This is a genomic window from Haliea sp. E1-2-M8, from assembly GCF_030649675.1.
In the GTDB taxonomy this organism is placed as follows: Bacteria; Pseudomonadota; Gammaproteobacteria; order Pseudomonadales; family Halieaceae; genus Haliea.
In genome coordinates, this window is sequence record NZ_JAUTDR010000001.1 from 1 (window position 1) to 57,671 (window position 57,671).

Genomic DNA, 57,671 nt, shown 5'->3' on the forward strand with positions numbered 1-57,671 from the left:
AACTCCTCGTCATGGGGTGGATATGAAGCAGTATAAACTATGTTTCGATATTTATGTGTTTAAATACTAGTCTCCGGACTCCTCAAAATTGCAAAGACAGGCAGCACAATAACGTGACGACTTGCCCCTTCAGCAGCAGCTTGCTGCATCTCGACAACTTCACCCACGGCACCCCGCGTGAGGCCATCGCCCAGTTGCGTGCTGAGCAGCGTATTGCCTGGCAGGAAGACGAATTCGCAGCCGGCGGCCACTGGCTGGTGTTGCACAAGCCGGATATCGACGCGGTCCTGCGCGACCCCGCCACGTTCTCCAGCAGCTATGGTCCGCTGCTGGAGGATTTCCCCGAGGAGCTGCTGGCACTGCAGCGCCAGGCCATGACCTTCCTCGACCCGCCGGAGCACCGCTCCAGGCGTGCCCTGGTGGATTACGCCTTCCGCCCGGGTGTGCTGGAAGCGCGCCGCGCAATGATGCAGGCCAAAGTCAGCGCCATCATTGACGCGATTATCGACCGCGGTGAGTGCGAATTTGTCAGCGACGTCGCCATGCACCTGCCGATCCATGTGATGTTTACCCTGCTCGGCGTGCCCGAGGAGGACTACGCCTACCTGGTGCCAACGATCAACACGGTAACCCTGGCCAACGACCCCGACTATGCCGGCAGCCGCGAGGAGGGCTGGACGGCCTCGGCGCAGATGGTGGGCTGGGCCGCGTCATTCGCCAGCAAACGGCGCCAGCAGCCCGCCGCCAACGACATGACCAACGAACTGCTCAGCGCCGAGATTGACGGGCGTCGGCTCAGCGACGAGGAATACGGGGTTATCTTCCAGGGCCTGATGATCGGCGGCACGGAAACCACGCGCAACACCCTGTCCTGGCTGGTCTACGAACTGATTCACCACCCCCGGCAACTGGCGCTGCTGCAGGCCAACCCGGACCTCGTGCCCGCCGCCGTGGAAGAAATCCTGCGCTACCGCAATACCGTGGTCTACACCCGCCGCACGGCGATGCGCGATGTAGAGCTCGCCGGGGAGCAGATCAAGCAGGGGAGCAAGGTGGTCTGCCTGCTGGCCTCTGTCAACCGGGACCCCGCCTGCTTCGACAACCCCGACAGCTTTGACATCACCCGCGATCCGGCGCAGACCCGGCGCCAGATGCGCACCTTTGGCTTTGGTGTGCATGTCTGCCCTGGCCAGCACCAGGCGCGGATGAACCTGGACATGATGACGCGTGAAATCCTCGCGCGCATGGATGACCTGCGCCTGCTGGAGGAACCGACCCACTTCCGTTCCAACTTCATGGACGGCTTCAAGCGCATGCCGCTGGCGTTCACCCGCGGCGGGGAATGAGCCTCAGTCCTTCGGTTTCGGCGGCGGCGGCGGCTCCAGGATACGCACCACGTCGGCCGCTGTTTCCACCCGGCGGGCAGCGGGTCGGCTGACCCGGGTGGCGGGCTCTGCCGTTGCGGAGAGCTTGTCCTTCGGGCGCGGATCACTGAAGCCGCAGACCACGCACTCGCGCAAATCCGTCTCGCGATCCACCACGATGGTGTCCATGGCGCTGCAGCGGGGACACACCGCACCGGCAATGAAGCGCCTGCTCGGCGGTGATTTTGGCGTATTGTCTTCCGGTGCCATCGGCTATTGGCCAGTTGGGGTGAAGGCCGTTATTGTAGCAGGATCAGACAGGGAGCCCCGTATGCAGCATTACACCGCAACCAGCGTTCGCAGCTTTGATGGCATTCGGCCAGTAATGGGGCAGCGGGTGCTGGTAGACCCCAGCGCCGTGGTGCTGGGAGACGTCGAACTGGGAGACGATGCCTCGGTCTGGCCCCAGGCCGTGATCCGCGGTGATATGCACCGCATCCGTATCGGTGCCCGCACCAGCGTGCAGGACGGCAGCGTGCTGCATATTACCCACGCCGGCCCCTTTAACCCGGAGGGCTGGCCGCTACTGATCGGGGCGGAGGTCACCATCGGGCACAACGCCACCCTGCACGGCTGCAGCGTTGGCCACCGGGTGCTGGTGGGCATGGGTGCCACCATCATGGACGGTGCAGTGGTAGAGGACGAAGTCGTGATCGGGGCCTGCGCCCTGGTGACGCCCGGGAAAATACTGCGCAGCGGCCATCTCTACGCGGGCAGCCCGGCCCGGGAAGTGCGCCCGCTGACCCCGGCGGAGCGCGACTATTTCAGTTACAGCGCGACCAATTATGTCCGCCTCAAAGACCGCCATCTGGCGGAGCTGGAGCCGGGGTAGTGTCTTGTCACCGAAGGTGACATGACATTAGGCGGCCGCCAGCAAATGCCGCATCTGGTTGATCACCGGCTGGGTAGCGGGGCGGACCTGGCGCCAGCGGTAGAACGACTCCGCCGCCTGCTCCACCAGCATGCCGAGGCCATCCGCCACCGCCCAGGCTGCATTCTGGGCAGCCCAGCGCATGAACAGGGTGGGCTCCGTCCCGTACAGCATGTCATAGCAGCAACTGCGAACTGTCAGCAACGAATCGGGTAGCGGCGGCATTTCGCCCTGCAGGCCGGCGCTGGAAGCGTTGATCAGCACGTCGACCTCAAGCTCTTGCAACAGCTCATAGCCACCGCCCTGGACCGTGCCGAGATCGGAGAACAATGCCGCCAGCTCTGCGGCCTTCGCGCCCGTGCGATTGGCAATCACTATAGACTTGGGACGCTCCCTGAGCAGCGGTTCAAGTACTCCCCGCACGGCGCCACCCGCCCCCAGCAGCGCTATCCGGCGACCCTGCAACTGCCAGCCCAGATTGGCAACCATGTCCCGTACCAGGCCGATACCGTCGGTGGTGTCGCCCGCTATGCTGCCGTCGTCACAGGCGGTCAGCGTATTCACCGCGCCGGCGCGCCGTGCCCGGTCGGTCAAGGTATCGGCAAAGGCACAGGCATCCTGTTTGAAAGGGAGTGTGACGTTGAGACCCTTGCCTCCGCCGGCGAAGAAACTGGCCGCGGCACGCTGAAAGTCGCCCGGTTCCACCCGCACCGCACGGTACTGGAGGCGCTGATCACACTGTTCGGCAAAGGCGGCGTGAATCGCCGGCGACTTGCTGTGCTTGATCGGGTTGCCGAACACAGCGTACTTGTCCTGCCCGGTCATGGCTCCACCTGCAGCCAGTCACGGTGCTGGAGATAATAGCTGGTCAGCTCTTCCTCCGCTGAGCCCGGCTCCGGCTGATAGTTGTACTCCCAGCGCACCAGCGGCGGCAGCGACATCAGGATAGCCTCGGTACGGCCACCGGACTGCAGGCCGAACAGGGTGCCGCGGTCGAATACCAGGTTGAATTCCACATAGCGGCCGCGCCGATAGAGCTGGAACTGGCGCTCACGTTCGCCCCAGGCCTGGTTCTTCCGGCGCTGGACAATGGGCACGTAGGCCGGCAGGAAGGAATCGCCGATCGCCTGCATGAAGGCGAAGCAGCGGTCGAAGCCGCCCTCGTTGAGATCATCGTAAAACAAGCCGCCGACTCCCCGGGGCTCGCCGCGGTGCTTGAGATGAAAGTATTCGTCACACCACTGCTTGTAGCGGGGGTAAACCTCATCACCAAAGGGTGCGCAGGCGTCCGCCGCAACCTGGTGCCAGTGGCGGCAGTCCTCGCGATTGCCGTAGTAGGGGGTGAGGTCGTAGCCGCCGCCAAACCACCAGACCGGCTCCGACCCTTCCCGTTCCGCCACAAACATGCGCACGTTGGCATGGGAAGTGGGGACGAAGGGATTTTCCGGATGGATGACCAGGGACACACCCATGGCCTGGTAACTGCGCCCGGCCAGCTCGGGCCGGGCCGCGGTTGCGGAGGGCGGCAAACTGTCGCCCACGACATGGGAAAAATTGACTCCCGCCTTCTCGAACACGGCGCCGCCAGCCAGCACCCGGCTGCGGCCACCGCCACCTTCCGGCCGCTGCCAGTCGTCAACAATGAAGTCGCCGCTGCCGTCTTCGGCGGCGAGGGTATCGCAAATGGTCTGCTGGAGCTGGAGCAGGTAGGTTTTTACGGCTTCTGGTTGCATGGGCGTTCCGCTGGCGGCTGCTGTTCGCGCGCCATTATACGCATGCTCCCGGGCCGGAACACCAACGCGGCTGAGGACTCAGGATCGCAGCACCTGATCAGTGAGCAGGTCGCGAATAATGGTGGGCCTGCTGGCGCCCCCGAGCGCACCGGGCAACACTGCATCGAGCTGGCCGTGGAAGTAGCGCTGCACCTGGAACTGCGCGGTGGCGGGTTGGCTGCCGGCCGGGTTGGCGGAGGTCGAGACCAGCGCACCACCCCAGGCTCGGCACAGGGCAGCGACCAATTTGTGAGCACTTACTCTCACCGCGACCTTTGTATTTCCGCCATGAATCCAGGGAGGCACGCGGTCATGGTGGGGCACAAGCCAGGTCGAGGGCCCGGGCCAGGACAATGCGAGCTTGCTGCGCTGGACTTCGGTGAGCCCCTCCAGCAGGGGGGCAAGCTGATCGATGTCCGCCGCTACCAGAATCAATCCCTTTTCTACCGGGCGCTGCTTGAGGTACAGCAGGCGCGTTACGGCATCGGGATTGTCGGGGTCGCAACTCAGGCCCCAGACAGCCTCGGTCGGGCAGGCGATAACGCCGCCTTCGGCCAGGGCGTGTACCGCGGCACGCAGTTGCAGGGTGGAAGCCAAACTCAGCTCCGCAGGGATTCCTGCAGGGCCTCGTCCTTGACCCGGATCGCCTCGGCATTGGCCGCGCGCTCTTCCCGCAGCCGGCGCTCGAGGTCCGGGTCTGCAACCGCAAGTATCTGCGCCGCCAGGTAGGCGGCATTCTTTGCCCCCGCCTTGCCGATGGCGACCGAGGCCACCGGAATCCCCGCGGGCATCTGCACCGTGGACAGCAGGGCGTCGAGACCGTCCAGGGAGGAATTCATCGGCACACCGATAACCGGCTTGACCGTAGTGGCGGACACCGCGCCCGCCAGATGAGCGGCCATACCTGCCGCGGCGATAAACACCGCGCAGCCTCGCGCCTCGGCATCCTTGATGAACGCCTTGGTTACTTCAGGGGTACGGTGAGCGGAGGTGATACGCGCCTCGAAGGGAATGCCAAAAGACCGGAGTACGGCAAAGCTGGCTTCCATGACGGGCAGGTCCGAATCCGATCCCATGACGATGGCGACAAAGGGTTTGCTCATGGCTGGCTCCTGTTGCGCGACGCGCAGTGGCTGAAAGAGCGCGAAATTTACCGGCTTGGCCCGCCCATGGCAAGCTCGGGGCGCGCAGCTCGGGGCGCGCAGCCCGGTTCAGCGGCGGATGTAGCCGCCGCCGTGGCGGACGATACTCCGCTCGAGCTCAAGCGAGGACAGCGCCGCCAGGACTTCGGCCACGGTCCGGCCCGAAGCTGCCACCAGAGCTTCCACCGTCACCACCTCAAAGCCCACCAGGGGCAGGAGCCAGGACCGGGAGGTACCGGCCGCGGTGGTCTCCCGGGGGGCAGGTGCGAGTTCCAGCTGGCATTGAAACAGCGCGCCCAGCTCCGCCAGGATGTCGTCAATGCTCTCGACCATGGCGGCGCCGTCACGCAGCAGGCGCAGGCAGCCGCGGCCTCCGGCGTGGCCGGGAAACCAGGGCACGGCAAAGACTTCCCGGCCCTGTTCCAGGGCCGTACCCGCAGTGATCAGCGAGCCGCTGGGCACGGCCGCCTCCACCACCAGCACACCGAGCGCGAGCCCGCTGATGATCCGGTTGCGGGCGGGAAAGTGCTCGGGCAGCGCCGGGGTCAGGGGCGCGAATTCGCTGACCAGGCAACCCTTTTCCAGCAGCTGCCGGGCCAGGCCGTCGTGGCGTCGCGGGTAGATGGTGTCGACCCCGGTGGCCATCACCGCAACGCTGGTGCCCCCCGCTTCGAGCGCGCCGCGATGGGCAGCGCCGTCGATGCCCAGCGCCAGACCGCTGGTGACAGCCAGACCAACCCGGACCGCAGCAGCGGCCAGTTCCTGCGCAAAGCGGATGCCGGGGGGACTGGCCTTGCGACTGCCCACCATGGCGAGCTGGGGCGCCTGCAACAGACCGGCATTGCCGCGCAGATACAGCAGGGGCGGAGGATCGTGGATAGCCGCCAGCAGCAGCGGGTAATCCGGGGCACCGAGGGCGATTACGCGGCCATCAACGGCGAGCAAGGCATCGACCTGGCGGTCGATGTCCCGTGGCGCGTCGGGGTGTCGGCCGCGACGGCGGGCAGTGGCCAGATCCGCCCGCGCACCTGCGCCGGCACCGGCCTCGCCCAGGGCCCGGGGCTCTGCCTGCCACAGCGCTTCGGGGGAGCCAAAGTGCTGCAGCAGGCGCCGCAGTTGGGACTTCTCGAGACGGGGAAGGCTGTGCAACAACAGGCACAGCCGGGCGTGGGCGGCATCCATACATCATCCTTGACGTCATGTCTGTTCCGTTTACGTTGTGCAGGCAACGGCCGTTCCGTGGCCGCCGCGGTCCTGTCAGGGGTTCTTTACCTTGTCCAGCACCTTGAGTGGACGGCTGGCTCTCAACACCAGCCCGTAGCTGGCTTTCTCGAATACCTCGAATATCATCATCAGGCCGGCGCGGGTATCTGGCAGCGTCACGTTCTGACGTGCAACCTGGTCGAAGACGACCTCACCGGCCTGGTAGATGGCCAGCACATGGCCAACTTCGAAGCCCTCGCGCTCACCGCGGTTCAGCACCACGATATTGCCCGGGCCAATCTGGTTGACACCGCCGTCCACCGCAATCATCAAGCCGCCGCTGACCTCCACCGCCGGTGCCCGGGGCTGGAACGTCGCATCCAGGACCCGCTCCCTCTCGGGCAGCAGACGATCCGCAATCCGCACCTCCTCGGTCACCCGGGTGACGTTGAGCTCGGTGACTTCATCGCGATTGCTGCTGACGAGTCGTGCATTGCCGATGTCCATGGCCTGGTAGCCGAGCAGCTCACTGGTTACCGGATCGCGGTAGGTGTCCCCGGCCCGGAAAATACCATAGCTGCGCTCTCCATCGGGGAACGGCCCGCGGCCAAAAACGCGGTCACCGGGAGCGGCGATCAGGCGACCCTGGTCGCCTGCCACTACATAGGCTGAATTGTTCAACTCCTCGGCCGCGAGGATCCGGTGACGCTTGAGGAAGGAGCCGATCTGGTCCAGCGGAATCACGGGAATGGCCAGGTCCAGGGAGCTGACCCGCATGCCGGGCTCGAGCTTGACGTCCCGCCCGCGGCGCACCCCCAGGCGCGGCTGACCGTCGACCCAGGTAAGGTACAGTTCATCGCCGGGATAGATCAGGTGGGGATTGTCTATCTGCGGGTTGACGTCCCAGAGTTCTGGCCAGCGCCAGGGCTCGCGCAGATACATGCCGGAAATGCCCCAGAGCGTGTCGCCCTGCTTGACGACATAGGTATCCGGGACATCCTCATTGAGCTCTACGGCAGCCTGCAGCCAGGAACTGAGCAGCAAGCTCACAACTAATACCAGGTAAACCGAAAAAGACTTCGCTCTCATGATTCCGTCCAGCCTGCCCCTAAAATCGCCCGCCGGCCAAACCCGCTCCAGCGGCCTCCCCGTGCAGACAAGTGCGCAGCCAATGGACCAGCGCTGGGCACTACCTTGCCAGCAGTTATATAATAGCCACAGTTTGCGGTGGGCATTGGCCCGTGGCAAGCCCCAATGTGACTAATTCACCATCGGCCGGCAGAGCCCTGAAGGCAGCTAACATCATGGCAGTACTCGACATTCTCGAATTTCCCGACCCCCGACTGCGCACCCGGGCAGCGCCGGTGGAAACGGTCACGGACGCCACCCGCGCGTTGATCGACGACATGTTTGCGACCATGTATGCGGCGCCGGGAATCGGACTCGCGGCCACCCAGGTCAACGTCCACCAGCGGCTGCTGGTGATAGACATCAGCGAAGATCACAGCGAACCGCTGGTCTTCATCAATCCCGAAATCACCGTCCTCGACCCCGCTCTCGGCGAATATGACGAGGGCTGCCTCTCCGTACCGGGTTTTTATGAGACCGTGGAGCGGCCGCAGCAGATCTCGGTCACCGCGCTGGACCGCAACGGCGAACCCTTCGACCGCGAACTGCAGGGTCTGCTGGCGATCTGCCTGCAGCATGAAGTCGACCACCTCGACGGCAAACTGTTCGTGGACTACATTTCCCCGCTCAAGCGCCAGCGCATCCGCAGGAAGCTGGAGAAAGAACAGCGGCGCCAGGCCTGAGTGGTGGCCATTGACCCGTTACGCCTTGTTTTTGCCGGCACCCCCGACTTTGCCGCCAGCCACCTCCGGGCCCTGCTGACCAGCCGCCACGAGATCATCGCGGCCTACACCCAGCCGGACCGCCCCGCCGGGCGCGGCAAAAAGCTGCACGCCAGCCCGGTCAAGGAGCTGGCCCTGGGGGCCGGAATCCCGGTATTGCAGCCGGCCAGGCTGCGCGACGCCGAAGCCCAGGCCGAGCTTGCGGCATTGCGGGCTGATGCCATGGTGGTGGTCGCCTACGGCCTGATCCTGCCCCAGCCTGTGCTGGATGCTCCGCGCCTGGGCTGTATCAACGTCCACGCCTCGTTGCTGCCGCGCTGGCGCGGCGCGGCGCCCATTCAGCGGGCAATCGAAGCGGGGGACAGCGCCACCGGTATCACCATCATGCAGATGGACGCGGGGCTGGACACCGGTGCCATGCTGGCGCGGGAGAGCCTGCCGATCACGCCCGGCACCAGCGCCGGCACGCTCCACGACCAACTCGCCGAGCTGGGGCCGCCGCTGTTGCTGCGGGTACTCGACAGCCTGCCTGCGTACCTCGAAGCCGCGACGCCGCAGGATGACGCCGGCGCCACCTACGCCCACAAGATTGACAAGTCCGAAGCGGCCCTGGACTGGAACCGCGGCGCAGCGGAGCTGGCCAGGGCGGTCGCCGCCTTCAACCCGTTCCCGGTCTGCTACGGCATGCTCGCGGGGGAGCGGGTGCGGATCTGGCAGGCGAGCGCGGAAAGCCCGACCGCTGCGGCGGGCAGGGCTGGCCCGGGCACGGTCATCAGCGCCGATCGCGACGGCATTCTGGTCGCCTGTGGCGAGGGGGCCCTGCGTATTCGGCAGTTGCAGTTGCCGGGCGGCAGGGCCCTGCCCGCAACCGACATTCTCAATGCCCGGGGTGCCCTGTTCGCACCCGGCAGCCGATTCGAGCCCGGCACCCCTCGGGATGCCCACTGATGGCCACCGATACGCGCGCGGCGGCAGCCCTCGCAATCGCCGGCGTACTGGAGGGCGGGTCCCTGAACCAGCTGCTGCCGGCCGCATTGGAAACCGTTGGCGCGCGGGACCGCGGGCTGCTGCAACAGCTTTGCTACGGAACCCTGCGCTATTACCCCCGGCTGCAACCGCAGCTACAGCAGCTGCTGAGCAAGCCGCTGAAGAATCGCGACCGGGACATCGAGGCGCTGCTGCTGCTGGGCCTGTACCAGCTGGAGGAAACCCGGGTGCCGGACCACGCCGCGGTGGCCGCCACCGTCGCCGCCACCAGGGCCTTGAACAAGGTGTGGGCCAAAGGGCTGTGCAACGCGGTGCTGCGCAGCTACCTGCGGCAGCGGGAAGAGCTGGTCCGAAAGCTGTCTCCCGCCGCTGTTGCGGCACACCCGGACTGGCTGTTTGAAGCCCTGCAGCGGGACTGGCCGGAGCAGGCTGCAGCCATCATGGCGGCGAACAACGAGCAGCCGCCGATGGTCCTCAGGGTCAACCGCCGGCACGGCAGCCGCGAGGCCTATCTGGAAACACTGGCGGCAGCAGACATTGCGGCCACGGCGGGGCAGCTGGCGCCGGAGGCGATCTACCTGCAGCAACCGGTGGATGTCGCGGCCTTGCCGGGTTTCGCCGCGGGCTGGGCCAGCGTGCAGGATGAAGCTGCGCAACTGGCGGCACATCTGCTGGGCGCCCGGGCCGGCGAGCGGGTGCTGGACGCCTGTGCCGCCCCCGGTGGCAAGGCCTGCCACCTGCTGGAACTGGAGCCTGCGATCGCCCTGACAGCAATGGATGTCGATGCCTCGCGGCTGCAGCGGGTTCGCGACAACCTGCAGCGGCTGACACTGCAGGCAGAGGTACTGCAGGGCAATGCCGCCGCACCGCCCGCACCCCTGCAGGAGCAGCGGTTTGACCGGATTCTGGTGGATGCACCCTGTTCCGCCAGCGGCGTCATCCGCCGCCATCCGGACGTAAAGCTGCTGCGCCGGGAGGATGACATCGCCGCGTTGGCAGCACAGCAGCAGTGGATTCTGCAGGGCCTCTGGCCCCTGTTGCGGCCCGGAGGCTCTCTGCTCTACGTCACCTGCTCGGTGCTGGAGGCAGAGAACAGCGCGGTGGTGCAGCGTTTTCTCGCCGCCACCGGGGACGCTGCCCTGGAGCCCGTTGCGCTACCCGGCGAGCAGCGCACACACGGCGTACAATTGCTGCCTGCGAGCGGGGGGCCGGACGGGCTGTTTTTCAGCCTGCTGCAACGGCGCCGCTGAGGCCAGCCGCGCAGTGCACTATTTCGCGTACCGCCACTTACATTCCCGCGGCCTTTTCATTAAGGTGCAGGAAATCTCAGGGGAAGCACCCCAGCAATGAAAATTATCATTCTCGGCGCGGGACAGGTCGGGGGCACCCTCGCGGAACACCTGGCCAACGAGCAGAACGACATCACCGTGGTAGACACGGATGCCGATCGCCTGCGGGAGCTGCAGGACCGCCTCGATATCGGCACGGTAACCGGCAGCGCATCGCATCCTGACACCCTGTACCAGGCGGGCGCCGAGGACGCCGACATGCTGATTGCGGTCACCAACAGCGACGAAATCAACATGATGGCCTGCCAGATTGCCCACTCGCTGTTCAACACCCCGACCAAGATCTCCCGGGTGCGCTCGCCCAACTACCTCGCCTACCAGGAGCGGCTGTTCACCCCTGACAACGTCCCGGTAGACGTCATCATTGGCCCCGAGCAATTGGTCACCAAGGCCATCGTCGAGCTTATCGCCAACCCCGGTGCCCTGCAGGTGCTCGACTTCGCCGAGGGCCGGATTCAGCTGGTGGCCGTGCGCGCCTACCACGGCGGCCCCATCGTCGGCCATGAGTTGCAGGATATTCGCAAGCACATGCCCAAGGTCGACACCCGGGTCGCCGCCATCTTCCGCCGCGACCGCGCCATCATCCCCGAGGGCAATACGGTGGTGGAGGCAGATGACGAGGTATTCTTTATCGCCGCACGCAAGGACATCCGCAAGGTGATGTCGGAGCTGCGCAAGGTCGACAAGCCCTACCACAAGGTGATGATCGCCGGCGGTGGCAACATCGGCGCCACCCTGGCCCAGAGTATCGAGGGGCGCTACCAGGTCAAGGTCATCGAGCAGTCCTACCCACGCTGCCGGGTGCTGTCGGAATCTCTCAAGCACACTATCGTCCTGCACGGCAGTGCCTCCGAGCCCCAGTTGCTGTCCTCGGAGAACATTGAGGCCACCGATGTTTTCTGCGCCCTGACCAACAACGACGAATCCAACATCATGATGTCGATGCTGGCCAAGCGCATGGGCGCGAAAAAGGTCATCACCCTGATTACCAACCCCGCCTATGCCGACCTGGTCGGGGATGAGATCGATATCGCCATTTCGCCCCAGCAAATCACCATTGGCAGCCTGCTGACCCACGTGCGGCGCGGCGATATCAGCAACGTGCACTCCCTGCGCCGCGGTGCGGCGGAGGCCATCGAAGTCACCGCCCGCGGAGACACCTACTCCTCCAGAGTAGTGGGGCGGCGCCTGGACGAGATCACGCTCCCGGACGGGGTCACCATCGGCGCCATTGTCCGCGGCGACGAAGTGCTGATCGCGCACCGGCAAGTGGTAGTGGAAGCAGGGGACCATGTGGTGCTGTTCCTGCTCGACCGCAACAAGATCTCGGCCGTGGAGAAACTGTTCGCGGTCGGCTTCGGCTTCTTTTCCTGATCCCGCCGCCATGCACCTGACCATCTCGATGCGTATCCTCGGGCTGCTGCTGATGTTATTCAGCAGTACCATGGTGGTGCCCCTGGGATTTGCCCTGCTGGATGACGACCATACCGTCACCAGTTTCTCCAGCGCCCTGGGGCTGACCTTCCTCGCCGGCTTGCTGCTCTGGCTGCCGGTGCAGCATGTACGCCACGAGCTGCGGATTCGCGACGGCTTCCTGGTCACCTCGCTGTTCTGGACCGTCCTCGGCATGGCCGGTTCGCTGCCGTTCATCCTCACCGAAGGGCTTGCACTCAGCCCCATGGACGCGATTTTCGAGTCCATCTCCGGGCTGACCACAACCGGCGCCACGGTAATCACCGGCCTCGACGACTTGCCCCGCTCGATCCTGATCTACCGGCAGTTATTGCAGTGGTTGGGCGGCATCGGGATCATCGTGATCGCGGTGGCGGTGCTGCCCATGCTCGGTATCGGCGGCATGCAGCTGTACCGGGCGGAAATCCCCGGGCCCACCAAGGACCGCAAACTCACACCGCGCATTGCCGAGACCGCCAAGGCGCTGTTCTTTGTTTATCTGGCCCTGACCGTCGCCTGCGCCGTGGCTTACTGGGCGGCAGGCATGAGTGGCTTCGACGCGGTGGCCCACGCCTTTTCCACCGTCGCCATCGGCGGTTTCTCCACCCATGATGCCAGCATGGGCTACTTCGAGAGCAACACGGTGCTTCTGATCTGCAGCCTGTTCATGGTGATCTCCGGCCTCAACTTTGGCCTGCATTTCCTGTCCTGGCGTCGGCGCAGCCTGAGCGGCTACCGGCAGGACTCCGAATCGCGCTTCTTCCTCGGCGTGCTGTTGATCGGCATCGCCATCACCTGCAGCTACCTGATCCTGAGCGATGCCCTGTCGGTAGAGGACAGCCTGATCCACGGCCTGTTCATGACCATATCCATCGCCACCACCAGCGGTTTTGCTACCCAGGACTTCAGCGCCTGGCCCACATTCCTGCCGGTGATGCTGATCATGTTTTCCTTCATGGGGGGCTGTGTGGGTTCTACTGCGGGGGGCATGAAATCCGTGCGCCTGATGCTGATCGCCAAGCAGGGGGTCCGCGAGCTCAAGCAGCTGGTGCACCCGAAGGCGGTTATTCCGCTGAAGATCGGCCGCCACCGGGTCGAAGCCACGGTGGTGAGTGCGGTGTGGAGCTTTTTCGCCGTCTACATGTTTGTGTTCGTGTTCGTGATGCTGGCCCTGCTCGGCACCGGCCTGGACTTCACCACCGCCTTCTCGGCGGTGGCCGCCTGCCTCAACAACCTCGGCCCCGGGCTGGGCGAAGTGGCCGCCAACTACGCCGGTATCGGCGCCGTTGCCAAGGGACTGCTGTGCCTGGCGATGCTGCTGGGGCGGCTGGAGATCTTTACCCTGCTGGTGCTGTTCACGCCGATGTTCTGGCGGCTGTAGCAGTCGCCCTTACTTGCGGTACTTGCTGACCAGTTCGTAGGCCGCGGTAATCTCCTGGGATTTTTCCGTGGCCACCTTGAGCATGTCGTCGGGCACACCCCGCGCGATCAGCTTGTCCGGGTGGTTTTCGCTCATCAGCTTGCGGTAGGCCTTCTTCAGGTCGCGGTCGGACACGTCCGGGCTGACCCCGAGGGCAGCGTAGGCGGCCTGCAGCCGGTCGGGGCCCGCGGCAGCGCCAGCGCCCCCGCCGGGGCGGTGGTGGAACTGCTCCTGGGCCTGGGCCATGCGCAGCAGGTGCTCCAGCTGCATCGGGTTGAAACCCAGCAATGCGGCGATGTGGTCCAGCACCCGGCGCTCTTCCGGCTCGATCCCGTGGTCCACCAGCGCCAGCGATACCAGAAACAGGAGCAGGGTCTGGCGCAGTTGCGGCTGGCGCCCGCAGAGCTCGAGAAAGGCCGCAACCGTCACCTGCACGTCGAACTCCGGGGTGGCGCCCTGCTTGAACAGATCGATGGCGCGCTGCCGCTGGCCCGCATCCAGCCCCATCTGGCGTATGAGCATTTCGGTGTGCTCGACTTCCTGCTGCGAGATGCGGCCGTCCGCCTTGGCCATGTGGCCCAGCAGCAGGAAGATGGTTTCGAAGAAGCGCTCTTTCAGGCGGGCGATATTTTCCGGCGAGTTGGCCTCCATGGTCCGGCGCAGGCCGCGGTCGAACTGGTGGCCGATAAAGACACCGATTATCAGGCCGAGGAGTCCGCCCACCACCAGGCCGATAAGGCCCGCCACCAGTTTGCCGTAGAAGAACATGACGCTCCTGTCGCCGGCGCGTGCCGGACCGTTGATTCGATAGGGGGAAGACTGGTCCGCGCATACAATGCGAACCGAAGTGCCTGTATACTACCCAGCTTTTTTGCAAACCGCGAACAGGTGTGACCGTGTCCACAGCCGCTACGACTTTCCAGGATCTGATTCTCACCCTGCAACAATTCTGGGCAGGGCAGGGCTGCGTGATCCTGCAGCCCCTGGACATGGAAGTTGGCGCCGGCACCTTTCATCCGGCCACGTTCCTCCGCGCCATCGGCCCGGAGAGCTGGAATGCCGCCTATGTCCAGCCCAGCCGCCGGCCCACTGACGGCCGCTACGGCGAGAATCCCAACCGCCTGCAGCACTACTACCAGTTCCAGGTGGTGATGAAGCCGTCCCCGCCGGAGTTCCAGGAGCTGTACCTGCAATCCCTGCAGGCGCTGGGTATCGACAGCGCCGTGCACGACATCCGCTTCGTCGAGGACAACTGGGAGTCGCCCACCCTGGGCGCCTGGGGCCTGGGCTGGGAGGTGTGGCTGAACGGTATGGAAGTCACCCAGTTCACCTATTTCCAGCAGGCCGGCGGTCTGGAATGCTACCCGGTAACCGGCGAGATTACCTACGGCCTGGAGCGCATCGCCATGTACCTGCAGGCGGTGGACAGCATCTACGACCTGGTCTGGGCCCGCGGCCCCTCGGGCACAGTCACCTACGGCGATGTCTATCACCAGAACGAAGTGGAAATGTCGCGCTACAACTTCGAGGAGGCCGACACGGACTGGCTGTTTGGCCAGTTCGACTACTGTGAGCGGGAAGCCCTGCGGCTGGTCGAACTCAACCTGCCCCTGCCCGCCTATGAGATGGTGATGAAGGCGTCCCACACCTTCAACCTGCTGGATGCGCGCCACGCCATCTCGGTCACCGAGCGCCAGCGCTACATCCTGCGGGTCCGCACCCTGGCGCGTGGCGTAGCGCAGGCCTATTTCGATGCCCGGGCGGCACTCGGCTTCCCCATGGCGGAGGAACGCCTGCGGCAGGAAGTCCTGGCAACAGCAGGCAAGGAGGCAAGCGCGTGAGCAGCACCGAGACCCTGCTGGTAGAACTGGGAACCGAAGAGCTCCCGCCCCGGTCCCTGAAGGCCTTGGGGCTGGCTTTCCGCGACGGCATTGTCGCCGGCCTCGGCCAGCGGCAGCTGGGCCACGGCGAGGTGGAATGGTTTGCCGCGCCCCGGCGCCTCGCGGTGCTGATCCGCGATGTCACCCTGCAGGCCCCGGATCGGGAGCAGGAGATTCAGGGCCCCCCCGCCGACAAGGCCCGAAACGAACAGGGCGAGTGGACGCCCGCGGCCATCGGCTTTGCCCGCAAGCAGGGCCTGGAGCCCGAGGCGCTGAGCGTGGTCGACACGCCCAAGGGCCCGCGCCTGTGCCTGCGCAGCACCGTTCGCGGTGCCGCTGCCCGCGACTGTCTGAACGAGATCATTCACGACAGCATCCGCGACCTGCCAATTGCCAAGCGCATGCGCTGGGGCGCGTCCCGGGTCGAGTTTGTGCGCCCGGTACACTGGGTCGTCGCCATGCTCGGCCAGGACTGCGACCACGGCGAAATCCTGGGCCTGGCCACCGGCAACACCACCCGCGGCCACCGGTTCCACTGTTCCGGCAGCATCACCCTGCGGCGGCCGGAGGACTACGCCCGCGTCCTGACCGAGGCCCACGTCATCGCCAGCTTCGACGAGCGTCGGGACATGATTCGCGCCCAGGTCGAAGTGGAGGCCAGCGCGCTGAAAGCCACGGCGGTGATAGACCCCGATTTACTGGATGAAGTCACCGGCCTGGTGGAGTGGCCCGTGGCCCTGACCGGCAATTTCGAGGAGCGCTTCCTGGCGGTACCCGCGGAGGCCCTGGTGTCCTCGATGAAGGAGCACCAGAAGTATTTCCACCTGGTGGACGAAAAAGGCCGTCTGCTGCCGCACTTCATCACCATCTGCAATATCGAGAGCACGGACCCGATACAGGTGATTCGCGGCAATGAGCGGGTCATCCGTCCGCGTTTGAGCGACGCCGCATTCTTCTTCGAAAACGACAAGAAGCGGCCGCTGCACAGCCGGGTCGACGGCCTGCGCAATATCGTGTTCCAGCAAAAACTGGGGACGGTGTACGACAAGTCGCGGCGGATTTCTGCTCTGGCGGGCAAACTGGCGGAGATGCTGGGCAGCCCCGCTGCAGCCGCCGAGCGCGCCGGACTGCTCTGCAAGGCCGACCTCGGCACGGAGATGGTTCTCGAATTTGCTGATATGCAGGGAATAGCGGGCGCTTACTACGCCAGGCACGATGGCGAACCCGACAGCGTCGCAGACGCCCTGGAACAGCAGTACTGGCCGCGCTTTGCCGGCGACCGTCTGCCCGAACACCTGACCGCCGTTACCGTGGGTCTCGCCGATCGGCTGGACACGCTGGTCGGCATTTTCGGCATCGGCCAGCCGCCCACGGGCTCCCGGGATCCCTTTGCACTGCGCCGGGCCTCCCTCGCCGTGCTGCGCATCCTGGTGGAGAAATCGCTGGACCTGGATCTGCGCGACTGCCTGGCCGAGGCCGTCGCGGGCTATGCCCCGGACACGCTGGCAGCCGGCACCGCGGCACAGGTGCTGGATTACATGCTGGAAAGGTTCCGCGCCTGGTACGAGGAGGAGTCCATTCCGGTCGAGGTTTTCCGCGCGGTAAGCGCCAACAGCCCGAGCCGGCCGCTGGACATCCAGCGCCGGGTCTACGCGGTGCACGCTTTCAGCCAACTACCCGAGGCCGCGGCACTGGCGGCGGCCAACAAGCGGGTGAGTAACATCCTGGACAAGCTCGATGCCGGCTTCGAATTCGGCGAGGTCGAGGTCCAACTACTGACAGATCCCGCGGAGCGAGCCCTGGCAGCCCGCATGGCGGACCTGGCAAGCGTCAGCAGCGGCCATCTCAGGCACGGCGCCTACACGGAAGCCCTGAGCTGTCTGGCGGAATTGCAGGCGCCTGTGGACGCCTTTTTCGAGCAGGTAATGGTGAACACGGATGACGACGCCCTGCGCCGCAACCGGCTCAACCTGCTCTACACCCTGCGGCAAATGTTCCTGCAGGTTGCGGATATCTCCCAACTGGTGGTCGCCCGCTGAGCTGCTGCCCTCGTCTATACGTTACACTGACGAGTCACAGGAGACAGCATGCCAGAAATCCCGATTGCGGCTATCGATCCGTCCTGGATACTGCCGGTGGCAGCCCTGGTCGCGGGTCTGGCGCTGGGTGGCGCCACGGCACTGATTCTGCGGCTGCGCCAGCTACAACGCCACAGCAGCGAACAGGCGCAGCGGCTGGCACAGCTCGGCCACCGGCACCAGGCCCTGCGCAGCGAATACGACCGGCTGCTGGCGCGCCAACGCGAGCATGAGCGCCAACACAAGGCGCAGCTACGGCTGCTCAACGAAAACCGCGAGCACCTGAAACTGGAGTTCGAAAACCTGGCCAATCGCATTTTCGAAGCCCGCGGCCGGCAGTTCAACGACAGCAGTCGGGCCACGCTCAACGACCTGCTGCAGCCGTTTCGCGAGCAGATCACCGGCTTTCAGCAGCGCATCGACCAGGTTCACTCGGAATCTCTGAAAGGCCACGCCCTGCTGGAGGGAGAGCTGCGCAAGGTGCTGGAGGTCGGGCTGCAGATGAGCTCGCAGGCCAGCAACCTGGCCAGTGCCCTGAAAGGCGACAAGAAAACCACCGGCAACTGGGGCGAAGCGCAGCTGGAGCGGACCCTGGAACTGGCCGGGCTGCTGCCCGGGGAACACTATGAAACCCAGGCCGCCTTTCGCGATGAACAGGGCAAGCGGCGGCTGCCGGATGTGCTGATCAAGCTGCCGGACAATCGCCACCTGGTGATCGACAGCAAGGTATCCCTGGTGGATTACGAGGGCGCCGTCGCCGCGGAATCGGAAGAACAGCGCCTGGCGCTGCTGGAGGGCCACGCCCGTGCCGTGCGCCAGCACATCGACGACCTGGCCGGCAAGGCCTACGCCAACCTGCCGGGCCTGGGCAGCCCCGACTTCGTCCTCATGTTCATGCCGGTGGAGCCCGCCTGGATCGAGGCCATGCGGCACAACCGCGACCTGTTCAACTACGGCTACCAGCGCGGCGTGGTGCTGGTGTCACACTCAACCCTGATGCCCGTGCTGCGTACCGTGGCCAACCTGTGGATTGTGGAGCGCAGCAACCGGGAGGCCCAGGAAATCAGTCGCAGCGCCGGCGACCTCTACAACCAGGTCTGCACCGTGGCCGAGCGCCTGCAGCGGCTGGGCAACACCCTGCAGGCGGCGGCCAACCACTACAACAGTACGGTCATCAGTTTGAGCGGCAAGCAGGGGCTGGCAGGCAAGGTCGACCGCTTTCAGCAGCTATCCACCGCCACCAGTAAAAGCATGCCGACGCTGGAGCCCCTGCACCTGGACATAGACACCGAGCGCCTCGCCTTCGGCGCCGACAGTGGCGGAGAAGAGGACCCCGTTGATTCGGTCCGGGTTCCCGGTTGAATATCAGGCCGCGTCTTCCGCGGGGCGCCGCTGCCCATCCCGGGCCACCATGCGGATCGTGCGCTGGCAGGTCTCCAGCCAGGTGGCAGCGGGCTCGGTTTGCAATACCCGCACGCAACCGCGGTCGGTGACGCAGGCAATACTGGTCTTGTTCGGAGTCCAGTCGCCTTCGGACAGGCGCGGTTTGCGCTTGCTGTAAAACCACAGGCCGCGCCGGTCCTGCATCACGTAGTGTGCGTCCTCGGGCAGGAAAACCTTGCGCCCGTCGATAACTGCAAAGACTTCCAGGTCTTCGCTCAGGCTGCGCCCCAGCACAGCGGTAGGAGTAATGGTCAGCATGGCAGCCCCCTTGATATCCCCGGTCCGTTTCCTGCCCAATGACAGTAGCCCCAGTTAAGGGCAGCACCGGGTGGCTGACAATCCAGGGCCAAGTGTTTTTCGGGGAAGATTCACCAGGCAGGCGCCTGAATGACCATTTTTTTACAAGAGCAGGAAGTTTGTCGCCGGTATTCTGGCGGTCCTGCCAGAATTTTACCGGCAGGGATCCGCAGCCGCGGCGGCGAGACTCACCTGCAGGGCACCGAGATCTGGTATTACACAGCTATTCCCAGCCAGCGCAAAGACTGCGAGGGTATAGTCCGTGACGCCGACGTCCTCGTCCTGGCCGGCGAGATCGGTCTCGGCTAGCGGCAGGTATCCCAGCCGGCGATTCTGCAAACAGATCGCCCAGTAATCGCCGGCCAGGTCCCGCAACCCCAGCATCACGGCGTACATTCCGCCGCTACGCTCCGCACCAGTTTCCGGGGGATACAGGGGCAGCTCGCGACCGCGCCAGTAAAGCCGCCCGGAACGCAATTCACCGGCGACTACCACCTCGGCGACGCTGTTCACGGGTACCGCCCAGGTTTCCCCGTTACTGCAAGGCAGCAGCACGCAGTGCACCTGTGGCTGGGCGGACATTGAATCCACCTCAGTTCACCCGCAGTTTCTGGCCGGTGAGTTGCGCGATCTGCTCCACCAGCAGCGGGAAATTGAAGGGCTTGCCCATATAGCCGTTGCAGCCCGCCTGTTCCGCCAGCGCGCGGTGCTTGGGCCCGGTGCGGGAGGTCACCATGATCACCGGGATCGACTGCAGCCGCTCCGAGCGGCGAATCTCCCGCAAGGTCTGGATGCCATCCTTCACCGGCATCTCGATATCCAGCAGGATGACATCCGGCAGGCGGTGGGAACTGGCGAGCAGCTCCATCGCCGCGAGGCCGTTTTCCGCGGTGATTGTTTCCAGGCCGAGGCCCTGCAACTGGCTGGTAGCGACCATGCGCTGGGTGCGTGAGTCATCGACCACCATCACCAGCAAATTGACATCGGCTACCGGCTCCAGCGCCAGTGAGGGCAAGCCCTGTTGCGGCTGGTTGTTTACCAGTAGATTGAGATTCAGGGCCACGATGGCGCGGCCGTCGGCGCTGGTGGTGCCGCCCGCCACCCAGGGCAGACCCGCGAACTGGCTGCCCAGAGAGCGTATTACCAGCTCCAGGGCCTGCTCGACCCGATCGACGGCAATCGCCATGTAGCGCTGCTCAGCGCCGGCAACAATGACCGGCACCGTTGCTCCCCAGTGATCCCGGTCGGGCAGGGCACTGCCGGAGCACAGGGCCGCGAGGTAGGAGGGCTCACAGCGCCGGCCCAGCAGGGGCAGCTGCGTGTGCTGTTCCACCGCGTCGAGGAACTCCGCCACGGGCACGTGTTCGACACCGATCAGGCCGTCGAACGGAATGGCATAGGCCGTATCAGCGACCGTGACCAGGAGGGCGCCATTGACACTGATATTGGAGGGAATGCGGATGCGGAAAGTGGTGCCGCGACCGGGCTGGGATTCTATCTCGATGTCACCGCCGATCCGCTGCAGCTCGCCGAGCACGATGTCCATGCCCACACCGCGCCCGGAGATTTCGCTGACCATGGCGGCGGTGGAGAACCCGCGATGAAAAATAAGGCGCTGTGCTTCCCGGTCGGTGAGGCTGTCCGGGTCCAGGTCCAGGCCTCTCTTGCGCGCCTGTTCCCGCATCCGTTGGGGATCAATGCCGCGGCCGTCGTCGGTCAGGGAAATGACGTAGTCGGAACCCTGCTTGCGGACATCGATGCTGATCAGGCCCGTGTCCGGCTTGCCTGCGGCCAGGCGGTCTCCCGGTGCTTCAATGCCATGGTCGAGGGCGTTGCGGACCATGTGCTCGAGTATGATCTGGCAGCAGGCGTGGCTGTCCCGGTCCAGCTTGCCAGCCTCGTTCAGCACCCGGAACAGCACCGCTTTACCCAGCTCGGCACCCACGGTGCGGACGATACGGCGCAGGCCCGGGATCAACCTGGAGACGGGAACCACGCGGGCCGCGCGGATGGAAGAACCCAGGGTGCCAACCATCCCCGCCTGCTGTTTCAGCAGCGCTTCCGCTGCGGAGGTATGGCGACTGGCGAGGCGGGCCAGCTCATCGAGGTCATCGACCGCCTCTCGCAGGATGCTGGCAGCCTCGTGAATGTCGGAATACTGGTCCATCTCCAGCGCGTCGAGGTTGCTGCTGGGCGGGCCGCCGTGAGCGGTCACACTGAGCAGGGCGCGGTCGGAGATCCTGCCGATGTGGGTGCGCAGTGACCCTAACCGACCGAGCAGCTCGCCAGTGGCACGCTTGCTCTGCAGGGTACTCTGGGACGCGCGCACACCGAGCTTCTGTACTTCGTTGCTCAGGTTGAGCAGGTAGTCCAGGGCGTCGGGGCTGATGCGGATGGTTTGCTGGGCCCCGAGGGCCTGGGCTCCGGCATCGGCAATCTGCCTGTCTTCGCGACGATCGGTTGCTGCCAATGGTTGCAGCTGCGGCGTCGCCGTAGCGTCCCCCGCGTCGGCAGTGGCCGCGGGCGCAGGCCCGTCGCCCGGGGTCGGCAACTCGCTGGCGACGTCGCTGCGGGTGGCTTGAATGTGGTCGTAACCGCGCACCGCGGAATCCAGCCACGCGTTGACTATACGGAAAAACTGCTGCTCTTCGCCCGGCTTGCAGGGCAGGCGGTCCAGCAGCGTTTCGAAGTTGTGGATCAGGGTGCCGTAGCGCTGCAGGCCGACGCCCTTGGCGATACCTTTGATTGTATGCAGAACCCGGGAGACCGTTTTCGGCGCCTCAACTGCGGCCGGATCGCGCTCCCAGGCACCGAAGCCGTCCTCCAGCTTCTCGAGCTCCGTACCTGCTTCCTCGATAAAGGCGTCGAGGAAATCCTGGAACAATTCGCTGCTGCTGCGAGTGCTGAAATTGAAAGTGATGTCGCGAGGAACACACCAGGACAGGTCTTCAGCCGCGATATCCATGGTGCCCGGCCCCGGCTCCTGCTGCGCTGAAGCGGGGCCCGTTTCGATCTGGATGAATTCGGGCTCTGGTTCTGGCCCGTGCTCGAGTTCGGGCTCGGGCTCGGGCTCATGTTCGTGTTCGTGTTCGTGTTCGTGTTCGTGTTCGGGCTCGGACGCCACCTCCGGCGCCAATTCCGGTTCTGGCACTTGCTCAGGCTCGGGCTCGGGCTCCATCTCGACTTCTGCTCCGGCATCTGGCGCCGGGCTCTCGATGGAGTAGGGTACGGCGCCATGTCCGGCGCGGGATTCTGCCACGTCCACCGCAGCGACGGCGGCGGCCAGCTCTGCTTCATTTTCCACCGCGTCCGCGTACAGGACCACTGCCGGTGGTCCCAGGTTGAGCAGGTCGACTCCCTCCAGATGACTGCAATCCGCGCCCGCAGGATCCCCGGACTTGCCGTGCATGTGACGCACAGCAATGAATTCGTGCCTGTCCCCCTCGTGCCGGGAGTCCACATCGCGCTGCTGGCTGCCGTAGATACTGCCGGAATCATCGACTGCGGTCAGGACGATTTCCTCGTCGATGAAGTCGGCGAGGTCATCTGCCACCGCGCCTCCGAGCATGTGGCGTGAGCCCAGGCGGACCTCTTCCTCAGTCAGGATCGTACTGCTTCCCTGCTGGCGATCACGGGCCAGCGCGAATACCTTTTCCTCCGGCTCATCCAGACGCCTGGCCAGCAGCCAGTGCAAGGCGTGTTCTCCCCATTGCTCCTTCAGCTCGCGGGCCCAGGGCTCTGCCAAGATTGCATCCGGCGTCGATTCCATGTCTGTGCCCTCCATCTGCGCGGCCTCTACCGCAAACCGGCGCAGCGGCTGCGGAGGCTGCGTACAGTGGTCAGGTTGAAGTCACCGCCACCGCCACCGCCAGAGGTGGCGACCAGTTCCGGCAGGGCGGCGACAAGTTCACGCAGCAGCGCGGGTAATTCGGTGTTGACCGGGCCCTGACTTTCCAGCACCCGGTCCAGCATGTCCTGCACGTCGCGTCCGAGCTCTGCCAGGGTGTAGAGACCCACGGCGTTGCCATTGCCCTTGAAGGTATGGAAGTGGCGCCGAATCTCCCGCAGCTGCTCATCCCTGGCGGCGCCCCGTTCCCACTCCGGCAGTAACGCCTGCAGACGGTCGATGATCTGCGCCGACTCCTCCAGAAACACTTGCCGAAACTCCTGCGGGATATTTTCGCCCGCCGGCGCGGCTGCCTCCGGCTCCTCCTCCTGCTGCAGTGGCTGCAGGTCCGACCGCGGCACCGCCGGACGTGGTACCGCCGCTTGCGGTGCTGCCGGGGCGAATGCGGCAAGCCGTGCGGCATGTTGCTCTGCCGTCAGCAACAGGGTCGAGAAATCTTCCACCGGATCGAGCAAACGGCTTTCCAGGTAAAGCGTGAGCCAAACCAGGGCGTCAGCCAGGGCTTGCAGCGCAGGGGTATCGCTGGCGACTTCACCACTGCGGCTGGCATTCCGCAGCCAGTCATGACATGAGCTCACCACAGCGGCTTCCCGCGCCAGACAGGCAAACGACAGCGCCTCCCTGATCCCGGCCAGAGCTGCGCAACAGTCATCCAGGGATTGCTCATCCCGGGGCTGCTGCTGCAATTGACCCTGAATCTGGTTCAGCTGATTGCAGGTCGCGGCAACGAGACCTTCAAGATGGTCGAACGCCTGTACTGCTGGCGGAATAAAACCGTTGTGGCGGAGCCTGTTGCTGAGCGCAATTTCGGTTTCGACCATGGCTCCGGCAATGGACATGACCACCTGTTTGCCGCGCCGCACATCCTGGCTGAAGCGGCCGCTGAATACTTGCTGCAACATGTCGCGCGCGGCCTGAATGTCCTCTGCGTGATCAATCTCCTCCGCGGCGATCAGGCGCAACCGGATTTCCTCAAAAACCGTGGCGGCATCGGGCAACGGTGTAGAACCTCCCTCGACCGCGGCCAGGAGGTCGGCAGCCTGCAGGCGATCCACCAGAGCGTTGAGCAGCGAGTGCGCGCCCTCCAGGGCGGCGATCAGCGCGTCGTTGTGAATAAGACCGCGCTCGGCATCGTGCAGAGTGTTGCCGTCGATGCCGAAAACCTGCCAGATGTGCCCGACGTACAGGGGTCGAGCCTTGCAGGAAGCCATGTAGTACAGCATCTGCTGCAGGTAGCTGTGGTAATCCATGGCGGGGTCGGCAACGCTGCCGTGTTCGCGCGCATACTTGATCATGAACGCGCCCGCCTTGAAGAGCTGCGCCACGCACTCATCGGGTTCCACCAGCCCGGCGGCGATGGCCTCACACAGACCCACCAATAGCAGCCAGAACCTCTCCTGTTCGGTGCCGCGGAACAGGCCGTGCATCTTGTGCGCGATGCGCGCCACGGTGCGCACATTTTCCACACTCGGGGCGGCGCCGAGAGCGGATTTCGCGCCCTGCAGGTAGGGCGCCAGCAGCACATCCGCGCTGCGACGGATCGTTTCAGCTGCGGGCTCGGGAGCGGCGCCGCTGATACCGCAGCCCGCTGGTAGCTGCAGGTAAAAAAAGAGTGCCGGTGGCCGCACGCGCTCGCCTTCCCAGCGGCGCAAATTGTTGACACAGGGTTCCAGGCCCCTGCCGGTGTCGATCCGCGACCGCTGCACATGGTCCAGGTAGGCCGGCAGTGTCTTGATGGCCCGCATCAAACCGCCCATGGTGAGGTTGCGGCGCTCGGCAACCACCTGTTCCCGCAGTAGCCGCAGAAACCCGCGCTCCATCTCCAGCGCCAGCATTTCCGCCTTGTGCAGCCTGAGAGTGCCGAGGGCCGCGGTGATATGGTGCACGGCCCAGAGACTTTCCAGTAGCGGTTGCCTGCACGCGGTCTCCCGACTGTATGCAATCAGGCCTGCCTCTACCTGGTCGAGCGACGCCAGCAGCGGCCGCAACAGGCTGCGCAGCCCGATGACATCTATCGACCCGGCCTCGGGCCGGGCTGCCAACTGCCTAGACATCGGTGACACTGCCGCCGCTGCCAACGCTTGTGGCGCCGTGGCTGTCTATCCGGAAGCGGGCCAGGCTCCGCCCCAGGGTGGAGAGGGTCTGCTGCAGGGCCGCAACTCCCTGTTGCATCAGCTCGGCGCTGTCACTGAGGCCACAATTCTGCTCACGAACGCTTTTCAGCAGGGCATCCATCCTGCGCACGGCTTCCGCGGACTGCTGCGTCGTCGTGGCCATGGAATCCACCATGTCCAGCAGTTTCCCCGCACCCCGACCGATGTCCTCCAGGGAACCGTCGATGCGCTCGACGAAGTCCAGCACGGTGACCACGGCGCCCACCGTATGCTCGAGGCTGTTGAGATTCTCCGCCGACAGGTTTTGCAGCAGACGAACTTCGCTGGTGATTTTCCGCCCTTCCTCTTCCGCTTCCCGCAGCAGGTCACCAATGGCCTCGGCAATGCCCAGAAAAGGACGGCCGTGTTCACCCGCGCGCTCTGCCTCGATGCGGGTATTGATGGCGACCACGGAAATTTTCGTGTTCAGTGACTGGATGTACTCGGCTGCCGTGGTCACCGACTGGATCAACTCGCCCTGGCGCTTGGCGGACTTTGAGGTCTCCTGGATGGACTCGCGGACATCGGTGGACGCCCTGGACATATCCGCGGCCAGACCCTGGCCCCGATTCACCAGCTGGCGGTGCTGGCTCATCGCCTCCCTCGCCTGTTGACTCACCGTGGTCAGGTTGTCCGCACCACGCAAGTCCTGGGCCAGGGAGACACCCGCGTCCTGCAGCTCCCGGCCCAGCGCAGCACTGCGCTCGCCGCCGCTGCTGCCGTTTTTACCGAGTTTGTGCAGCTCGGTAACCAGCCCCTCAAAGGGGCTGCGAATGCTGGCCACCAACTCCCGCTGTCGCTCAAGTGCCGTATTCAGCTGTTCAGCAATGGCCCCGGTCGCCGGCGAATCACTGCTCGCAACCGCGGTGAGATCTCCCTCCGCGAGCCGGCTGAGAGCCGTGGTGATACCGGCGGAGTCAGCCGTGCGACTGTCGTTGGCCCGGGCCTGCCAGAGCAACACGGCGACCACAGCCAGCAGCAAAACCAGCACCGCGATCACCAGCAGCAGCACGCTGCGCGCGGCGGATGCTTCTGCAACACTGCCCAGCGTGATCGCCAGGCCGACAATGGAACCCAGCAGCCCAACCAGGAGTGCGACCAGGCCCGCGGCCACAGGTACGGAGGGAGTGGTCTTGCTCATGATGCTGAATCCTCGGCAATCGCTTCCGGCCGTGCAGCCGTGTCTGAGAGGGCGCCGACTGTCGCCAGCCGGCTGCTATCGAGCAGCCCCAGAAATCGTTCTCCCTGCCAGAATCCCCCGTCGCAGCAGGCCGCAAGGGGGCCCTCAATTCGGGTCTCCGTAGCACGCTGTGCCATCGGCAGTTTGATATTACCCTCGACCCGGCTCAGGGTAATGCCGACGTAGAGGCCGGGGCGCTTGATTACCAGGCAGTACTCCCGTCGCCGCCCCGGAGGTAACGGTTGGCCAAACAGGCTGTCACCACAGCAAACCGGCAACAACCCACCATGGTGACTGGCAATCCCCAGCACCCAGTTCCGCGTGCCGGGGATCGGTGTCAGGACCGGCACGGCAATAACGGCCTCGATGTCCCGCGCCGCGACCAGGAGCGGTACGCCCGCAATACCGACCACCCCTCCCCGCCAGTATTCCGGATCTGGCAACGCCGGGGGCAAGCCGCACCCGGTACTGGCATAGCGATTCTGCAGAGCCGTCAGCGCGGCAAAGGCGGCCGTCACTTACGCCTCCTCGCTCGCCCGGGTATTTTCGTAGATAAGCTGGCGCAGGACCGGGTCCGGGGGGATCTTGCTGACGTGGGCCGTGGCGCCTCGCGCCTGGCCGCGGGCGATGTCAAATACACCGTCCGAGGATGAAAGCAGGACCACCGGCAGGTCACGGGTATCCTCGCCGTGGCGGATCAGGCTGCAGGTCTGGTAGCCGTCGAGCTCCGGCATGCTGATATCCAGAAAGACAATGTCCGGCTTGAACCGGCGCAACAGCGCCAGCGCCTTGTAGCCGTCCTCTGCCGTCTCGACCTCGCAGCCCATCTGCTTCAGCGTGTGCGACATCATCATGCGGATGGTTTTGGCGTCATCGACAATCGCGACACGAATACCGGAGACGTCCTGCACTTCTGTTGGTTCACTCATCGTCAGCCTCTTCCCCTACTGCGGGTAACAGTATTTTGGTAGTAGCACAGGCTCTGCAAGCACTAATTGCCGTTTTCCCGAATTGCCGGCATCGCGCGTACTCAGGGTTCTGCCGGAAACAGCACGCTGCGGAACGGCTCCAAATGCCCTGCCTGAAAGTCCTGCCACTCGTAGATGTTGAACTGCTGCATCAACTGCAGGCAGCGCTGGAAAACCACATCGGCCTCATAGCTTGAAGGCGGAATGTCGTAGCGCTCCGTGAGCCGGGCAAAAATCCGCGCGGCGATATCCCTGCGAGCGCGGTCCTCACGGTACAGCAGGTGCTCTACGGGAGAGGCTACTACCGGGGTGCCGTAAACCAGAAAAGCCTCCCAGCGCTGGGGATCATGGCCCGCTCCCAGGCGGGCGGCCAGCAAACGCACCAGCGCCTGCAGATCCCGCCGCGGAGGCAGGTGGTCCTGCTGCAGCCAGCGGCGAACCTCCGCTTCCTTCCACTCCGGGTTGATGGCGAGCACCCCCAGGACACGTCCTTCGATGCGCGAGGGCACAATCGCCGCAAGATCCAGCAACAGGTTGAGGCGAGCGGAGAAACCAAGCGGCTCCAGATCCGCTGCATCGAGCAGAGTCTTGTACTCCGCCGCCAGCTGCGCGGGGCTCGGGCTGCCTGCTGATTGATCTTCAGCCATGAGCCTCAGCCTGCCCGGCGGGCCAGGTCAGTGCCCGCCACTCGCGCAGGCGTCTGCCGTAGGTGGGCCTCGATACTCCCAGCAGCTGCGCCCGCAACTCCACCGTCGCGACCTCACGCTGGGCCTCCAGAAGTTCCAGTAACAGCTCCTGGCCCGCGAGCAACGGACTGGCGCCCGCACTGCCGAGGCCGCGAACCCAGTCGGCCACCAGGCGCGCAGGTTCCTGCCACAGAGCAGAGCCATCGCGCGCGGACTGGCGCTTGGCGATCACCGGAAGCCAGCGGACGATATTGCGACGGCTGGTCTGCAGGAACTCAGCACTGGGGCCGTGCCGCCCCTGATAACGGACCAGCGCCGCGAGCACGATCTCATCCTCCAGCCAGGTACCGAGGGGCAGCGGTGTCTGGGCCAGCAACAGCTGGTTAACCCGCTCGCCCAGCGCCAGTTCGAGCTCTTCCCAGGCACTGGGACTGTACCCGCCGCTGGTAAACTCCTGGCCGGCTAACGCCTGCAGCGGAGGCTCCAGGCTGCCGCTGGTCGCCCGGTCACCGAGATAGAGCTTGAGATCCACCGGGGTCAACCATTCGCCCCCCGGCTTCTGCTCCAGGGCTCTCACCACGCGCTGCCGAATCTCGCTGATATTGCCGTGCCAGGGATGCTGGCGCATGGCCTGCTCCGCTTCCGGTGTGAAGCCCTTGACGACGATACTGCGGCTTGCACATTCCTGGGACAAAATTTTATGGGCCCAGCGCAGCACGGCCCGCTGGCGGTGGCGCATTGGCGGCACCCGGATCGGGTAGGCAGCAAACGCGCTCGCCAGTTTGCGTTGCAACAGTCCCTGGGCAACCAGCGCTTGCAAGGTCTCGGGAAACAGCGCAACGAAGCGCACGGCGGGCAGGTAGGTGGGTGTGTCGGTGTCCGCGAGCAGCCGGGTCGCCATTTGTCGCGCCAGCTTCAACTGGGCATCAGCACTCATCAATTGCGGTGATTTGAATACCAGGGTCTTGCCAGCGCCGGTCAGCAGAGCCTGGCGAATGCGGCGGTTGGCGTCGTCGCGGCTGCGGAATTCCCGGCAGTCAACGGCGACCAGGCTGTCGGCGCAGCCCCCGGCCTGGGTGTGAAGAATACGGGCAATGTACATTTTGCCGGTGCCGCGTGCACCAATGATGGCCACGGGAGTCTCGGTCCGCGCCAGGAACGCCGCCTGGTCTACCGCCCCCTCCATATTGTCGAGGACATAGCCTTCCAGCTTGTCTGCGGTTGTCAGCAAGTATCTACCCGCACTTGGAATCTGCGCAGTTCAGGCAGGTCATGCAGCCGTCCAGCAGCACCACAGCGCGGGTGCTGCACTTGTAGCAGAGACTGGCGCCCGGGGGAAACGGCGAGTCGTCACTCTCGGTGGGCTCGCCTTCAGCGGTGTCAGTATTGCTCGCACTGCCCATGATTTCCCGACGCTTGTCGTCGATGAACTTCCGCTGGTGCTCGTCCAGCTTCGACTCGATCAGGCCTATGTGCTTCATGTGATCTTCAATCGCGTAGCCGATTTCCGCCACGATCGAGGGCATGAAAACGCCGCCCTTCTTGAAATAGCCGCCGCGGGGGTCGAACACCGCCTTCAGCTCTTCAACCAGGAAGGTGGCATCACCACCCTTGCGGAACACTGCCGAGATCAGCCGGGTCAGGGCCACCACCCACTGGAAGTGTTCCATATTCTTGGAGTTGATAAAGACCTCGAACGGGCGCCGCAGCTCGTGCTCGGTGCCCTCGTTGAGGATGACATCGTTGACCGTGATGTAGAGGGCGTGCTCCGACATGGGCGTCTTGACCTTGTAGGTCGAGCCCACGAGCCGCTCCGGCCGCTGGAAGGATTCGTGCATGTGCACCACATTACTGGCGGGCACCGCCTCCTGCTCCCCTGCGACAGGGTCCGGGACCGCGCCCGGTTGCACCACCTTGTAGCTGACAATCTTGCTGCCGATCTTTACCGTCATTGCTGTCTCCAGGCTCAGAACTTGCCGTAGTAGCCTTCTTTAAGGGCATCGAACAGGTTCGCCGCCGTGTGCATTTCACCGTCGTATTCCACCTCCTGATTGCCCTTGAGTTCCACTACGGAACCATCCTCGAGAGTGAACTGGTACACAGTGTTTTCAAGGTCCTGCTCCTTGACCAAAACCCCCTGGAACGCCTCCGGATTGAAGCGGAAGGTGGTGCAGCCCTTGAGGCCCTTGGCGTGGGCGTAGAGGTAGATGTCCTTGAAATCCTCGAACGGATAGTCCGTGGGCACGTTGGCCGTCTTGGATATGGAGGAATCCACCCACTTCTGGGCGGCGGCCTGGATATCCACGTGCTGCTTCGGTGTCACGCTGTCGGCAACGATGAAGTAGTCGGGCAGTTTTTCCTCTTCGCGTTCACTGTAGGGCATGGCACGCGGGTTCACCAGGCTGCGGTAGGCCAGCAGCTCAAAGGAAAACACGTCCACCTTCTCCTTGCTCTTGCGCCCCTCGCGAATCACGTTGCGCGCATAGTGGTGGGCAAAACTGGGCTCGATGCCATTGCTGGCATTGTTGGCCAGGGACAGGGAGATGGTGCCGGTGGGCGCGATGGAAGAGTGGTGGGTGAAGCGGGCCCCCTTGGCCTCCAGTTCGGCCACCAGTTCCGGCGCCACCTCCGCCACCCGCTGCATGTAGCGGCTGTAGCGCGCGTGCAACACCCTGCCGGGCAGGCGGTCGCCGACGTCGACCCCGTCCCGCGTCATTTCCGGGCGCGCGGCCAGCATTTCCGGGGTAACCTCAAACAGCTCCTCCATGATCGGGGCCGGGCCCTTCTCTTCGGCCAGGGCGATGCCCTGCTGCCAGCCCACCAGAGCCATTTCCCGGGACACTTCCTCGGTGAACTCCACCGAAGCTTCGTCGCCATAACACATGCCCAGCATGGTGATGGTAGAGCCCAGGCCCAGGAAGCCCATGCCGTGTCGGCGCTTGTGCACAATTTCGTGGCGCTGCTGCTCCAGCGGCAGCCCGTTGATTTCCACCACGTTGTCGAGCATGCGGGTGAATACCGCTACCATCTCGCGGTAGCGCTCCCAGTCGAAGCGGGCCTTGTCGGTGAACGGGTCCAGCACCAGGCGGGTAAGGTTGATGGAGCCCAGCAGGCAGCTGCCATAGGGGGGGAGGGGTTGTTCGCCGCAGTTGTGGGCGTGCAGACCATTGGCGTCGAAGGTATTGATGCCGGGAACCTGTACATCGTAGACATCCTCGACGCCGTCCGGTTCGACAGAGGCTACCGTGGCCACAAACCGCTCCCGGTTCAGGCTGCGGGAGTAACCCGCCAACGCGTCGCTCAGTTGCGCCTGCTTGGCGGTGTCGGCAAAACCTATGCGTTCGGCAAATACAGCCAGATTGGCACCGCTGATGACCAGCTCGTGCTGCGCACGGGTGGCGTAGGTCGCTCTGCCGCCGCGGCCATCGGGCAGCAGTGTTGCACCGGCCTTGCGCCGCTCGCGGTACACGGTCGAGTTGATGCCCAGGCGCAGCAACATCCGCTGTGCCGCCTCAAGAGTCCCAAGGTCGGACTGTGCAAGACGCACGCTGACGCCTTTCTCCTGCGAGCCCTGGACCGATCCGTCGGCATCGAACAGCCCCCGCAGCAGGCCACAGTGGAATTCGCTGGAGGACGCCTCCGCCTGCGGCGTGATGGTCTTTTTCCCCGGCGCCATGCCAAGGCCGAGCGCCAGCTGGCGCAGGGCACCGGTGGCCAGGCGGTATTCGTCGCGCCCGGCCACTTTTTGCCAGCCGGCAAAGTCGGCGCGATGTGGCAGGCAACGGGCGGCCGCAAGAGCCCCCGCCATAACACCTTCGACACCGTCTACCGTACCACCCTCATTGACCGCCAGACGCCGCGGCCAGACCGACAGTACTGCCTTGTCTGCCTTCAGCGTGCCATCACCAAGCAGCAGGCCGATCAGATAGCCCTCGTCCCGGGAGTATGCGCCCTGCCATGTGGAGCCGCTGCGATGGTCGTTGAGCAAAACCTGGTCGCCGGCTCGCAGCGCGCCCGCCTCGCACCACTCGGTTTCCAGGCGCCAGCGGGTGAGGGCGGATACCCTCCGCACGCGATGGTCAGCGGTAAGCCGCAGGGCGGGGCCTTCGCGGGTCTGCAGGCGCAGGACGGGTTTGCTTGCAGTGCGAAAGAAGCCTTCGTTGCCGGTGGCATGATCGCGGCCATCAACACGGGCCAGAAAGGCGCGGCCGATAAGATCCATAACCTGCTGCGGACCAGCGGCGGTCTGGACCCAGGTGTCGGCAGTCACACAGGGGTTGGTAGCGCGGATATTTTCCAGCCACCAGTTGTTGTTCATCTGGTTGACCCGGTCGATCAGGATAAACCCGGGCTCGGCAAAGTCGTAGGTGGAGGCCATGATCATGTCCCACAGCCTGCGCGCGGGCAGCGTCTTGTAGACACGGCAGGCGACCTCGCCGCGTTCGTTGCTGACATAGCCCCTGGTAACCGGGAACGAGCGCCAGAGCACCAACGGGTCATTGGCGAGATCCATGGCGGCTTCTTCCACCTCCCTGGCAGTCACCGGGAAGCTCAGCGACCAGTCCGCGTCGCTCTTGACCGCTTCGATGAATTCATCGGTAATCAACAGGCTCAGGTTGAACTGCCGCAGGCGGCCGTCCTCGCGCTTGGCGCGAATGAAGTCCATGACATCGGGGTGATGGATATCAAAGGTGCCCATCTGGGCGCCGCGGCGGCCACCGGCCGAGGACACGGTGAAACACATCTTGTCGTAGATATCCATGAACGACAGCGGGCCCGAGGTATAGGCGCCGGCACCACTGACGTAGGCCCCCCGCGGCCGCAGGGTAGAGAATTCATAGCCGATGCCACAGCCGGCCTTGAGAGTCATCCCTGCTTCGTGATTCTTCTGCAGGATATCGTCCATGGAATCAGTGATGGTACCCGAGACCGTGCAGTTGATCGTCGAGGTGGACGGTTTATAAGCCTCTGCCCCGGCATTGGAAATGATCCGGCCCGCGGGCAGGGCACCGTTCTGAAGGGCCCAGAGAAAACGCTGGTACCACTGCTTGCGGGCGCTGTCCGTGTCCTCGACCTCGGATAGCGCGCGGGCAACCCGTTTCAGGGTGTCCGCGATATCGCGGTCTACCGGCTTGCCGGCGCGATCCTGCAGGCGATATTTCCGGTCCCAGATATCCAGAGAGGCATCCTGCAGGCCTATCTCAACTACCGAGTGCAAAGCCTTGACGACTTCTCCCATGACCCTTGCTCCTGTGACCTGCGGACCCGGGGTAGTGTGCGCGCAGGTCGCCGTCTCAGGCAAGCCAAAACGATATAGGCGGTAAGTTTACCGGTTATATACCAGATATTGTGTCTGCTACGCGTGCAAGCCCCGCCCGTCATCTGCCTGGAGTAACAGCGACAGCAATCACCGCCATGCGCCAGATCAAGGAACCCCGCTACCACGCCGTAACCAGGGTTTTCAGGTTCTGTGGTTTACCCCGCCAAGCCGCGGCGCGATTTCGGTCACCCGGTGTGGGGCAGGGGTTCTGAGCGGGAACTATCTGGTCCATTATCGTCAACCCGCACAAACTGCGTCAGCCAAGGAGCGCCTGTGGGCCTGTGGGCCTGAGAGGAGAGGCAGCCATCGCCGGCCAGGCCCTGGCCGATGCCGGCCTGGTGTTGCAGGATCTGGATGGACTGGCGGTCAACGGCGCGCATTTCAACGAAGCCTCGGCGTTTGTGCCTGCGGTTGTCGCGGAATACCTCGGGATCAAGGTCAGTTTTGCCGAAGTGGTCGATTTGGGTGGCACCAGCGCAGTGGCCATGGGTTACGGCGCCCACAGTAACTCTTACGGCGCCCCCGAAGCCGAATTCGATATTCCTTACGGACACCTGGGCCAGAATACCGGCTACGCAATGATTGCGCAGCAATATGCCCACCGCTATGGCTACGATCCCGCCGCCATGGCCAGGATCGCTGTCGACCAGCGCAGCAACGCGCAGGCCAATCCCCAGGCGCTGTTTCATGGCCATCCACTGACAGTCGACGATGTACTGGCGAGCAAAATGGTGGCGGATCCCCTGCGCCTGCTGGAGATTGTCATGCCGGTGGCCGGGGGCGCCGCCTTCATCGTCGCCGCCAGTGATATCGACCGCAACTGCCTACAGCGGTCGGTCACGATTCGCGGCTGCGGTGAACAGCTGGATTTCAAGTCCCCGAGCTATGCCCGGGACATGACCGTGACCCAGATCGCGGCGGCGGCGCGGCGGGCCTTTGCCATGTCGGGCCTGAACCCCGCCGACATGCACATGGCCCAGATCTATGACTGCTATACCATCACCGTATTGCTGAGCCTGGAAGATGCCGGTTTCTGCGCCAAGGGGGAGGGCATGGCCTTTCTGCGCGAGCACGACCTGACCTGGCGCGGTGACTTTCCCCTCAACACCCACGGCGGGCAACTCTCGTTCGGACAGTCGGGCACCGCCGGGGGCATGTCGCAATTGATAGAGGCGGTCGCCCAGATTCGTGGCTGCGCCGGAGAACGGCAGCTGCGCAAGCACGATACCGCTTTCGTATCCGGAACCGGGGGGGTCATGAGTGAGCAGGGCGCCCTGGTCCTGACAGGAGCCTGATCATGCAGCAGCCCGTGCCTCGCCCGACCGCCATCAGCAAGCCTTTTTGGGACGCCCTGCGGGAGCGGCGTATCGTTGTACCCCGTTGTGACCGCTGCGGCTGGTGGATCTTCTACCCGCGCCGGCACTGCCCGCGTTGCTGCTCAGAAAGACTCACCTGGACAGCGATTTCGGGGCAGGCGACCCTGTGCAGTTACACCATCGCGCGAATCCCGACCCTGGCCGGGTTTGCCCAGCCGGCTCCGCAGAACCTGGCGATCGTGACGCTGGCAGAGGGGTTCAACATGAACAGCGCGCTGGCAGGGGTGGAGCCAGAAGCCATGCGCATCGGCATGGAATTGCGGCCGGTATTCAATGTGATCGACCACACCGGCGCCACCCGCCTGTTGTTTACTGCGGCAGACTCCTGTGACGGAGACAACTCACGCCACTAACTCCACCGCAGCCTGCCACAGCAGGCGCAGGGCCAACAGCGTCAGCAGGATGTTCAAGGTCAGGGCAAAGCGGCGATCACTGATCTGTCGCAACAGGCGGATGCCGATCCAGGTACCCACCAGCCCGGCCGTAATCATCGCCGCGATAAAGCCCAGCCAGTCCAGGAAAACAAAGCCCGCAAAACCGAACACCAGTGCCTTCGGCGCGTGCTGCAGGGTCATCGCCGCGGCGAAAGTCGCCACAGTGGCAAAGCGGTCGCGCTGGATCTGTTTGACGAAAGCCGCCACCAGTGGCCCGGTGGCGCCAACAAACATGCTGGCGAAGCTGGTCAGTGCCGCTGCGACAAAGGTACCGGGCACCCCCAGGGCCAGACCGGGCAGGCGCGGTCCCCAGCACAGATATAGAACGAAAGTCGCGATAATGGACTGCCAGAGCCAAACGGGCAGTTCCACCAGCAGCCACGCAGCGAGCAGCGCGCCAACGAGGACTCCGGGCGCAAAAGCCGCTATCAGGCGCCAGTCAATACTGCGCCAGGTAAGCAGTGCCCTGCCGCCGTTGGAACCAAGCTGGATCATGCCGTGAACCGGAATGAGCGCCGCCGGCGGCAACCAGAACGCCATCAACAACAGCAGCAACACGCCGCCTCCCGCCCCCAGGCTGGCGGTTATCATTGAGGTGAGCAGCGAACACAGAACCAGCACCAGAGCCGCAAAAGGTTCCAGGGCGGGCGGGAGCAGCGAGTCCAGCAGGGCCATGTGCTAAGCGCCCGGGGCCGTATGCCGAGCCAGCTGGGAGAGTAGCGGGCAATATGCTAGCATGCGCGCATGATACTCCGTCTGCTACTTGCGTTGTTACTGGTTCTGCCTGCCGGTCTTTCGGCGGGGCAAGCGCAACGCTGTGAGCCGACGCCTGGCGCAGTGGCCATCGATGGCGGCCCGGCGCCGCACCATGAGAACAGGGAAGGCCATCATGCCAGCCACGGCGCCAGCGGCGAGCTGAGCGCTGCGGACGCAGAGCCGACCAATAGCTGTGACGGTAGCGACCTGGCCTGCAAGGTAAGCTGTGCAGCAGTCGCACTGCCCCTGGGAATGCAACAGTCTGAATTACCGCCACGCACGGCTGTCGTCCCCGGCAATGTCGTTGCCGGCCTGCGCAATCCGCATCCTTTCCCATTGCTCAGACCCCCGGCCCACACTCCAGCCTGAATTCCCGACCACCTCTGGCACACGCAGGGGCTACTCTCTATAGCTGGAGAACTTACAGATGAAATACTCAGACTGCGCCCGCCGTATCGGGCTGGCGCTGGTACTGGTGAGCCTGGCGGCGTGCGTCAGCCAGCCGCCGGACCACGGGGCGGAACAGGCGCAGGCGGCATTGCTGGCCCGCGGGCTGGATACCAGCCTCCAGCAGGACCAGTTCGCCGGTGAACTGTCGCGACAGCAGGCGGTCCAGGCCGCTGTCCTTAACCATCCCTCCGTCAGGGCAGAATATGCCCGCCTCAATATCGCGGCTGCAGATGTCGTGCGCGCCAGCGAACTGCTCAACCCGCGCCTGTCCCTGAGCTGGCTCGATGTCAGTGGCGGCAGCAACGAGCTGACGCTGGGCCTGGCCCAGAGCCTGGCAGCCGTTATGCTGCGGCCCGCCCGCCAGCGCATTGCCGCCGCCGACTACGAGCTCGCGACACTGGCGCTGGCGGACAATTTGCAGGAACTGGCGCTGGCAACAGAGTCGGCCTGGTATGCGCTGGTGGCCGCGGAGCAGGGTCTACAGGTGCAGGCCCGCGCTTCCGACACGGCTCTGTGGGCGGACGAGCTGGGCTCACGCTTTGCCGCTGCGGGCAATATGGCACCGCTGCAGCGCGCTGAGCTGGCACGCAGCGCAGCGGAGGCCCGGCTGGAACTGCTCGACGCGGAGCGGCAGCGCGACCAGGCTCGTGCCCGGCTCGAGCAGCAGCTGGCACTGCACCATGAAGACTGGTCGGTGCCGACGACACTGCCGCTTCCTGCCACTGACGCACCAGACCCCGAGCAACTGGTAGCGCAAGCGCTGGACGCCCATCCGGCGCTACAGACTCTGGCCTGGGAACGGCGGCGTCTGTTGAGCGTCGGGGACAACGCCAGGAGAGAGAGCTGGCTGGACGAGGCGGAAGTGGGCGTGGAGCACGAGCGCTCGGGCGAGGAACGGGCAACCGGCCCGGAACTCGCTTTCCGCCTGCCACTCTGGCACCGCAATGCCGGTACCCGGCTGGCACTTGCCGCTGAACTGGAGCTGCTGGAAGCGCGCGAGGCCTCCCTGCGCGGCCAACTTCCGCGGCGACTGCGCCTGCAGTTGGGGGAGCTATCCCGCCTGCGTGAAGCGCTGGAGGTTAGGGAGCGCTTACTATTACCAGCCCTGGCGGCAGAGGTGGAAGCCCGCCAGGATCGGGTCAACTTCATGCTCGACGGGGTATTCAATCTGCTTGGCAGCAAACAGTCCGAACTCCGGGCCTGGCGCGATCACGTTGCAACCCTGGCCGAATACTGGCAGCAGCAAGTGGAGCTTGCCGACACTGCTGGACGCGCTGCAACTCCCGCGGGCGAGGGCCTGCTGGACGTGTCCGCAGTCGCACCTCCGGAAAGCAACAGCCAGGCCCCTGAGCAACAGGAACAACACCACGGGAGACACCACTGATGAAGCGCAGAGACTTCCTTGTGGCCAGCGGCAGCGTTCTGCCGGCACTGGCCATCACCCGGGCGATGGCCAACAGCGGCCACGTCCACACCAATCAGGGCGAGCCCACAGCGGGCCGTCGCGATCCACAGGGCTACATGCCAGTACAGACCCCCAACGGCTGGACGCTACCTCATCGCATGGTCGACGGGGTCAAGGAATTCCACCTGGTGGCGGAAGAGATTGAGCACGAGTTCGCCCCCGGGTCCAGGGCCAAGTGCTGGGGCTACAATGGCACCAGCCCGGGGCCGACCCTGGAAGCCGTGGAAGGCGACAAAGTGCGAATCTTTGTCACCAACCGGCTTCCCGAGCACACCAGTATCCACTGGCACGGCCTGATCCTGCCTTCCGGCATGGACGGCGTTTCCGGCCTTACCCAGCCGGCCATCCAGCCGGGTGACACCTTCGTCTACGAGTTCACCCTGCAGCAGCACGGCACCCACATGTACCACCCCCACGCGGATGAAATGGTGCAGCTGGCCATGGGCATGATGGGCATGTTCATCATCCATCCCCGGGACGGTGAACCCGAACACATAGACCGCGACTACGCCATACTCCTGCACAACTGGGCAATGCATCCCGGTACGTCGCGGCCGGACCCGGCGGTGATGGTGGAGTTCGATCTGTGGACCATGAACTCGAAGGTGTTCCCGGCCATCGACAGCCTGGTAGCCGGCAGTGGCGAACGGGTTCGGATCCGGCTGGGCAACCTCTCCATGTGGAACCACCCGATCCACCTGCACGGAGTACAGTTCCTGGTCACCGGTAGCGACGGCGGCCGCTGGCCCCGGGAGCAGTGGCGCAGCGAGGTCACGGAAATCATCGGCGTCGGCCAGATGCGGGATATCGAGTTTGTCGGGGTACCAGGTGACTGGGCCTTCCATTGCCACATGGCCCATCACACCATGAACCCGATGGGGCACGAGATTCCCAACACCCTGGGGGTGAATCAGGATGGGGTAGAAGAGAAGATACGCACGCTGCTACCGCGCTATATGGCCATGGGCGAGCACGGCATGGGCGAACATCAGGACCATACTGACAGTGGGCACATGACCGGGCCGCCCAACACCCTGCCGATGATGATGGGCGAGGGGCAATTCGGGAACATCGAAATGGGCGGCATGTTCACTGTGGTCAAGGTCCGGGATGGCCTGGCGGCAGGGGACTTCCGTGATCCGGGCTGGTATCGGCACCCCGAGGGTGAGGTTGCGCGGCGGGTCAGCGCCGATCCGGACTACGGCCAACCGGCCCGACGCGGTAAACTGGCGGGGCCGAACAGCTCGGATTTGCCGGTGCCGAAACGGCAGGGCCACCAGCACTGATACAGGAAGCGATGGAAACAGCAGATTACAGCCACTTGCTCAGTCAGTTCAGCAGTCTGGCCATGGCACTGGGTATCGGCCTGCTGGTCGGGAGTGAGCGCGGCTGGCACCATCGGGGCCACTCGGAGGGAGGTCGGGTCGCGGGTATCCGGACCTTTACCCTGGTTGCCCTGCTCGGGGGCGTGGTCGCGGTGGTTGCCCAGGCGCTGGTCCCGGGACGGGCGGCGCTGATCTGTGCCCTGGTGTTCATCCCGCTGGGCTTGCTGTTGACCGCCGGCTACGTCCAGGAATCCCGCCGCGACGGGGATGTGAGTATCACCACGGCAGTAGCGGCGATGGCCACCTACTGGCTGGGGACCATGCCAGCGTTTGCCCTGGCGTTGCCGGCGGCGGCCAGTGCCGTGCTGTTGACGCTGCTGTTACACCAGAAGGAAACGCTACACCGGTGGGTCGAGGTTCTGGATCGCCAGGAGCTGACCGGTACGCTACAGTTTCTGGTGGTCTCAGTGGTCGTGCTGCCGCTGCTGCCAGATCAGGATTTCGGCCCCTGGGGTGCCCTCAACCCGTGGCGCCTGTGGTGGATGGTGGTCCTGATCTCGGGTTTGTCGCTGGCGGGTTACTTCGCCATGCGCCTTGCCGGAACCCGGCGCGGGATTCTGGTGACCTCGCTGGCGGGCGGCCTCGCCTCCTCTACGGCGGTGACCATCAGTCTGTCACGCCTGCACCAGCACGACAGCCAAACCAGGCTGCTCAGTGCCGGCATACTTATCGCCTGCAGCACCATGTTCAGCCGGGTGCTGGTGGTCATTTTCGTGCTCAAGCGCGAACTGCTGTTGCCCGCCCTGCTGCCTCTCGGCGGCGGCATGCTACTGCTGCTGGGCGTGGCCCTGTGGCAGTTACGCCATTCCGGGGAGGGGGAGGTCAAGCCGCCGAACGTAAGTAACCCGTTTCAGCTGTTGCCGGCACTGCAATTCGGGGCGCTGCTGGCCGTGGTCATGGTGGCGGTAGAGGGCCTGCTGGACTGGTTCGGCGAACAGGGCCTCTACCTGCTGTCGATCGTGACCGGAATTGCCGATGTCGACCCCATAGTGCTGTCGCTGGCGCCGAAAGCGGACGCGGAGCTGTCTACCGCTCTGGTATTGATGTGTGTCTGCCTGGCTGCGGCAACCAACACTGTGATGAAAGGGATTTACTGTCGCATACTGGGCGGAGCAAAACTTGGCAACCGGGTGTTGTTGCCAGCAATCGCGTGCGCGACCTTTGTCATCGGTCTGGCGGCTGCGGTCACGGCGCTGCGCTGAGCAAATCCACGCGCTGGCCGAGACTGATTTCACCACCGGCGATGACGCGGCAGCAGACTCCACCACGCCAATCCGGATCGAGTGCGGCCCGCAATCCGGGCCGGGCCTGATCCATACGCTTACAGGGGTCGGTTTCGCAGGTAATTTGCAGCACCAGGTCACCCAGATGCAGGGTGTTCCCGACATCATCCGGAGTAAACTCTATCCCGCTGATAAACAGATTGGCCCGGCGTGTCATCCAGGGCAAGTCTTCGCCCAGCTCGGCACAGACCCTGGTCCAACTCTGCCGGCTCATCACTGTCACCTGACGTTTGCCTGGCCTGCCGCGAAAATCGCCTTCGACGCCCCTCTCCGGGGTTACCCGCGCCCATTCTTGGGTTTCCATCGGCGCCTTGGGGCGGGCGCGGATGGCGATCCCACACAGCTCAATCATCTCACTCACCCCCCGGCAGGCGTCAAACGTCCAGGTTGGCAACCGAAAGGGCGTTTTGCTCGATAAACTCGCGCCGGGGCTCCACGTGGTCACCCATCAGGGTGGTGAATATCAGGTCCGCGGCCATACCGTCTTCCACGGTAACCTGGAGCATGCGACGCGCCTCCGGATCCATGGTTGTTTCCCACAGCTGGTCGGGATTCATTTCCCCGAGACCCTTGTAGCGCTGGATGTTGTAGCCCTTGCGGGTCTCGGTCATCAGCCAGGTCAGTCCCTCCTCAAAACTACGGGTGGGCAGGGTCTTGTCGCCACGCTGGAAATACCCATCCTCGTCGATCAGGGTATTGAGCGTCTCCCCGAGAGCCACCATGCTGCGGTACTCCCCGGAAGAGAAGAACTCATGGCGATACTCAGTCTCGGTCTCCACGCCATGGGCGAGAAGCTTGACTACCGGAAAGTGGCTCTGCCGCTCATGATCCTTGCGCACCGTGACCGTATAGGCTGCACCCTTGGGTGCCACGGTGAGTAAGCGCTCACTTAGCTGCTCTGCAAAGGCAATAACAGCGGCTTCGTCCTGCATTTGCTCCGGCATCAGCTTCCCGCCGTACACCAGTTGCCACAGTACCGGTGGCGCGTAGAGACGGCCCAGACGCTCAATGGTGGCCGCCACTTTGCGGAACCGCGCAACCAACTCTTCCAGGCCCGCGCCGGTGACTGGCGGCGCCTCCGGGTTCACGACGATGGCAGCCCCATCCAAAGCGCCCTGGGTCAGATAGCTGTTCAGCGCTTCGTCGTCCTTCAGGTACTGGCTCTGCTTGCCGCGGGAAATCTTGTAGAGCGGCGGCTGGGCGATAAATATATGGCCGCGGTCGATCAATTCCCGCATCTGGCGAAAGAAAAACGTCAGCAGCAGGGTACGAATATGGGAGCCGTCTACATCCGCGTCGGTCATGATAATGATGCTGTGGTAGCGCAATTTGTCGGGATTGAATTCGTCCTTGCCAATCCCGCAGCCCAGCGCAGTGACGATGGTCCCGACTTCCGCTGAACCCAGCATCTTGTCGAAGCGGGCCTTCTCGACGTTGAGGATCTTGCCCTTGAGCGGCAGGATTGCCTGGAATTTGCGATTCCGTCCCTGTTTTGCCGAACCACCCGCGGAATCTCCCTCCACCAGGTAAAGCTCCGACAGGGCAGGGTCTTTCTCCTGGCAGTCGGCCAACTTTCCAGGCAGGCCCGCTATGTCCAGGGCGCCCTTGCGCCGGGTCATATCCCGGGCCTTGCGAGCCGCCTCACGGGCGCGGGCGGCATCCAGCATCTTGCCAACAATGGCCTTGGCTTCGCCGGGGTTTTCCAGCAGAAAGTCATTGAACTGACTGTTCATGGCCTGCTCCACCGCGGTTTTCACCTCAGAGGAGACCAGCTTGTCCTTGGTCTGGGAGGAAAACTTGGGATCCGGCACCTTGACCGAGATAATCCCGGTCAGCCCTTCCCGGGCATCATCACCCGTTGTGGACACCTTGGCCTTTTTCGCCATACCCTCCCGTTCAATATAGTTGTTCAAGCTGCGGGTGAGTGCAGCGCGAAAGCCTGCCAGGTGGGTCCCGCCGTCCCGCTGCGGTATGTTGTTGGTGTAACAGTAGATGTTTTCGGCAAAGGAATCATTCCACTGCAGGGCGATTTCCACGCCAATGCCGTCTTCCGTATCCAGCTGGAAATGGAAGGGTTTGTTGACCGGAGTCTTGTTGTGATTCAGGTAGTCAACGAAAGCGCGCAGGCCACCTTCGTACTGGTAGTTCTCCTCGCGGCCTGAGCGTTCGTCCTTCAGCCGGATATTGACCCCGGAGTTGAGAAAAGCGAGTTCCCGCAGCCGTTTACCCAACTGGTCAAAGTGAAACTCTATATTGGTGAAGGTTTCCGGGGAAGGCCTGAATCGCACAGCGGTGCCGGAACCCTGGGTCTCGCCAATAATGGCCAGCGGGGCCTGCGGCACACCGTGGACATAGATCTGCTCATAACGCTTGCCTTCCCGGCGAATCGTTAGCGTCAGCTCTTCGGAGAGGGCATTTACCACTGAAACGCCGACGCCGTGCAGCCCCCCCGACACTTTGTAGGAGTTGTCGTCGAATTTACCGCCGGCATGCAGCACCGTCATGATAACTTCGGCCGCAGAGACGCCCTCTTCGTGCATCTCTGTAGGGATGCCGCGGCCGTCATCGCTGACCGTTACCGACTCATCCGGGTGAATAACGATATCAATCCGGGTGCAGTGACCAGCCAGAGCCTCGTCGATGGAGTTGTCAACGAGTTCAAACACCATATGGTGCAAGCCGGTGCCGTCATCGGTATCACCGATATACATACCAGGCCGCTTGCGGACCGCATCCAGACCCTTGAGGACCTTGATACTTGAGGAATCGTAACTGTACTCGTTCTCGCTCATCAAACAACACTCACTTCAGCTTTCAGGTAGTCAACCCTTTGATTACGCGGCTTTTTTACGGGAGCGGCATGAAACCCGTTACCAAGTCCGGCCCTTCCTGGCCCGGAACCGGTGTTTCTTCACTCTCTCTCAGCTCTACCACAGCGCCACGTTCCACGTGGAACAGCGCCGGCTTCAGCCCCGCAGGCCACATGTGCTCAAGGTCGGCTTTGGCCACACAGGTGATAAAAACCTGTGCCTGCAGTCCGGCGAGCGCATCACACACCAAGCCACAATGCCTCGCATCCAGTTCTGCGGGCAGGTCGTCCACAAGATAGACACACGAGCCCTGACGCTTTTGTGACATCAACTGGCCCTGCGCGAGTTTCAACCCGCAGACCACCAGTTTCTGCTGGCCCCTGGACAAGGTCTCAGCCGCTGAATGCCCACTGGCTGTGACCTTGATGTCCGCACGCTGGGGGCCTGTATGTGTATACCCCTGGTCTGTATCGGCCTGAACACTGGCAGCCAACGCCTCGCTAAAATTCAGCGATCTGTCCCAGCCCTTGCGGTACCTGAGTTCCAACCCCCCAAGTGAAGGCGAGAGTTGCTCCATCATCGTTCTGAACCTCGGCGCCAAAGCTTCAAAGTACTGCAGCCGAAACTCATGGATCCTCTCGCCACTCTTCGCCAGGTCCCGTGTCCATACTGATAGTTCTGAGTGGTCAAGTTTACCATGCCGGAGCAGCTTGTTGCGCTGTTTCAAACACCGCTGAAACCTCTGCCACTCAGCAAAGAAGCGCTGTTCCACGTGGAACACACCCCAGTTGAGAAACTGTCGACGCGCGGCAGGTGCGCCGGTAAGCAGTTCAAAGCTCGCTGCGTTCAGGACCTGCAGCGGCAGATGCTCCACGAGTTCCGCGACAGAGCGAATCGTTTGCCCCCCCAGCTTGATCTGCACCTCTCCGGTCAAGGTCCGCTGCACAGCCACCGGAACCCGGCTCGCGCTGCCTGTGCCGGTATCGGCTGTCATGCCGTACACCGTGCAGTCTCGCTGACCGTGCTGAATCAAGGTTCGGGTTGCACCCTGACGAAAGCTGCGCGCCATGCCCAGCATATGCACCGATTCCAGAACACTGGTCTTGCCGCTACCGTTGGCGCCGAAGAAGATATTTATGCGCGACAGATCCTGCAGCGTTACCTGCTGCAGGTTCCGGACATGATGGATCTGGAGCTGGGTTAACAAGACACCCCGTCAGAGTCGCATGGGCATGACGACATACAGCGAATCGCCATCAACAGACTCTTCCAGCAGGGCACTGCTATTGGGATCGGACATGGACAACTTGACCTGCTCCCCACTGAGCACGCCCAATACGTCGAGGAGGTAACTCACGTTAAAGCCAATCTCCACCGAATCACCCTGGTATTCGACTGACACCTGCTCCTCGGCCTGCTCTTGCTCGGGGTTGTTGGCGACGATCTCAATAACATCAGGCGCCAGCTTGAGACGCACGCCGCGATATTTTTCATTGGACAGGATAGCCGTGCGGGTAAAAGCCTGACGCAGGTCCAGCCGCGAACCGATGATAATCTTGTCCGCTGCCCGCGGCAGGACACGCTCGTAATCGGGAAACTTGCCGTCTACCAGCTTGGAAGTAAAGGTAAAGTCCGTAGTAGTAGCACGTAGATGGTTGGTACCGAGAACCACGGCTATGTCTTCGCTTTCATCCAGCAGCAGGCGGGCCAGTTCCAGCACACCTTTCCGCGGCAGTATGACCTGAGTATCATCCTCCACGGGTACCGGGTCGGGGAGGGTGCACATCGCCAACCGGTGGCCATCGGTAGCAACCACCCGCAACCGACCAGCCTTGATCTCCAGCAGCATGCCGTTCAGGTAATAACGAACATCCTGCTGCGCCATGGCAAACCCGGTGCGCTCGATCAGACGCTTGAGCTGGCCCTGCTTGATGGTAAAACGGTGGGTGCCTGCACCTTCCTCGACGCTGGGAAAATCCCGGGCGGGCAGGGTAGAGAGGGTAAACCGGCTACGGCCAGAGCGCACCGTCACCTTGCTTTCTTCGACCGTGAAATCTATATCGCTGCCTTCCGGGAGCGATTTGCAGATGTCCACCAGTTTGCGTGCCGGCACCGTGACCTCACCCGGTGATGTCGCGGGCTTGGCGAGCTTGACCCGGCCAACGAGTTCTACCTCAAGGTCTGTACCCGAAAGCGAGAGCTGATCCCCCTCCAATACCAACAGCACATTGGAAAGAATCGGCAGCGTCTGCCGCCGCTCCACCACGCCCGCCACCAGATTGAGCGGCCTCAGCAATGCATCCCGTGAAATCGAGAACTTCATAGATCCAGGTTCCTTCCGTACGTGCCTACGTCGTCAGCGAGCGCAGCAAATTTTTGTAGTCTTCCCGAATATCGGAATTGGTTTCGCGAAGCTCCTTTATTTTACGGCATGCATGTAACACTGTCGTGTGGTCTCTGCCGCCAAAACTGTCCCCGATTTCCGGCAGGCTGTGGTTGGTCAATTCCTTGGCGAGCGCCATCGCAACCTGCCGCGGTCGGGCGACCGAACGACTGCGGCGACGGGACATAAGGTCTGCCACCTTGATCTTGTAATACTCCGCCACGGTCCGCTGGATATTGTCGAGGCTGACCTGCTTGTCCTGCAGTGCCAGCAGGTCCTTCAGGCTTTCCTTGATCAGATCAACATCCACGGGTTTTCCAGTGAAGTGAGCGCTCGCTATCACCCGCTTTAGCGCCCCCTCTAGCTCGCGCACATTGGAGCGGATTCGTTGGGCAATAAAGAAGGCGGCATCCGGTGGCAGATCAATCCTTGCCTGACTGGCCTTGTTCATGAGAATGGCCACCCGGGTTTCCAGCTCCGGTGGCTCTACCGCGACTGTCAGGCCCCAGCCAAACCGCGATTTCAGCCGCTCTTCCAGGCCGTCGATTTCCTTCGGGTAGCGGTCGCAGGTGAGGATCATCTGCTGACCGCCCTCAAGCAGCGCATTAAAGGTGTGGAAGAACTCTTCCTGGGAGCGGTCTTTTTTGGCAAAAAACTGGATATCGTCGATCAACAGGGCATCGACCGAGCGATAGTAGCGCTTGAAATCACTGATCGCATTGAGCTGTAGCGCCTTGACCATATCGGCGACGAAGCGTTCCGAGTGCAGATAGACCACCTTGGCTTCGGGATTCTGCTGCTTCAGCGCATTGCCCACTGCATGCATCAGGTGGGTCTTGCCCAAACCCACGCCGCCATACAGGAACAGGGGGTTATAGGACTCGCCCGGATTTTCGGCAACCTGTCGCGCCGCTGCCAGCGCCAACTGGTTGGATTTGCCCTCCACGAAATTGTCGAACGTATAGTGCTCTACCAGATGGTGCTGTTGCCCCAGCTCATCCGCTGCTCTGGCCCGTGGCGGAGGCGCTTCGCGACCGGCTGCTGTGCCGGCAAACCGCTCCCGGTTGGGCATTGCTGAGGCCATGGCATGCATGGGGACGGCGGGGCGCAATTCCGCCACATTGCCCCCACTGACAGCATAGCCCGATACGGCGGGGGCCATTGAGACTGCCTGGCCCTGGGAAACTGTACGCTGCAGAGCCTGGCCGCCCAGCTCTGCACCCTGCTGAACACCGATTTCCAGCACCAGGCTCAGAGAGACACCTGCGCCAAGCTCCTGCAACAACTGGTGTATACGCGGCGCAAACTTGTCGCTGACGAAGTCCTTGATGAAACGATTTGGCGCAAACAAGGTGAGCTGCTGCCCGGTTTGGCTCGCCTGCAGCGGACGTATCCAGGTATTGAATTGCTGCGAGGGCAATTCGTCCTGAAGTCTGCTCATGCATTGCTGCCATATTACATCAGGCAAAACACTCCCCTCGGGGCCTTTGATAACACCGGCCCTGCTCCAAATTCGGTCTGTTGACGTTCGAATACCTTGGTTATTAGGAACCCGGCTTTCTGCTGGCCGGTTGAGCGATCATACTCCCCTCGCGGCGAGTTATCCACACCTCTGGCAAATTTAATTGAGATTTAAATATCCTTACATATCAATCACTTAAATTGCATCTGCACGTTTTTTGACCAACGGCCCAATAGACCCACAGGAACATGTTTTTCTGTGGATAACCTGTTAATATGTTTTGTGAAACATGTGTGCTGTTGGCTACAGCCCGCGCCACTGCTCGCTTTTACAGCGCCGGGATAAATGGCAGGCGAGGGTTCCGCAGCAGCACCCGGGCTCCCTCGGGGCACACAAATAAAGACCTGCGCGCGCATTGAATTACGCGCGGCGTTTCTCTAGAATACCCAACCTTTTTTGCAGTCTGCCTTTCCGCACCCGCAAGCAACTCGGAGCGGCAACTCAGGTCTGCCTTCTATTTATTCCTACTACTGGATTTAAGTCATGAAAAGAACATTTCAGCCCAGCGTCATCAAGCGCAAGCGCACCCACGGTTTCCGTTCGCGGATGGCCACCAAGAGTGGTCGCCTGGTCCTGAGCCGCCGCCGGGCCAAAGGTCGCAAGCGTCTCGCCGCCTGATGAGCTGTCTGCTGCGTGGGCGCTATCGCTGATCGCGACGGGACTTCTGCCTCCTTTGGCAAGTCCAGGCGCCTGCTCACTGCAACCCAGTACCGGGCCGTTTTCGATGACGCTACTGTCAAGGCATCACACCGGAACCTGCTGCTGCTGGCGCGAATCAGTGAGACTTCGCAGTCCCGGTTAGGCCTGGTCATTGCCAAGAAAAACGTGCGCAAGGCCGTACAGCGCAATCGTATCAAGCGCGTGGCCCGTGAGCTGTTCCGACAGCTACCCCCGGCAGAACCACCGCTGGACGTTGTTCTGCTAGCTCGCCGGGGCCTGGATCAACTCGACAATACCGCGCTGTTCGCAGCCCTGGGGGAACAATGGCAGACGTTGCACCGGAAAGCTGCCAGAACCCAGCAACCGCGAGACAACTGATGCGCAAGCTCCTGATCGTCATCATTTCCCTTTATCGCTACACTGTCAGCCCCTTCCTCGGGGACAACTGCCGTTTCTACCCCAGCTGCTCCCACTACGCCCAGGATGCGATTGCCCTGCACGGAATATTCAGAGGCAGTTACCTGACACTGCGGCGCATCGGCAAGTGCCATCCCTGGCACGAAGGTGGAGCCGACCCGGTACCGCCCTGCAACCACACTCACTGACAAAGCTGACCACTGATTATGGATTTGCAACGCACTTTGCTGATCGGCGCTTTCGCCCTCCTGTCATTCATGTTGCTGACCGAATGGGTCGCGTTCAAGGACGCGAGCACCACCGCCTCCCAACCGACCGCGACGCGCTTGCTCAATGGCACTGAGAGCACTGTCGCAACCCTGCCGGAACTGCCTGCCGCAGACAGCCAGGCCGCCGTCAGCGGCGACAATGAGGATCTGCCCAGGGCGCCGCAATCCGCTGACGACGAGCCGATTACCAGCGTCGATGCGACCGCCGCGGACACGGAACAGCGTATCGTCCTGGTGCGCACCGATGTATTGCAACTGGCTATTGATCTGGTCGGTGGCGATATCATTGAACTGGCCCTGCCGGAGCACCTGGAAGAAATCGACCAGCCCGATCAGCCCTTTGTCTTGCTGGAACAGAACGACCGGCGCACCTATGTTGCCCAGAGCGGGTTGATTGGCCCCGATGGCATAGACAGTGATGCCAGGGCTCGCTACACCGCCGGCAGCCAGCACTACGAGCTTGCCCCTGACCAGGATACGCTGGTTGTTGACCTTCTCTGGCAGGGATCCAACGGGGTCAAGGTCAGCAAACGCTTCACCCTGCGTCGGGGCGATTACCTGATGGACGTCAGCTATATCATCGACAACGGCGGTAGCGAGCGCTGGCAGGGCAACCTGTTCGGGCAGATCAAGCGCGACAACAGTAAGGACCCAACCGCTGATACCAGTGGCATGGGCATGCAGCCCTTCCTCGGCGCTGCCATCACCCAGCCAGATGAGCGCTTTACCAAGTTCAGCTTCGATGACATGCGCGAAGAACCCTTCCGCGAGCAATTGCCGGGAGGCTGGATTGCCATGATCCAGCACTATTTCCTCAGTGCCTGGATACCCAACCCCGACCAGAGCCACACTTACAGTACCCGGGTCACGGCCAGTGGCTTCAATATTGCGGGCTTCACCAGCCCCGCCCTGGTGCTGGACCCGGGCCAGCAGGGTTCGGTGGGCGCGAGTTTCTATGCCGGGCCGAAGGATCAGTATCGGCTCCAGGAGATATCCCCCTATCTCGAGCTGAGCGTCGACTATGGCTGGCTGTGGTGGATTGCCCAGCCGCTGTTCTGGCTACTGACCAAGATCCACGGCCTGGTAGGCAATTGGGGTGTCGCCATTATTGCGCTCACGGTGCTGATCAAGGCCGCCTTTTTCAAACTGTCCGCCACCAGCTACCGCTCCATGGCCAATATGCGCCGGGTTGCACCCAAGATGCAGGATATCCGCGAGCAGTACTCGGACGACAAGACGAAACAGTCCCAGGCAATGATGGAGTTGTATCGGAAGGAGAAGATCAACCCGATGGGCGGCTGTCTGCCCGTGCTGGTGCAGATGCCCGTATTCATCGCCCTGTACTGGGTGCTGATGGAAAGTGTGGAACTGCGTCACGCACCCTTCGCCCTGTGGATCAACGACCTCTCGGTCATGGACCCCTATTTTGTGCTGCCGCTGCTGATGGGCGCCAGCATGTGGTTCATGCAAAAACTCAACCCGCCGCCAGCGGACCCGATGCAAGCCAAGATCATGCAGTGGCTGCCGGTCATCTTCACGTTCTTTTTCCTCTGGTTCCCGGCCGGGCTGGTACTGTACTGGGTGGTCAACAACCTGCTGTCGATGACGCAGCAGTACGTGGTCACGAAGCAGATCGAGAAAGGAGCCGCCAAGCCCAAGGCCTGACGCAGCGGTACCCCGCCAACCCGGGCCAGCCTATACTGGCGCCATGAGCTCTGCCCTCAGCATGGATGAAGATACCATCGCCGCTGTCGCGACCGCCCCCGGCCGTGGCGGCATCGGCATCATCCGCCTGTCGGGACCGGCTGCCAGACGCATTGCGGAGGAACTTGCCAACACCCTGCTGCAGCCCCGACACGCGCATTTCTGTACCTTCCGCGGCGCCGGCGGCGACCCTCTCGACACCGGCATAGCCCTGTTTTTCCCCGGCCCTCACTCCTTCACCGGCGAAGATGTCGTGGAGCTGCAGGGCCATGGCGGGCCGGTGATCATGGACCTCCTGCTCCGGGCCTGCCTTGCCGCCGGTGCCCGCCAGGCACGGCCAGGGGAGTTCTCCGAGCGCGCCTATCTCAACGACAAGCTGGACCTCGCCCAGGCAGAGGCCATCGCGGATCTGATCAACAGCACAACGGAGCAGGCGGCGCGCAATGCTCACCGTTCTCTGCAGGGGGATTTTTCCCGCCTGGTAAACGAGCTGGTAGAGGGCGTCACCCGGCTTCGAATCTATGTCGAGGCGGCCATCGACTTTCCCGAAGAGGAGATTGATTTCCTCGCTGATGGCCGTGTTGCAGGAGAATTGCAGGTGCTGACCGAGAGGTTGCAGGCAGTCCTGGACAGCGCCCGTCAGGGCAGCCTGTTGCGGGAGGGTATGAAGGTGGTGATTGCCGGCCGGCCCAATGCCGGCAAATCCAGCCTGCTCAATGCGTTGGCCGGACAGGATACTGCCATCGTAACCCCGGTCGCCGGAACCACCCGCGATGTGCTGCGGGAATATATCCAGCTCGACGGCATGCCCCTGCACATAGTCGATACCGCGGGCCTGCGCGACAGTACCGACGCGGTCGAACAGGAGGGGATACGCCGCGCGCAGGCTGAAATCGCCAGCGCTGACCGGGTCTTGCTGGTGCTGGATATGACCCGGGAGGATCTGAATGTACCTCCTTCCGAGCTGTGGCCGACGGAGGCAGGCACCCAGCCCGCAACCATCCCCGTCACCGTAATCCACAATAAATGTGACCTGGCTGCGTTGCCCCCAACCCTCGAGAAAGCGGGCACGCACACGATGATCCGGCTGTCTGCCAGGCAGGGAGACGGCCTTGATTTGCTGCGCCAGCATCTCAAGGACAGCATGGGCTACCACGAGGGTGACAGCGGCACCTTCAGCGCCAGACGCCGTCACCTGCAGGCTCTGCAGCAGGCTGCCGATTTTCTGGACAGCGGCCGCAGACAACTCGAAGAGGCCGGAGCCGGAGAATTGCTGGCAGAGGACCTCCGGGCCTGCCACGACGCACTCGGCACGATTACCGGAAAAATCAGCAGCGACGAATTGCTCGGTGAAATTTTTTCCAGTTTCTGCATCGGGAAGTAGCAAAAACGATTCCCCACAGCTTACTCACAGCTTGGCGACTAATTCCCCACAGGTTCTCCCCACATGACAGTGCATAAACCTGCACCTGCATAACACTGTGGATAGCCCGGTGGTCAAAGCGGTAGTGACATCGGGGTAACCCTGCCACCTGAGCAAGGTGCGGCCGTGACCGGCAATTCCCTCCCCAGCCCGCGCACCGCTTGCGGGCGCCAGAAACAGTGCTTTCAAACAGGGTTACAGGGTTCGCAAGCTACTGATTCAAAAGACTTAAAAATGGATACCCACAGAAGCCTCCGGCACCATCAGTAACTACATTAAATATATATATCTATATACAAGATATAAGTAATACCTGACTGTGAATGGCCTGGCACCACTCCTGCAAATAATCCACCGGCCGACAATCAATTAACGGAACATATTTTGAACAAGTAGCGTTGCGGCCGTATAATCCGTCGCCCGGCCAACCAGATCCGGGTTAACCAGAGGCAGGCAGGCGTGGAATACCAGCAAACATACGACGTGATCGTGATCGGCGGAGGCCACGCCGGGACCGAGGCATGCCTTGCTGCTGCACGCATGGGCTGCCGTACCCTGCTGCTCACCCACAGTGTCGACACCCTGGGCCAGATGTCCTGCAATCCCGCCATCGGCGGCATCGGCAAGAGCCACCTGGTGCGCGAGGTGGACGCTTTGGGTGGCGCCATGGCACGGGCCACTGACCGGGCCGGTATCCAGTTCCGGGTGCTCAATGCGCGCAAGGGCCCAGCGGTCCGCGCCACCCGCGCCCAGGCGGACCGGGTGCTGTACCGCAACGCCATCCGCGAAATACTCGAATCCCAGCCCGGCCTGGCGATTTTCCAGCAGCCCGTGGACGACCTGCTGATCGAAAACGGGCGTGTCGCGGGTGCCATCACCCAGATGGGCCTGACGTTCCGGGCTCCTGCCGTGGTGTTGACCACCGGAACGTTCCTCGGCGGCAAGATCCATATCGGGCTCGAGAATAGTGCCGGAGGCCGCGCCGGGGATCCGCCGTCCATAACCCTGGCCCGGCGTCTGCGGGAGTTGCCTCTGCGGGTGGAACGGCTGAAAACCGGCACCCCGCCACGGCTTGACGCGCGCAGCGTCGATTTCAGCCAATTGGAAGAGCAGTGGGGTGACCCGGACGCGCCGCCGATGTCCTTCCTCGGCAACACCGGCCAGCGCCCGGAACAGCGTTGCTGCTGGATTACCCATACCAACGCTGCCACCCATGACATCATCCGCGGCGGCCTGGATCGATCGCCCATGTATTCCGGTGTTATCGAGGGCATCGGGCCGCGCTATTGTCCCAGTATCGAGGACAAGATCCACCGCTTTGCCGACAAGACCTCACACCAGGTGTTTGTTGAACCGGAAGGGCTAACCACCAGCGAGTTGTACCCCAACGGTATTTCCACCAGCCTGCCGTTCGATGTTCAGTACGCCCTGGTTCGCTCCATTCGCGGGTTCGAGAACGCCCACATTACGCGGCCCGGCTACGCCATCGAGTACGATTTTTTCGATCCCCGGGACCTGGACTATTCCCTGCAGACCCGAGCCGTACCCGGCCTCTACTTTGCCGGCCAGATCAATGGTACTACCGGCTACGAAGAGGCCGCTGCACAGGGTTTGCTGGCGGGTCTCAACGCGGCGCTTGCGGTGCGGGGCCAGGAACCCTGGTGCCCGCGCCGGGATGAGGCCTACATCGGCGTACTGGTGGACGATCTCATCACCATGGGCACCCTTGAGCCCTATCGCATGTTCACCTCACGCGCGGAGTACCGGCTGCTGCTGCGGGAAGACAACGCCGACCTGCGCCTGACCGGCAAGGCCCGTGAACTGGGCCTGGTGGATGATGTACGCTGGGACCGCTTCGCCCGCAAGCGCGATGCCATCGAGCGGGAAACCCGGCGCCTGGCCACCACCTGGCTGCACCCGGCAACCCCGGAAGCGGCAAGCCTGGAACCGAAACTAAAGGCCCCGCTGACCCGTGAATATTCGCTGGCCGACCTGTTGAAACGCCCGGGGATCAATTATCGCGATATCGCCGGGCTCAAGGGCGAGCCGCTGGCTGATCAGCAGGCGGCCGAGCAGGTGGAGATTCAGGCCAAGTACGCAGGCTATATCGATCGCCAGCAGGACGAGGTAGAGCGCTTGCGCCGTTTTGAAAACACCATACTACCTGCATCACTGGATTACGCCGGGGTCGACGGTCTGTCGCACGAGGTGCGGCAAAAGCTGAGCGAGTCCCGGCCCGATACCCTCGCCCGCGCGGGGCGCATACCCGGGGTCACCCCAGCGGCGCTGTCGCTGCTGCTGATCTATCTGAAGAAGCGCGGTGCCCTGGACCGTGCGACTGACCGCAAATCTGCCTGATTTGGATACCGCACTCGCTACCCTGCTGTACCGGGGAACAGCAGCGTTGGAGCTGACCCCCACAAGCGGGCAGCAGACGCAATTGCTGGCTTATCTCGCTCTGCTGTGCAAGTGGAACCAGGCCTACAACCTGACCGCGGTCCGCGATCCTGCCGCCATGGTAACCCGCCACCTGCTCGACAGCCTGGCGGTAGCCCCCTGGCTGCGCGGGTCGTATTGCATCGATGTCGGTACAGGCGCGGGACTGCCCGGAGTACCGCTAGCCATCATGTTTCCCGAGCGCGAGTTCCATTTGCTGGACAGCAACGGCAAAAAGACCCGGTTCCTGTTTCAGGTGCAAACCGCACTGCCCCTGCCCAATATCACTATCCACCATGCAAGGGTGGAGGATTTCCGGCCCCAACGGCGTTTTGACGCGGTGCTGTCCCGAGCCTTTGCCTCGCTGGCGGATATGATTGCCGGTACCCGGCATTTACTGCGGCCGGAGGGTGTGTTCCTTGCCATGAAAGGCGCGCGCCCGGATCATGAGCTCGAGGCAGTCGCGGAGCAGTGCCGCGTGCGGGGTGTGCACCCGCTGGCGGTCCCCGGGCTGGATGAACAGCGTCATCTGGTGGAGCTTTCCCTCGCCGCCACTGATATCCTCAACCCGCATTAGCCGATCAACCGGGGAAAGTGTTTTGGCCAGAATTATCGCAATTGCAAACCAGAAGGGCGGTGTTGGTAAAACCACCAGCTGTGTAAACCTGGCCGCATCCCTGGCAGCCATGAAAAAACGCCTGCTGCTGGTGGACCTAGACCCCCAGGGTAATGCCACCATGGGCAGCGGCGTGGACAAACATGCCGTCGAGCGCAGCGTCTATGATGTGCTGGTGCATCGCGCGCCGGTACACCTGATCACCCAGCGCGCGCCGGAGGGGGAATTCGATGTGCTCCCAGCCAACAGCGACCTCACCGCGGCCGAGGTTGAACTGATCGAAATTGAACACCGGGAGCGTCGCTTGAGCGCCGCGCTGCAGGAAGTCCGTGAGCGCTACGACTACATCCTGATCGACTGCCCGCCATCGTTGAACATGCTGACGTTGAACGCTCTGGTGGCTGCGGACGGCGTGCTGATCGCCATGCAGTGCGAGTATTTTGCGCTGGAGGGCCTGTCCGCGCTGATGGGCACTATCCGGCGGATCGGTGAATCAGTGAACCGGGAGCTGCAGGTCGAGGGGATCCTGCGCACCATGTATGATCCTCGCAACAGCCTGACCAACGAGGTATCGAGCCAGCTGCACCAGCATTTCGGCGACGCCGTCTATCGCACGGTGATCCCGCGCAACGTACGGCTGGCCGAAGCCCCCAGTCACGGTCTCCCGGCGATGTACTATGATCGCTACTCCCGCGGCGCCAAAGCCTACATGGCGCTGGCGGGTGAAATTATCCGGCGTGAAGAGAAACGCCTGCAGCTTCCTGCCAGTGCACTGGCGGCGGACGAGGGGACAGCCTGATGTCGGCAAGAAAAAAGGGTCTTGGCCGCGGTCTGGATGCGCTGCTTGGGGCCGGTAATGTCAGCCAGGCGTCGGGTGATGCCGCTGCGGGGGCCGACGAGCACCATATTCTGAAAGAAATCCCTGTCGACCTTATCCAGCGCGGCAAGTACCAGCCACGCCGTGATATCGACCCCGAATCCCTGCAGGAGCTGGCCGAGAGTATCCGCGCCCAGGGCGTCATGCAGCCGATCGTGGTGCGGCCGATTTCCGATCGCAAGTACGAGATCATTGCCGGGGAGCGGCGCTGGCGTGCCGCCCAGCTTGCCGGCCTGGATCAGGTGCCGGCGGTGATCCGCGACGTCAGCGACGAGTCGGCGATCGCCATGGCCCTGATTGAAAATATCCAGCGGGAAGATCTCAACCCCATCGAGGAGGCAGTCTCCCTGCAGCGGCTGCAGCAGGAGTTTGAACTGACCCAGCAGGAAGTCGCCGACGCAGTCGGCAAGTCCCGCTCCACGATCGCCAACCTGTTGCGGCTGATGTCGCTGCAGGAAGACGTACGTCTGCTGCTGGAGCGGGGGGATATGGAGATGGGCCATGCCCGGGCACTGCTGGCACTCACCGGAATGCAGCAGTCACAGGCCGCGCGTACGGTGGTGGGCAAGGGGATGTCGGTACGACAGACGGAAGCCCTGGTGCGCAACCTGCTGGTGCGGCAGGAGTCGCCAACCGAGGCGCCGGCACAGCTGGATCCAAATATCCGTCAGCTGCAGGACGATCTGTCCCAGAGACTTGGCGCCAGGGTCCAGATCCAGCACACCGCCAAAGGCAAGGGCAAGCTGGTGCTGAACTATAACAGCCTGGATGAGCTGGATGGCATCCTCGGCCATATAAAATAGTCCGGACCAGAGGCCACCACAGTATCTTGTGGTTCAGTGGGTGGCCACTACCAGATACTGTGCAGATCGGGGTCAAGGGTGCAAAAATAGGTAAATATGTCGCAATCTTGCCGGCAACTACAGCGAAATATCGGCAGTCCATGCCTTGCGTTGCGGTTGAACCTGCCCGCTATTACTCCTATAATGCGCGCGCCCAAAACGAGGAACTGTCGCGTGGCAAATGGTGCGGGGTCCGGCCAGTGGTTCGCAGGAATGTGAGCGCATATCCGGTCCCTCCGGTCCATCGCGTAACCCTGGCTCAACTGGCCACGCTTGTTCCCTTATGCCTGCTGGTATGGCTGGCCCTGGATCAGACAGTGGCACTGTCGGTCCTGTGTGGAGGTGTTGTGGCCGTGGCGCCGCAGGTGTGGTTTGCCGACAGACTGTTTCGCTCCAGGGGAGCGCGGTCTGCGCCGGAATTGGCGCGTTCGGCACTGGGTGGAGCAATCGGTAAGTTCCTCTTGAGCGTGGCGGGGTTCGCCGCGGTGTTCGCCCTGCTGAGACCGGTCGCCCCGGTCGCCGTGTTTGCCGGGTATGTCGCCATGTTGGCGGTACAAATGACAGGAAGCTGGCTGCTGTTGAAGCTGTAGCCCGCAGAAACGAACCGAAACAAGAGTTGTGATCGATGGCAGGCGAAAACCAGACCGTTTCAGATTACATTGTCCACCACCTGACCAACCTGACCTACGGCAAGTTGCCCGAGGGCTATGAACGCTATGACGGTTCCATCGTCGCTGACGGTGGCGCCTGGGTCATGGCGCACGGCGGTACCGAAGCCGCCGCAATGGGTTTTACCGCGATCCACGTCGATTCCATGGTCTGGTCGATCGGTCTTGGTATCGTCTTCAGCTGGATGTTTTACAGCGTGGCCAAAAAGGCCTCCTCCGGCGTACCCAGCGGCTTCGTCAATGCGATTGAAATGATCGTACAGTTTGTCGACAACACCGTCCGCGACACATTCCACGGCCGCAACCCCCTGATTGCACCTTTATCCCTGACCATATTTGTCTGGATTTTCCTGATGAACCTGATGGATCTGGTGCCGGTGGATCTCGTGCCCGAGCTGCTGATGTTGCTGGGGGTCGAGTACCAGAAGATTGTGCCCTCAACTGATCCCAACATTACCTTTGGCCTGTCTATCGGTGTGCTGATACTGATTCTGTACTACTCGATCAAGGTAA

At 63.2% G+C, this 57,671-nt stretch carries 51 protein-coding genes (1 of these 51 running past the window's edge); 26 read left to right on the forward strand and 25 right to left on the reverse strand.

Annotated elements, in window-relative coordinates; all coding sequences use genetic code 11:
* Positions 1 to 113: 113 nt before the first annotated feature.
* Positions 114 to 1,346, forward strand: coding sequence for a cytochrome P450 (locus Q6D67_RS00005; RefSeq protein WP_304703413.1), 1,233 nt, complete (start codon positions 114 to 116; stop codon positions 1,344 to 1,346).
* Positions 1,347 to 1,349: 3 nt separating this feature from the next.
* Here Q6D67_RS00005 and Q6D67_RS00010 read toward each other — a convergent pair whose 3' ends face one another.
* Positions 1,350 to 1,634, reverse strand: coding sequence for a YheV family putative zinc ribbon protein (locus Q6D67_RS00010; RefSeq protein WP_304703414.1), 285 nt, complete (start codon positions 1,632 to 1,634; stop codon positions 1,350 to 1,352).
* A 115-nt stretch (positions 1,635 to 1,749) separates the two neighbouring features.
* Here Q6D67_RS00010 and Q6D67_RS00015 point away from each other — a divergent pair, with 115 nt between their 5' ends.
* The gene (locus Q6D67_RS00015; protein ID WP_370551905.1) at positions 1,750 to 2,256 is read left to right on the forward strand and encodes a gamma carbonic anhydrase family protein; all 507 of its coding nucleotides are present in this window, start codon (positions 1,750 to 1,752) and stop codon (positions 2,254 to 2,256) included.
* Positions 2,257 to 2,283: 27 nt separating this feature from the next.
* Here the strand turns inward: Q6D67_RS00015 and aroE are convergent, their stop codons facing one another.
* The 6 genes from aroE to Q6D67_RS00045 all read right to left on the reverse strand — a co-directional run bounded on the left by aroE (position 2,284) and on the right by Q6D67_RS00045 (position 7,501).
* Complete coding sequence (gene aroE, locus Q6D67_RS00020; protein WP_304703417.1) at positions 2,284 to 3,120, reverse strand: shikimate dehydrogenase; 837 nt, start codon at positions 3,118 to 3,120, stop codon at positions 2,284 to 2,286.
* A complete protein-coding gene (gene hemF, locus Q6D67_RS00025; protein WP_304703418.1) occupies positions 3,117 to 4,028 on the reverse strand; it encodes an oxygen-dependent coproporphyrinogen oxidase in 912 nt (303 codons plus the stop codon). Before hemF ends, aroE begins: the two co-directional genes overlap by 4 nt.
* A 78-nt stretch (positions 4,029 to 4,106) precedes the next feature.
* Positions 4,107 to 4,664 (reverse strand): L-threonylcarbamoyladenylate synthase, encoded by a 558-nt coding sequence (locus Q6D67_RS00030; RefSeq protein ID WP_304703420.1) that lies wholly within the window; start codon positions 4,662 to 4,664, stop codon positions 4,107 to 4,109.
* Between the two features lie 2 nt (positions 4,665 to 4,666).
* On the reverse strand, positions 4,667 to 5,170 hold the full coding sequence (gene purE / locus Q6D67_RS00035) for a 5-(carboxyamino)imidazole ribonucleotide mutase (protein WP_304703422.1): 504 nt from the start codon (positions 5,168 to 5,170) through the stop codon (positions 4,667 to 4,669).
* 108 nt (positions 5,171 to 5,278) lie between these two features.
* Positions 5,279 to 6,391 carry a DNA-processing protein DprA gene (gene dprA, locus Q6D67_RS00040; protein WP_304703423.1) on the reverse strand — a complete coding sequence of 371 codons (1,113 nt, stop codon included), beginning with the start codon at positions 6,389 to 6,391 and terminating at the stop codon, positions 5,279 to 5,281.
* 75 nt (positions 6,392 to 6,466) lie between these two features.
* Positions 6,467 to 7,501, reverse strand: coding sequence for a LysM peptidoglycan-binding domain-containing protein (locus Q6D67_RS00045; RefSeq protein ID WP_304703424.1), 1,035 nt, complete (start codon positions 7,499 to 7,501; stop codon positions 6,467 to 6,469).
* A gap of 215 nt (positions 7,502 to 7,716) precedes the next feature.
* Here Q6D67_RS00045 and def point away from each other — a divergent pair, with 215 nt between their 5' ends.
* The 5 genes from def to Q6D67_RS00070 all read left to right on the forward strand — a co-directional run bounded on the left by def (position 7,717) and on the right by Q6D67_RS00070 (position 13,431).
* A complete protein-coding gene (gene def, locus Q6D67_RS00050) occupies positions 7,717 to 8,223 on the forward strand; it encodes a peptide deformylase (protein WP_304703425.1) in 507 nt (168 codons plus the stop codon).
* 9 nt (positions 8,224 to 8,232) lie between these two features.
* Positions 8,233 to 9,210 (forward strand): methionyl-tRNA formyltransferase, encoded by a 978-nt coding sequence (gene fmt / locus Q6D67_RS00055; RefSeq protein WP_304703795.1) that lies wholly within the window; start codon positions 8,233 to 8,235, stop codon positions 9,208 to 9,210.
* Positions 9,210 to 10,499: a 16S rRNA (cytosine(967)-C(5))-methyltransferase RsmB gene (gene rsmB / locus Q6D67_RS00060; RefSeq protein WP_304703427.1), complete on the forward strand. Its 1,290-nt coding sequence runs from the start codon at positions 9,210 to 9,212 to the stop codon at positions 10,497 to 10,499. Before fmt ends, rsmB begins: the two co-directional genes overlap by 1 nt.
* Before the next feature lie 96 nt (positions 10,500 to 10,595).
* Positions 10,596 to 11,972, forward strand: a complete 1,377-nt coding sequence (gene trkA / locus Q6D67_RS00065) for a Trk system potassium transporter TrkA (protein WP_304703429.1) — start codon at positions 10,596 to 10,598, stop codon at positions 11,970 to 11,972.
* 10 nt (positions 11,973 to 11,982) lie between these two features.
* Positions 11,983 to 13,431 (forward strand): TrkH family potassium uptake protein, encoded by a 1,449-nt coding sequence (locus tag Q6D67_RS00070; RefSeq protein ID WP_304703431.1) that lies wholly within the window; start codon positions 11,983 to 11,985, stop codon positions 13,429 to 13,431.
* 9 nt (positions 13,432 to 13,440) lie between these two features.
* On the opposite strand, the gene djlA is transcribed toward Q6D67_RS00070, so the two are convergent.
* Positions 13,441 to 14,238 (reverse strand): co-chaperone DjlA, encoded by a 798-nt coding sequence (gene djlA / locus Q6D67_RS00075; protein ID WP_304703432.1) that lies wholly within the window; start codon positions 14,236 to 14,238, stop codon positions 13,441 to 13,443.
* 128 nt (positions 14,239 to 14,366) lie between these two features.
* On the opposite strand from djlA, the gene glyQ reads away from it, so the two are divergent.
* Genes glyQ through Q6D67_RS00090 form a run of 3 tightly spaced genes read left to right on the forward strand, consistent with a single transcriptional unit; the run spans position 14,367 to position 18,790 of the window.
* Entirely contained in the window at positions 14,367 to 15,311 is a 945-nt protein-coding gene (glyQ, locus tag Q6D67_RS00080; RefSeq protein WP_304703434.1) for a glycine--tRNA ligase subunit alpha, read from the forward strand.
* The gene (gene glyS / locus Q6D67_RS00085) at positions 15,308 to 17,389 is read left to right on the forward strand and encodes a glycine--tRNA ligase subunit beta (protein WP_304703436.1); all 2,082 of its coding nucleotides are present in this window, start codon (positions 15,308 to 15,310) and stop codon (positions 17,387 to 17,389) included. The genes glyQ and glyS overlap by 4 nt, the downstream gene beginning before the upstream one ends.
* 48 nt (positions 17,390 to 17,437) lie before the next feature.
* Positions 17,438 to 18,790: a DNA recombination protein RmuC gene (locus tag Q6D67_RS00090; protein WP_304703438.1), complete on the forward strand. Its 1,353-nt coding sequence runs from the start codon at positions 17,438 to 17,440 to the stop codon at positions 18,788 to 18,790.
* Between the two features lie 3 nt (positions 18,791 to 18,793).
* Here Q6D67_RS00090 and Q6D67_RS00095 read toward each other — a convergent pair whose 3' ends face one another.
* From Q6D67_RS00095 to Q6D67_RS00145, 11 genes are all read right to left on the reverse strand, one after another.
* Positions 18,794 to 19,129: a hypothetical protein gene (locus tag Q6D67_RS00095; RefSeq protein ID WP_304703439.1), complete on the reverse strand. Its 336-nt coding sequence runs from the start codon at positions 19,127 to 19,129 to the stop codon at positions 18,794 to 18,796.
* Positions 19,130 to 19,321: 192 nt separating this feature from the next.
* Positions 19,322 to 19,750 carry a hypothetical protein gene (locus Q6D67_RS00100; RefSeq protein ID WP_304703441.1) on the reverse strand — a complete coding sequence of 143 codons (429 nt, stop codon included), beginning with the start codon at positions 19,748 to 19,750 and terminating at the stop codon, positions 19,322 to 19,324.
* Between the two features lie 10 nt (positions 19,751 to 19,760).
* On the reverse strand, positions 19,761 to 22,937 hold the full coding sequence (locus Q6D67_RS00105; RefSeq protein WP_304703442.1) for a response regulator: 3,177 nt from the start codon (positions 22,935 to 22,937) through the stop codon (positions 19,761 to 19,763).
* A 26-nt stretch (positions 22,938 to 22,963) separates the two neighbouring features.
* The gene (locus Q6D67_RS00110) at positions 22,964 to 25,129 is read right to left on the reverse strand and encodes an Hpt domain-containing protein (RefSeq protein WP_304703443.1); all 2,166 of its coding nucleotides are present in this window, start codon (positions 25,127 to 25,129) and stop codon (positions 22,964 to 22,966) included.
* Positions 25,122 to 26,369, reverse strand: a complete 1,248-nt coding sequence (locus tag Q6D67_RS00115) for a methyl-accepting chemotaxis protein (RefSeq protein WP_304703444.1) — start codon at positions 26,367 to 26,369, stop codon at positions 25,122 to 25,124. The genes Q6D67_RS00110 and Q6D67_RS00115 overlap by 8 nt, the downstream gene beginning before the upstream one ends.
* Positions 26,366 to 26,926 (reverse strand): chemotaxis protein CheW, encoded by a 561-nt coding sequence (locus Q6D67_RS00120; RefSeq protein ID WP_304703445.1) that lies wholly within the window; start codon positions 26,924 to 26,926, stop codon positions 26,366 to 26,368. Before Q6D67_RS00120 ends, Q6D67_RS00115 begins: the two co-directional genes overlap by 4 nt.
* Positions 26,927 to 27,337, reverse strand: coding sequence for a response regulator (locus Q6D67_RS00125; protein ID WP_304703447.1), 411 nt, complete (start codon positions 27,335 to 27,337; stop codon positions 26,927 to 26,929).
* 101 nt (positions 27,338 to 27,438) lie between these two features.
* Positions 27,439 to 28,023, reverse strand: a complete 585-nt coding sequence (locus Q6D67_RS00130; protein ID WP_304703449.1) for a hypothetical protein — start codon at positions 28,021 to 28,023, stop codon at positions 27,439 to 27,441.
* Positions 28,016 to 29,293: a sigma 54-interacting transcriptional regulator gene (locus Q6D67_RS00135; protein WP_304703450.1), complete on the reverse strand. Its 1,278-nt coding sequence runs from the start codon at positions 29,291 to 29,293 to the stop codon at positions 28,016 to 28,018. The genes Q6D67_RS00130 and Q6D67_RS00135 overlap by 8 nt, the downstream gene beginning before the upstream one ends.
* Before the next feature lie 4 nt (positions 29,294 to 29,297).
* The gene (locus tag Q6D67_RS00140; RefSeq protein WP_304703451.1) at positions 29,298 to 30,014 is read right to left on the reverse strand and encodes an NrdJb; all 717 of its coding nucleotides are present in this window, start codon (positions 30,012 to 30,014) and stop codon (positions 29,298 to 29,300) included.
* 14 nt (positions 30,015 to 30,028) lie between these two features.
* Positions 30,029 to 33,301 carry an LAGLIDADG family homing endonuclease gene (locus tag Q6D67_RS00145; RefSeq protein ID WP_304703452.1) on the reverse strand — a complete coding sequence of 1,091 codons (3,273 nt, stop codon included), beginning with the start codon at positions 33,299 to 33,301 and terminating at the stop codon, positions 30,029 to 30,031.
* A gap of 362 nt (positions 33,302 to 33,663) precedes the next feature.
* Between Q6D67_RS00145 and Q6D67_RS00150 the strand changes: the two genes are divergently transcribed.
* Entirely contained in the window at positions 33,664 to 34,677 is a 1,014-nt protein-coding gene (locus Q6D67_RS00150) for a thiolase family protein (protein WP_304703453.1), read from the forward strand.
* 2 nt (positions 34,678 to 34,679) lie between these two features.
* On the forward strand, positions 34,680 to 35,111 hold the full coding sequence (locus tag Q6D67_RS00155) for a Zn-ribbon domain-containing OB-fold protein (protein ID WP_304703455.1): 432 nt from the start codon (positions 34,680 to 34,682) through the stop codon (positions 35,109 to 35,111).
* Here Q6D67_RS00155 and Q6D67_RS00160 read toward each other — a convergent pair.
* Positions 35,100 to 35,867, reverse strand: a complete 768-nt coding sequence (locus Q6D67_RS00160; RefSeq protein ID WP_304703456.1) for a TSUP family transporter — start codon at positions 35,865 to 35,867, stop codon at positions 35,100 to 35,102. The two genes, Q6D67_RS00155 and Q6D67_RS00160, sit on opposite strands and share 12 nt — an antisense overlap.
* 508 nt (positions 35,868 to 36,375) lie before the next feature.
* On the opposite strand from Q6D67_RS00160, the gene Q6D67_RS00165 reads away from it, so the two are divergent.
* From Q6D67_RS00165 to Q6D67_RS00175, 3 genes are read left to right on the forward strand one after another with little or no spacing between them, the layout of a single operon-like run.
* Positions 36,376 to 37,782, forward strand: coding sequence for a TolC family protein (locus tag Q6D67_RS00165; protein WP_304703458.1), 1,407 nt, complete (start codon positions 36,376 to 36,378; stop codon positions 37,780 to 37,782).
* On the forward strand, positions 37,782 to 39,149 hold the full coding sequence (locus Q6D67_RS00170; protein WP_304703459.1) for a multicopper oxidase family protein: 1,368 nt from the start codon (positions 37,782 to 37,784) through the stop codon (positions 39,147 to 39,149). Before Q6D67_RS00165 ends, Q6D67_RS00170 begins: the two co-directional genes overlap by 1 nt.
* Before the next feature lie 11 nt (positions 39,150 to 39,160).
* On the forward strand, positions 39,161 to 40,450 hold the full coding sequence (locus Q6D67_RS00175; RefSeq protein WP_304703460.1) for an MgtC/SapB family protein: 1,290 nt from the start codon (positions 39,161 to 39,163) through the stop codon (positions 40,448 to 40,450).
* Here Q6D67_RS00175 and Q6D67_RS00180 read toward each other — a convergent pair.
* From Q6D67_RS00180 to dnaA, 5 genes are read right to left on the reverse strand one after another with little or no spacing between them, the layout of a single operon-like run.
* Positions 40,434 to 40,883 (reverse strand): MOSC domain-containing protein, encoded by a 450-nt coding sequence (locus Q6D67_RS00180; protein WP_304703462.1) that lies wholly within the window; start codon positions 40,881 to 40,883, stop codon positions 40,434 to 40,436. The genes Q6D67_RS00175 and Q6D67_RS00180 overlap by 17 nt on opposite strands.
* Positions 40,884 to 40,905: 22 nt before the next feature.
* Positions 40,906 to 43,323, reverse strand: a complete 2,418-nt coding sequence (gene gyrB / locus Q6D67_RS00185) for a DNA topoisomerase (ATP-hydrolyzing) subunit B (protein WP_304703463.1) — start codon at positions 43,321 to 43,323, stop codon at positions 40,906 to 40,908.
* A gap of 55 nt (positions 43,324 to 43,378) precedes the next feature.
* Positions 43,379 to 44,548, reverse strand: coding sequence for a DNA replication/repair protein RecF (gene recF, locus Q6D67_RS00190; RefSeq protein WP_304703465.1), 1,170 nt, complete (start codon positions 44,546 to 44,548; stop codon positions 43,379 to 43,381).
* 9 nt (positions 44,549 to 44,557) lie between these two features.
* Positions 44,558 to 45,664 (reverse strand): DNA polymerase III subunit beta, encoded by a 1,107-nt coding sequence (gene dnaN, locus Q6D67_RS00195; RefSeq protein WP_304703467.1) that lies wholly within the window; start codon positions 45,662 to 45,664, stop codon positions 44,558 to 44,560.
* A gap of 25 nt (positions 45,665 to 45,689) precedes the next feature.
* Positions 45,690 to 47,165: a chromosomal replication initiator protein DnaA gene (gene dnaA / locus Q6D67_RS00200; RefSeq protein ID WP_370551901.1), complete on the reverse strand. Its 1,476-nt coding sequence runs from the start codon at positions 47,163 to 47,165 to the stop codon at positions 45,690 to 45,692.
* Positions 47,166 to 47,729: 564 nt separating this feature from the next.
* Between dnaA and rpmH the strand changes: the two genes are divergently transcribed.
* The 11 genes from rpmH to atpB form a co-directional block, all read left to right on the forward strand.
* The gene (rpmH, locus tag Q6D67_RS00205; protein WP_304703470.1) at positions 47,730 to 47,864 is read left to right on the forward strand and encodes a 50S ribosomal protein L34; all 135 of its coding nucleotides are present in this window, start codon (positions 47,730 to 47,732) and stop codon (positions 47,862 to 47,864) included.
* 15 nt (positions 47,865 to 47,879) lie between these two features.
* Positions 47,880 to 48,284: a ribonuclease P protein component gene (gene rnpA / locus Q6D67_RS00210; RefSeq protein WP_304703471.1), complete on the forward strand. Its 405-nt coding sequence runs from the start codon at positions 47,880 to 47,882 to the stop codon at positions 48,282 to 48,284.
* Positions 48,284 to 48,511, forward strand: a complete 228-nt coding sequence (gene yidD / locus Q6D67_RS00215; RefSeq protein WP_304703472.1) for a membrane protein insertion efficiency factor YidD — start codon at positions 48,284 to 48,286, stop codon at positions 48,509 to 48,511. Before rnpA ends, yidD begins: the two co-directional genes overlap by 1 nt.
* 18 nt (positions 48,512 to 48,529) lie before the next feature.
* The gene (gene yidC, locus Q6D67_RS00220; protein ID WP_304703473.1) at positions 48,530 to 50,257 is read left to right on the forward strand and encodes a membrane protein insertase YidC; all 1,728 of its coding nucleotides are present in this window, start codon (positions 48,530 to 48,532) and stop codon (positions 50,255 to 50,257) included.
* Between the two features lie 61 nt (positions 50,258 to 50,318).
* The gene (mnmE, locus tag Q6D67_RS00225; RefSeq protein ID WP_304703474.1) at positions 50,319 to 51,680 is read left to right on the forward strand and encodes a tRNA uridine-5-carboxymethylaminomethyl(34) synthesis GTPase MnmE; all 1,362 of its coding nucleotides are present in this window, start codon (positions 50,319 to 50,321) and stop codon (positions 51,678 to 51,680) included.
* A 498-nt stretch (positions 51,681 to 52,178) separates the two neighbouring features.
* Complete coding sequence (mnmG, locus tag Q6D67_RS00230; protein WP_304703475.1) at positions 52,179 to 54,077, forward strand: tRNA uridine-5-carboxymethylaminomethyl(34) synthesis enzyme MnmG; 1,899 nt, start codon at positions 52,179 to 52,181, stop codon at positions 54,075 to 54,077.
* The gene (gene rsmG, locus Q6D67_RS00235; protein ID WP_370551902.1) at positions 54,052 to 54,732 is read left to right on the forward strand and encodes a 16S rRNA (guanine(527)-N(7))-methyltransferase RsmG; all 681 of its coding nucleotides are present in this window, start codon (positions 54,052 to 54,054) and stop codon (positions 54,730 to 54,732) included. The genes mnmG and rsmG overlap by 26 nt, the downstream gene beginning before the upstream one ends.
* 22 nt (positions 54,733 to 54,754) lie before the next feature.
* Positions 54,755 to 55,570: a ParA family protein gene (locus Q6D67_RS00240; protein ID WP_304703477.1), complete on the forward strand. Its 816-nt coding sequence runs from the start codon at positions 54,755 to 54,757 to the stop codon at positions 55,568 to 55,570.
* Positions 55,570 to 56,451: a ParB/RepB/Spo0J family partition protein gene (locus Q6D67_RS00245; RefSeq protein ID WP_304703478.1), complete on the forward strand. Its 882-nt coding sequence runs from the start codon at positions 55,570 to 55,572 to the stop codon at positions 56,449 to 56,451. The genes Q6D67_RS00240 and Q6D67_RS00245 overlap by 1 nt, the downstream gene beginning before the upstream one ends.
* 140 nt (positions 56,452 to 56,591) lie before the next feature.
* On the forward strand, positions 56,592 to 57,080 hold the full coding sequence (locus Q6D67_RS00250; protein WP_304703797.1) for an ATP synthase subunit I: 489 nt from the start codon (positions 56,592 to 56,594) through the stop codon (positions 57,078 to 57,080).
* Positions 57,081 to 57,115: 35 nt separating this feature from the next.
* On the forward strand, positions 57,116 to 57,671 hold the 5' portion of the coding sequence (atpB, locus tag Q6D67_RS00255) for a F0F1 ATP synthase subunit A (RefSeq protein WP_304703479.1). It continues 323 nt past the right edge of the window; the window shows 556 of its 879 coding nt (coding positions 1-556); the start codon lies at positions 57,116 to 57,118; its stop codon lies beyond the right edge, outside the window.

Excerpts from the sequence above, each read along its gene's own strand:
- Q6D67_RS00250 (WP_304703797.1), top strand. The coding sequence starts at position 56,592 with ATGCCTTGCGTTGCGGTTGAACCTGCCCGCTATTACTCCTATAATGCG.
- Q6D67_RS00110 (WP_304703443.1), bottom strand. The coding sequence starts at position 25,129 with ATGTCTAGGCAGTTGGCAGCCCGGCCCGAGGCCGGGTCGATAGATGTC.
- Q6D67_RS00130 (WP_304703449.1), bottom strand. The coding sequence starts at position 28,023 with ATGGCTGAAGATCAATCAGCAGGCAGCCCGAGCCCCGCGCAGCTGGCG.
- rsmB (WP_304703427.1), top strand. The coding sequence starts at position 9,210 with ATGGCCACCGATACGCGCGCGGCGGCAGCCCTCGCAATCGCCGGCGTA.
- Q6D67_RS00010 (WP_304703414.1), bottom strand. The coding sequence starts at position 1,634 with ATGGCACCGGAAGACAATACGCCAAAATCACCGCCGAGCAGGCGCTTC.
- Q6D67_RS00160 (WP_304703456.1), bottom strand. The coding sequence starts at position 35,867 with ATGGCCCTGCTGGACTCGCTGCTCCCGCCCGCCCTGGAACCTTTTGCG.
- Q6D67_RS00245 (WP_304703478.1), top strand. The coding sequence starts at position 55,570 with ATGTCGGCAAGAAAAAAGGGTCTTGGCCGCGGTCTGGATGCGCTGCTT.
- mnmE (WP_304703474.1), top strand. The coding sequence starts at position 50,319 with ATGGATGAAGATACCATCGCCGCTGTCGCGACCGCCCCCGGCCGTGGC.
- dprA (WP_304703423.1), bottom strand. The coding sequence starts at position 6,391 with ATGGATGCCGCCCACGCCCGGCTGTGCCTGTTGTTGCACAGCCTTCCC.
- Q6D67_RS00165 (WP_304703458.1), top strand. The coding sequence starts at position 36,376 with ATGAAATACTCAGACTGCGCCCGCCGTATCGGGCTGGCGCTGGTACTG.
- hemF (WP_304703418.1), bottom strand. The coding sequence starts at position 4,028 with ATGCAACCAGAAGCCGTAAAAACCTACCTGCTCCAGCTCCAGCAGACC.
- Q6D67_RS00105 (WP_304703442.1), bottom strand. The coding sequence starts at position 22,937 with ATGGAATCGACGCCGGATGCAATCTTGGCAGAGCCCTGGGCCCGCGAG.
- djlA (WP_304703432.1), bottom strand. The coding sequence starts at position 14,238 with ATGTTCTTCTACGGCAAACTGGTGGCGGGCCTTATCGGCCTGGTGGTG.
- Q6D67_RS00170 (WP_304703459.1), top strand. The coding sequence starts at position 37,782 with ATGAAGCGCAGAGACTTCCTTGTGGCCAGCGGCAGCGTTCTGCCGGCA.
- gyrB (WP_304703463.1), bottom strand. The coding sequence starts at position 43,323 with ATGAGCGAGAACGAGTACAGTTACGATTCCTCAAGTATCAAGGTCCTC.
- Q6D67_RS00095 (WP_304703439.1), bottom strand. The coding sequence starts at position 19,129 with ATGCTGACCATTACTCCTACCGCTGTGCTGGGGCGCAGCCTGAGCGAA.
- purE (WP_304703422.1), bottom strand. The coding sequence starts at position 5,170 with ATGAGCAAACCCTTTGTCGCCATCGTCATGGGATCGGATTCGGACCTG.
- def (WP_304703425.1), top strand. The coding sequence starts at position 7,717 with ATGGCAGTACTCGACATTCTCGAATTTCCCGACCCCCGACTGCGCACC.
- Q6D67_RS00125 (WP_304703447.1), bottom strand. The coding sequence starts at position 27,337 with ATGAGTGAACCAACAGAAGTGCAGGACGTCTCCGGTATTCGTGTCGCG.
- Q6D67_RS00070 (WP_304703431.1), top strand. The coding sequence starts at position 11,983 with ATGCACCTGACCATCTCGATGCGTATCCTCGGGCTGCTGCTGATGTTA.
- yidD (WP_304703472.1), top strand. The coding sequence starts at position 48,284 with ATGCGCAAGCTCCTGATCGTCATCATTTCCCTTTATCGCTACACTGTC.
- Q6D67_RS00115 (WP_304703444.1), bottom strand. The coding sequence starts at position 26,369 with ATGAGCAAGACCACTCCCTCCGTACCTGTGGCCGCGGGCCTGGTCGCA.
- Q6D67_RS00145 (WP_304703452.1), bottom strand. The coding sequence starts at position 33,301 with ATGGGAGAAGTCGTCAAGGCTTTGCACTCGGTAGTTGAGATAGGCCTG.
- dnaA (WP_370551901.1), bottom strand. The coding sequence starts at position 47,165 with ATGAGCAGACTTCAGGACGAATTGCCCTCGCAGCAATTCAATACCTGG.
- trkA (WP_304703429.1), top strand. The coding sequence starts at position 10,596 with ATGAAAATTATCATTCTCGGCGCGGGACAGGTCGGGGGCACCCTCGCG.
- dnaN (WP_304703467.1), bottom strand. The coding sequence starts at position 45,664 with ATGAAGTTCTCGATTTCACGGGATGCATTGCTGAGGCCGCTCAATCTG.
- Q6D67_RS00140 (WP_304703451.1), bottom strand. The coding sequence starts at position 30,014 with ATGACGGTAAAGATCGGCAGCAAGATTGTCAGCTACAAGGTGGTGCAA.
- Q6D67_RS00100 (WP_304703441.1), bottom strand. The coding sequence starts at position 19,750 with ATGTCCGCCCAGCCACAGGTGCACTGCGTGCTGCTGCCTTGCAGTAAC.
- Q6D67_RS00155 (WP_304703455.1), top strand. The coding sequence starts at position 34,680 with ATGCAGCAGCCCGTGCCTCGCCCGACCGCCATCAGCAAGCCTTTTTGG.
- Q6D67_RS00180 (WP_304703462.1), bottom strand. The coding sequence starts at position 40,883 with ATGATTGAGCTGTGTGGGATCGCCATCCGCGCCCGCCCCAAGGCGCCG.
- aroE (WP_304703417.1), bottom strand. The coding sequence starts at position 3,120 with ATGACCGGGCAGGACAAGTACGCTGTGTTCGGCAACCCGATCAAGCAC.
- Q6D67_RS00175 (WP_304703460.1), top strand. The coding sequence starts at position 39,161 with ATGGAAACAGCAGATTACAGCCACTTGCTCAGTCAGTTCAGCAGTCTG.
- yidC (WP_304703473.1), top strand. The coding sequence starts at position 48,530 with ATGGATTTGCAACGCACTTTGCTGATCGGCGCTTTCGCCCTCCTGTCA.
- Q6D67_RS00015 (WP_370551905.1), top strand. The coding sequence starts at position 1,750 with ATGGGGCAGCGGGTGCTGGTAGACCCCAGCGCCGTGGTGCTGGGAGAC.
- Q6D67_RS00090 (WP_304703438.1), top strand. The coding sequence starts at position 17,438 with ATGCCAGAAATCCCGATTGCGGCTATCGATCCGTCCTGGATACTGCCG.
- Q6D67_RS00045 (WP_304703424.1), bottom strand. The coding sequence starts at position 7,501 with ATGAGAGCGAAGTCTTTTTCGGTTTACCTGGTATTAGTTGTGAGCTTG.
- rpmH (WP_304703470.1), top strand. The coding sequence starts at position 47,730 with ATGAAAAGAACATTTCAGCCCAGCGTCATCAAGCGCAAGCGCACCCAC.